The sequence below is a fragment of the Massilia litorea genome (genome assembly GCF_015101885.1).
Taxonomy (GTDB): domain Bacteria; phylum Pseudomonadota; class Gammaproteobacteria; order Burkholderiales; family Burkholderiaceae_D; genus Telluria; species Telluria litorea.
Window position 1 is genome coordinate 1,253,788 of record NZ_CP062941.1, and the last position, 56,387, is coordinate 1,310,174.

A 56,387-nucleotide genomic window follows, 5' to 3' on the forward strand; every position below is an offset into this window, starting at 1 on the left:
TCAAGCCGCGGCATCAATCTCTCGTCGGTACAAGAGGATTGTCCGGGTCTCAAACGTGAGGAAGGCTGAGAAAACTCAAGTGTGCGTGGAAGATGGATGCCGCCGGGACGTGCTTACAGTACGCGGCGGAAGGTCGAGCGCACCCGGTCGCGGTCGCCGCAATCGAAATGCCACCATTCGGTGTTGATGCCGACAAAGCCGGCGCCGAACAGGGCGCCGCGCAAGAGGCGGCGGTTGTTCACCTGCTGTTCGCTCAGCTGGCCAGTGCGCATAAAACCTTCTTCCAGGGCCGGGTGCGACAGGTCCGTCATGTCGTCGAAACCGGTGCCCATGTCGAGTTCACGGCCCTGCGGGTCGAGGATGGTGACGTCGAGCGCCATGCCGTAGGAGTGGATCGAGCCGCGCGCCGGATTGGCGAGATACATCTGCAGGCCGGTGCCGTCCAGGGCATCCCAGAGTTGCTGCTGCACCCGTTGCGGGCGCAGGGCGTCGAGCACGAGCAGGGTGTGGCCGGGCGCCTGAACCGCCAGCCAGGCCACGGCCGCCTCCAGGGCCGCCGCTGCCTCGACGTGCAGCCAGGCGCAGTCGAAGGGAGAATACAGGTCGCGCCCGACGAAATTGTTAGGGCCGGCGTAGCGCAGGTCGACCGCAATCCCCGCGATCGATGACAGGTGGCGGAACTCTTCGCTGCCGGCGATGTCTTCGCTGGCAACCGTCAAGAGTGGGCCGGTCTGATTCGTCCCGACGGGGCTTTGCCCGGTCGGGAACGAATTCTTTTCGTTCATGCACTTCCCTTTTCAAGACAGGCGCGGGCCGTCGCGCCGATACAATTGGCCAGTTCGCGCGCGCCGTGCGACAGCGGGGCGTGGTTCGCGGTCAGCAGGTACAGCTGGACCGGGATGCTCGGCTCCCACTGGCGGCGCTGCACCTTGTCCGCCGCCGCCGAGGCCGCAGTAAACGGGTCGACCACGGCCGTGCCGGCGCCCGCTTCGACCAGCGAACGGGCGATCTGGTAGGTTTGGACCACGGTACGGAACACCGGTTGCACGCCCTGCGCCTCGCAGGCGGCGACGACAATTTCTCCGAGCGGATCGTTGTCGGCCAAGCCGATGAGTTCACCGGATAGCCCTGCGGCGCCGATCGGCTGCGCGCACTCGGCTGCGCTCCAGGTGCCGGCGGGCGCCATCACGGTCAAGTTACCGTGGGCAATCGGTTCGGCGACGATGCCGGGATGGCGCGGATCCTGCAGGGACAGGGCCAGATCGGCCTCGCCCAGGCGCAGGGCGTTGACGATTTCGCTGGTGTGGTAGGTCGCCAGTTCGCAGCGCGTCTGGGCAAAATTGCGGCGCCAGGCCGTCATCGCCTGCGGCAGGACACTGATCGCCAGGGTCGGGGTCGACACCAGGCGCACCGTTTCCACCGCGCGCCCTTTCAGACTGGCGGCGAGGCGGCGGATGCCCTGCAAGTCCCTATTGAGTTTTTCCGTCTCGGCGAACAGGCGGTGCGCTTCCGGCTTCGGATACAGCTTGCCGCGCACGCGCTCGAAGAGCGGCATGCCCAGCTGCAGCTCGGCATGCTGCAACACTTTCGTCACTGCCGGCTGCGAGATGTGGAGAACCTGGGCGGCACCGCTGATGGTGCCGACCTGCATGATGGCGTGGAAAACTTCGATGTGGCGCAGGCGCATTTTTTAAGTCCTTCAACGAGACGACCGCGCACGGCGCGGGCAGGCCGAAGGATACAGCGAAACCCAATGCAGAGCGAACCTCACTGTGGGTTCGCTGCAACCGGCGGCGTGTTCGGCGGCGTCGGCACCGGCGGCGTCGGCAGCGGCGAGGTGCCGGGCGGAACTGGCGGAACGGGCTGCACGGGTTCCACGGGCTGGACCGGTTGCAGCGGCTGTTCCGGCTGTACCGGACGCATCTCCGGAATCGGCGCGGGCGGCACCGGCGGCAGCGGCGCGTTGGCCGGCGTGGTCAGCACCTCCAGCATGGCTGCGGTCTCGGCATCGGGCTCGCCGGCGATGTTCGCCGGGCGGTATTTCATCTGGAAAGCGGCAATCACTGTTTTCGTCGGCCCGTCGAACAGGCCGGTCTGGGCCAGGCCGAAGCCGTGCGCGGCCAGTTTTTTCTGGAACCAGGCGGCATCCGGCGTTTGAACGTCGAACACCTGGCGCACGGCGGCGACGCGGTTCGCGTCCGGCCACACGACCAGGCCGGCTTGCGCCAGCTGGTACCACGGGAACATCGGACCCGGGTCCTGCTTGCGCAGCGGGGCGATGTCGCTGTGGCCGACGACGTTTTCCGGCAGGATGCCGTGGCGCGCGACGATATCTTTGACTAAAGGAATCAGGGCGTCGATCTGGGTCTGCGGGAAGGGAGCGTAGACGCGGCCTTGTGGCGTGTCCTTCCAGCCGGCATTCACGATCTCGATGCCGATCGAGCTGTTGTTGAGCTGTGTATACCCCTTCCAACTGGAGTTGCCGGCATGGTAGGCGGCGCGGGTTTCGTCGACCAGGCCGTAAACATGCGGGCTGGCATCGTCGGTGAGCAGATAGTGGGCACTTACTTGCTGCTCGGTCAGGATCTTCAGCGAAGACGGCTTGTCCGATACGGTGTAGTGCAGCACCAGGAAGCGCACGCGGCTGGCTTGGCCCTTGGCCGAATAGGTCTTGTCGACGCCGCTCGGCGCGGTCACGCAACCGGCCAATAAGGCGATCAGGAGGGTAGCTGCAAGGGATTTCATGGCATTCCGTTCAGTGAATAAGTAATCAGGTCGTATTGCCGTCGGCAACGGCCAGGCGGGCGGCGGCGTGGTGGGCGCGCATCGCAGTGTGGGTGAGCTGCGTATTGTCCGGCAGGCTGGCGCGCATGCTTGCCACGATAGACGGGTGCAGGTCGGCGGCGCGGCCGGCCAGGGAGACCGGGCGCGGTCCGAAGCGGTGCAGCAAGGCGTTCGCCAGGCGGCCCAGTTCGCGGCCGGCTTCCGACAAAATGGCGGCGGCGGCCGGATCCTGCCCGGCGCTGGCGGCGACCGCCAGCGCCAGCTTGCCGACCTCGCCGCGTTCCTGGCCATAGATGAACTGGCGCGAACAGGCCCAGTCCGAGCCGCCGACGTGATCGAACACGGCGCGCGCCATGGGCGAATGTTCCCAGCTGCCCGGCGCCTCGTCCTCGCGGCGCCAGATGTGGCGCAATGCTTCGCGTGCGATCCAGAAGCCGCCGCCGCCGTCGTCGAGCACGACGCCGCGGCCGCCGGCCCGGTGGAATTGCCCGTCGTCATCAATAAAAGCGCCGATGGAGCCGGTGCCGGCATACACGAGGTAGCCTTCGCCAGGCATGAAGCTGGCGCGGTAGGCAATCTCGATGTCGTTGCACATGGCGATCGCACCCGGCGCAATGCCGAGCAGTTCGGCCAGCCAGCTTGCCAGGAGTTCGCCGTCGCCGCCGAACCCGGTCAAGCCGGCGCGCACGCGGGCCGGTTGCGCCTGCGCCAGTACCGCGCGCGCGAGCTCGGTAAACGTGGCGTGCACGCTGGCGCGGCCGTCGGGCTTACTCATCTGCAAGGCGGACAGGCCGGCAACGGTGCCTTCGGCCAGGATTGCGCCATCGGGCGCTGCCAGCGCCCAGCGGGTCTGGGTGCCGCCGGCATCGATGCCCAGGCCGATGCCTGGTGTCGCCGCGCCAGGCATCAGGGCTTGCCCCATACCTGGATCCGGTCGCCTTCGATCCCCAGGCGGTCCACCGCGCCGACGAACACCGCTTCCGGGGCGCCGAAGCGCGCATCGTCCGCCAAGGTCCAGTCCACTTTCGAGGCCGGCACGACATTGAAACGCCACTCGTCGCCATGGCGCGACCACACCGTATATAAAGCGTTGGCCTTGCCGGCCGTCAGTTTCAGGTCGATCCCCTTGCCATTTCTCACCGCTTTGACGCGCGGCAGCCCCGGTTTCACGTTGCCGAGCCAGGGCGTGGCCGGCACCAGGGCCGGCGTGGCATAGGAACCGCTGCGCAGCTGGTCGGTAATGCCTTTGCGGTTCTGCATCAGTGCAACCATGCTGAAGTGTACGTGACCGCCGGCCTGCGGACGCGCACGGGTGGACTCGATCTGGCCGACGATTTCCTGCGGCGGATAATCCTTGCTCGGCGCGCCGATGCGGCTGGTGAACAGGCCCGGCCAGATGTGGCGGCCCTGCGTGTTCTGGCCGATCCAGTAGTCGAGCAGCACGTCATACGCCTGCGGCGCCTGGGCGCGCGCCCAGTACAGTTGCGGCGACAGGTAGTCGAGCCAGCCCTTCTGCAGCCAGAGTTCGGCGTCCGCATACAGCTTGTCGTATTGCGAGAAACCGGCAATCCCCGGCGGGCGGCGGTCCGGGCGGCCGAGGCCAAAGGGGCTGATGCCGAAACGCACCCAGCTCTTTTCGCGGTGGATGCCTTCGTACATGTCTTCGATGAGCTGATTCACGTTCTGGCGGCGCCAGGATGCGCGGTCGAGCTTGCCGCCGCGGGCGAGATAGCGTTCCCAGGCCGGGGTATCCGGGAAATCGAGTTCGGCTTTTACGCCGGGCTTGCCGTCCAGCGCCGCTTCGTTGCCGGCCACGGTCGGGGTGGCGTCGATCGGGTAAGGATAAAAATAATCGTCGATGTGGACGCCGTCGATGTCGTAGCGGCGCACCACGTCGAGCACCACGTCCAGCGTCTGCTTCGATGCCGATTCCTCGCCCGGGTCCATCCACATGAACTTGCCGTAGCGTTTGACGGCGGCCGGGTTGGCGCGGGTGATGTGATTCGGCGCCGCCGGCGAACGGGCGCCGTCGTGGCGGGCCCGGTAGGGATTGAACCAGGCGTGCAGTTCGAGGCCGCGCGCATGCGCCTCGGTGACCCAGAATTTCAGCGGGTCATACCAGGGCTGCGGGGCTTGCCCCTGGGCACCGGTGAGATATTCCGACCACGGCTCGATCGGGGACGCGTAGATGGCGTCGGCCGAGGGGCGCACCTGCAGCACGATGGCATTCATGTTCATCGCCTTGGCGCGGTCGAGGATGGCGATCGCTTCCGCCTGCTGCTGCGGCGCCTTCAGATTTTGCCGGCTTGGCCAGTCGATGTTCGCCACCGTCGAGACCCAGGCGGCGCGGAATTCGCGCGGCGCGCCTGGTGGCAGTTTACCCTCGGCGTGAATGGTGCCGTTCGGCGCGGCGCCATTCTGCGCGCCCTTCTGCGGCGTCGTACAGCTGGCCAGGAAACCGCTGAGCGACAACATGCCCGCCACACCGGCCAGCGCCAACGCGCGTTTTTTCGTATCCACCACTACCGCTCCCACATCTCGTTGATCGTTATACTTTCACAAACCATTTACGGCGCCACATCGCCCAGGCCAGCGCGAACATGCAGGCGTTGAACAGCAGCGCGTACAGCACCGAGGTATTGACCGCACCAATCGGCAAATCGCGAATCGGCGCGTACAGGGTGCGGCCGAGCGACTGGCTGCTGCCGTCCGGCTGCGCCAGCTTGATGAAACCGAACATCTTCGCCACCAGGCCCGAGAACGCGAAAATGAACAGCGCGTTCATGCCGTAGATCCGCAGCGGTGCCGTCCAGCGCGCCGCCGCTGCGCGCACGGCGCGGTGGGGATTGACGTCCAGCAGCCAGAAGAAGGCGCTGAATATTAGCAAAGCCCAGCCCGTCATCAGGAGACAATAGGACGGCGTCCACAGGCTTTTGTTGATCGGCATGAGGATGGCGTCGCCGATCACGCCCAGCCACAACAACAATAAGCCGGCCAGCAGCAGCCACACCGTCTGCTCGGTGCGGCTGAACTTACTCAGCAGGAAACGCCCTGCCAGCACGCCGAATAACTGGCTGCAGAGGGCGGGAATGGTCGTGAACAAGCCTTCCGGATCCCAGGTTTTGGTTTGCACCCACATATGCCCGCTCAGGAACATACGGTCGACGTAGGCGCCAAAATCCTTGCCCGGTTCCAGTACGCCAGCGCCGATGCCGGGCACTGGATAAAACAGCATCAGCGCGCTGTAGAGCGTGAGGAGGGCCGCGATGAGCGCCAGTTGCAAACGCCAGCCGCAGTAGACGACGATCGGCGCCGCCAGCAGCGTGCACAGGGCGATGCGCTGCAGCACGCCCGGGATGCGCACCTTTTCGAAATTGAAATACGGGATCAGGTTCAGCAGGAAGCCGATCAGGAAGATAAGGCAGGCACGTTTTGCCAGTTTGATCAGCAGTTGCGGTGTATTGGCGCCGCTTGCCGCCAGGCGGCCCAGCGACAAGGCCATCGAGACACCGCCAATGAACAGGAAGAAGGGGAAGATGGTGTCCGTAAACGTCCAGCCGTTCCACTTGGCGTGTTCGAGCTGGGAATACAGCTGACTCCAGTCGCCGGGGTTGTTCACCAGCACCATGGCGGCGATCGTGAAACCGCGGAAGCCGTCGAGCGAAGCCAGGCGGCCGGGGGCATCGCGCAGGGCGGCGGGTGTCTCCATGGTCCCTTATTTCTTCCCGAATTCCGGATCGATTTTCACCAGGGCCGCCATGATGAACGCCGGAACGGTCGCCACGCAGACCCAGATGAAGAAATGCTGATAGCCCAGGTATTCCTGCAGCCGCCCGCTCCACATGCCCGGCACCATCATGCCGAGCGCCATCAGGCCGGTGCAGATCGCGTAGTGCGCCGTCTTGTGCTCGCCATCGGAGACCATGATCATGTACAGCATCATGGCGGTGAAGCCGAAGCCGTAGCCGAACTGCTCGATCGCGAGGAAAGCAGAGACCAGGTAAATATTCGTCGGCTGGGCCTGCGACAGGTAGACGAAGACCAGGTCCGGCAAGTGCACCGCGAACACCATCAGCCACAGGCAGCGTTTCAGTCCCAGGCGCGAGATCAGATAACCGCCGGCCAGGCCGCCGATCGTCAGCGAGATGATGCCGATGGTGCCGTAGGCCCAGCCGTACTGGGCGGTGGTGAGGCCAAGTCCCCCTTTTTCCAATGGATCCTTGAGGAAGGGCGCCACCAGTTTCAGCAGCTGCGATTCACCGAGGCGGAAAGTCAAAATGAAACCGAGGATCAGCCAGATGTCGCGCTTGCGGAAGAAGGCGCCGAAGGTGCCGAAGAATTCGCGCAGCGGATTGCTGCCGGCTGCCACCGCGTGGTCCGCCTCCGGCTTGGGCAAGACCAGCTGGTGCCAGGCGAAGGCGGCGGCGAACATGCCGGCCAGCACGAAGAAGACGATCGACCAGGCTTGATGGGCATCGCCGAGCGAGACGGCGAGATAGCCGGCCAGTACGACCAGCGGCCCCTGCCCCGCGAGGGTCGCCAGCCGATAAAACGTGCTGCGCACGCCGACGAATGCGGCCTGGTCCTTCTGGCGCAGGCCCAGCATATAAAAGCCGTCGGCCGAGATGTCGTGGGTGGCGGAACTGAAGGCCATCAGCCACATGACGGCCAGGCTGACCATGAAGAAGGAAGGTAAATGCAGCACTGTGCCGACCGCCACCAGGGAAGCGGCGACGACCAGTTGCAGTAACACGGTCCATCTGCGCTTGGTGCCGAACATGTCCACGACGGGCGACCACAGCGGTTTGATGACCCAGGGCAGGTAGAGCAGGCTCGTGTAGAACGCGATGTCGGTATTCGAAATACCGAGGTCCTTGTACATGATGACCGACAGGCTCATCGCGACGACATAGGGAATGGCCTGGGCAAAGTACAGCGATGGCACCCACAGCCACGGACTTTTTGCTTGAGAAGTGTGCATACGGCTTTCGTGATCGATCGGGCAATGGGGCCGGCCGGCCCTACCGCGTCACGGTCACTGGGCCAGTGCCTGGCGCACGCTTCCGCGTGCATTCTCCAGCAAGACCCGTGCTTGCTCGACATTGGTTTGTTTGGACAAGGCCACGATCGCGGTCTTGACGTGGAAATCGCACTGCTCCAGCACCGCGCGCGCCGCGTCTTCGTCGACGCCGGTGGCAAATGCCGTCAGGCGAATCGCGCGCCGTACCAGCTTGGCGTTGGTCGCCTTCAAGTCTACCATCAGGTTGCCATGAACCTTGTTCAAACGCACCATCAAGGCGCTCGAAAAAGTGTTCAAGGCAATTTTTTGCGAGGTGCCGGCTTTCAAACGGGTGCTGCCGGAAATCACCTCGGCGCCGGTGTCGAGGGTGACGCCGACGTCGGCCTCGTTGGCGATCGGGGCGTCGACGTTATTCGCAAAGCCGATCGTCAGCGCGCCGACGGCACGCGCCGCGCGCAGCGCGCCCAGCACATACGGCGTGCCGCCGGAAGCGGCGATCAGCAGGACAACGTCATTCTTCGATACGTCCACGGCACGCAGGTCGGCCGCGCCTTGGTCGACATTGTCTTCCGCGCCTTCGACGGCGACGAACATGGCATCGCTGCCGCCGGCCAGCAGGGCCACGGCACGGCCATGCGGCCAGGAAAACGTGGGATACAGTTCGACGCTGTCGAGCAGGCCCAGGCGGCCCGAGGTGCCGGCGCCGACATAAATCAGGCGTCCGCCCGCTTCCATCCGCGGCACGGCGGCGGCCACCGCGGCGGCGATGCGCGGCGCGGCAGCGCGCACGGCATTGACCGCATTGATCTGGTCATCCACCAGCACGTTGACCAGTTCCGCGGTCGGGTACTGGTCGAGCAGGGCGTGGTCCTGGGCCGGGGTTTCGGTTTTCAGCATGGCGACTCGGTTCTGGCAGATTTTCGATAAAACCAGTGTAATACCAATTGGGCAAGACTTCCCATGAAAGTCAGGGCCGTCGCCATGCCGAAAAGTTATGCGTAATATTTACGCAGGGGCACGGCGCAGTTCGGCCACGAAATCGTAATAATCGCTGCGGCAATACGAATGCGTCAGTTCCACGGCGACACCCGACTCCAGGTAGCCGACCCGGGTAATGAACAGCACCGCCTGCCCTTCCGGCACGTCCAGTTGATGCGCCAGTTCGGCGGGCGCGTTCATGGCGCGGATGTGCTGCAGCGCGCGCACCGGCATCTGCCCGCTGCGCTCGAGGTGGGCGTAGAGCGAGTACTCTACCGCCTGCGGATCGGGCAGGACCTGGGCCGGGATCACGCTCGTTTCATAGGCCATCACCACTTCGTCGGCCAAACGCAAGCGCTCCAGGCGCGCTACCCGGGCGCCGGGCGACAGTCCCAGCGCCAGCTGCTCGTCGGCATCGGCGGCCACGACTTCCCTGCGTAACCAGCGCGAATTCGGCGTGTAGCCGCGCTGCTGCAGCTGCTCGGAAAAGCTCGACAGGTTCGACAGCGGCTGCTCGATGCGCGGCGCAATATAGTTGCCGGACCCGCGGCGGCGCACCACCAGGCCCTGCTCGACCAATTGATCGATTGCCTTGCGCGCCGTGACGCGCGAGACGCCCTGCTGCTCGGACAGGGTGCGTTCCGAGGGCAGCGCCTGGTCGGCCTGGTAGCGGCCCTCGCGCACGTCCCGGGTCAGCTTGCGGGCAAGCTGCATGTAGAGCGGCGAGTTGTCGTTGAGATCGATTTTGAAATCGATGATGGCCTGGTTCATGTGTAGTAAAGGGTAAGGATCCCCCTTAGTGTAAGGGCAGCATCGGCATCCAGACTGAAAATTGTTCGAAGCGCATGCATTATGATGTGGCGGCCTGACAAAAGGAGACAGCATGAATGAACACCGGCGCACCGTACTTGGACTGGCCCTGCTCGGCGCATGCGAGCCCCTGCTGGCGGCCGTTCCCGTGAAGGGCGGACGGACTTCCGCGCACACGCTCGACGACGAGCTCAGGGCCATCGTGCGCGACCCCGCCTGCGAGCTGGCCAGCCTGTCGGTGCTGGCGATCCGCCACGGCAAACTGGCGTATGAGGGGCAGTTCGGCCGTCGCAGGATCGGCAATGGAGAGATGCCCGACCTGCCGGCGAACCGGGACACCCTGTACCGGATCGCCTCGATCTCGAAGATGATGACGACCCTCGGCTTGATGCGCCTGGTCGAACAAAATAACGTCGAGCTCGACGCCGACGTCTCCCATTACCTCGGTTTTACTCTGCGCAATCCGCATTTTCCGCAGCAAGCCATCACCCTGCGCCACCTGCTGACCCACCGCTCCTCGCTGCGCGACGACGCCGGCTATTCCTTCCCCGCGGGCAGCGCTTTGAGGGAGTTCGTGAAGCCCGGGGCATCCCTGCACGGTGAAGGCAAGATGTGGGCAAGCAATGCCGGCCCCGGCGAGTATTTTACGTATTGCAACCTCGGCTGGGGCCTGATCGGCACCCTGATGGAAGGCATTACGGGCGAGCGCTTCGACCGGCTGATGCAGAGACTGCTCCTACAGCCGCTCGGACTGCAAGCCGGCTACAACCCCGCCGAGCTGCCGCCGCCGGCACTGGCCAATCTCGCCACCCTGTACCGCAAGCGCACGCTTGACCCGGAAATCTGGGACGCGAACGGCCCGTGGATTGCCCAGGCCGACGATTACCACGCGCGTGCGCCGGCGCCGCCGCCCGGCATCGAGCGTTACGTCATCGGAGAAAACGCGACGCCCTTCAGCCCGACGGGCGGCCTGCGCATCTCGGCGCGCGACATGGGGACCGTGATGCTGATGCTGATGAACGGCGGCGTGCACGCGGGCCGGCGCATCCTGCGGAAAGCGACGCTGCAGGCCATGTTCACGCGCCAGTGGACGGCCGACGGCAAGGGCAGCAATGGCGACACCCTGAACGGCCTGTTCAATTGCTGGGGTCTCGGCAACGCCCAGTTCCCGGACCAGCCGGGACGCAGACTGGTCGAAGGCGGCTTCGACGCCGTCGGCCACCTGGGCGACGCCTATGGCTTGCGCTCGGTATTCGCCTTCGATCCGGCACGGAGAAACGGCATGATCGTCCTGGTCGGCGGCACCTCGTCGGACCCCGGCCTGCAACCAGGCGATTATTCGGCGCTGGCCCGCTTCGAGGAACGCATATTGACGAGTACCTTCCGCCACGCCATCGCCGGCTAGTGTCAGGTTCGCATGACCGCCGGTTATGGCCCGACGTTCCACTTTCATTGGCCCTGCGCGCGTCCAGCCCCTAAGCTCCTCCCTTATGTCAGCAAAATAACGGTGTATCGGGATGCAGCAAGGGGCGCAGGAAGTGATCGTCATCGGTGGCGGAGTCGTCGGGCTGACCTCGGCCTGGTGGCTGCTCGAGGCGGGCTTTCGCGTGACCGTCGTCGAACGCGCCCCCGAGGTCGCGACCGGGGCCAGCAAGGCCAATGGCGGCCAGTTGAGCTACCGGTACGTCTCTCCGCTGGCCGATGCCGGCGTGCCTTTGAAAGCCATCGAATGGCTGTTCCAGGAACACGGTCCGCTGCGCTTCAAGCCCGAATTCGACTTGCGGCAGTGGACCTGGCTCGCCAGTTTCCTCGGCCAGTGCACGGCTGCCGCAAACCGGCGCACCACGGCCAAACTGCTGGAACTCGGTGAACTCTCGCGCGCCGGCATGAAGCAGCTCGACGCCATCGTCTCCCCCGATGACTTCTCCTGGCGCGACGCCGGCAAGCTGGTGGTGTACCGTTCCTCCAAGGTGTTCGAACAGGCGGCCGGCAAGGCGACCGCCGGAGAAATCTGGAGCGGCGCCGAATGCGCGCAGCGCGAACCGGCCCTGGCCGCGGCGCGCTCGCTGCTGGCCGGCGGCATCTATAACGGCGGCGAAGCGGTCGCCGACTGCCACGCCTTCTGCGTGAAGCTGGCCGAACGCGTGCGCGCCCACCCGCGCTTCAACCGGTTTGTCCAGGCCGAGGTGACGCGGATTGCCGGCACTGGCGGACGGGTCGTCGGCCTCGACACGAATGTCGGCGCCATCGGCGGCGACGCCTTCGTGCTGGCGGCCGGCATCGAAAGCCGCAACCTGGCCGCCCACGCCGGCATCAAGCTGCCGCTGTATCCATTGAAAGGCTACAGCCTGACCGCGCCGATCCGCCCGGGAGACATCGCGCCCGAAATCAGCGTCACCGATTTCGAGCGCAAGGTGCTGTATGCGCGCATCGGCGACCGGCTGCGCGTGGCGGCGATGGTCGATATGGTCGGCGAAGATGTCACCCTGAATCCGAAGCGCATCGGCAGCCTGAGCCGGCAAGTGAAGGAAACCATGCCGCACGCGGCCGACTACGACCGCATCTCGGCCTGGGCCGGCCTGCGCCCGGCGACCCCGAACAGCGCCCCGATCATCGGTGCCACGGCCCTCTCGAACCTGTGGCTGAACGTCGGCCACGGACCGCTCGGTTTTACCTTTGCCGCCGGCACCGCGCGTATCCTGGCCGACCTGATGACGGGCAAGGCGCCGCCGTTTGCATTGGACATGCTGGCATTGCGGCATTAACAATCACAAACCATCCACCGAGGGTTTTTTCTTGCCCGGCGTTTTGCCCGGCGGCGTGTCTTGCCCCGAATGCTCTATCATGAGGCCAACATTATAAAAAGAGCATTGGCACCATGACTCAGTACACCCTGCAACAAAAATTCTTCCTGCTGCTCCTGGCGCTCGTCACCGTCGCCTTCGTCTACATCCTGCTGCCGTATTCGGGCGCCATCTTCTGGGGCGTGGTGCTGGCCATCCTGTTCGCCCCGCTGTACCGGCGCCTGCTGCGCCAGACGAAGCAGAAGCCGAACCTGGCCGCCCTGCTTACGCTGCTGTTGATCGTCGTGATGGTCATCCTGCCGGTGTCCCTGATTTCCGCTTCATTGGTAAAGCAGGCGGCCGGTATCTACGAGATGGTCAATTCAGGGCAGATCAATGTCGGCGCCTATTTCCAGCGCGTGCTGCATGCGCTGCCGCAGTGGGTCGTCAACCTGCTCGCGCGTTTCGACCTGACCGACCTGGCCTCGCTGCAGCAGAAGCTGGCGGAGGGCGCGGCGCAAGTGAGCCAGACGGTGGCGCGCCAGGCCCTCGCAATCGGCAGCAAAACCTTCGATTTCCTGGTCGGCATGTTCGTGATGCTGTATTTGCTGTTCTTCCTGCTGCGCGACGGCCAGGCGCTGGCGAGCCGTGTCCGCAGCGCCATTCCGCTCAGCCTCAAGTACAAGCAGCGCCTGTTTACCAATTTCACGACCGTGATCCGGGCCACCGTCAAGGGCAATGTGCTGGTCGCGGCGGCGCAGGGCGCCCTGGGCGGCCTGATCTTCTGGTTCCTCGGCGTGCAGGCGCCGCTGCTGTGGGCAGTGGTGATGGCCTTCCTGTCGCTGCTGCCGGCCATCGGCGCGGCCGTCGTCTGGGCGCCGGTGGCGGTCTATTTCCTCGTCACGGGCGCCATCTGGCAGGGCGTGGTCCTGATCGCCTTCGGCGTGCTGGTGATCGGCCTGGTCGACAACCTGCTGCGCCCGGTACTGGTCGGCAAGGACACGAAAATGCCGGACTACCTGGTGCTGCTCTCGACCATCGGCGGCATGGCCTTGTTTGGCCTGAACGGTTTCGTGATCGGTCCGGTCGTGGCCGCCCTGTTCCTCGCCTGCTGGGATCTGTTCGTGGCGACCGAAGAATTCCAGGCGACTTGAACACAGCGGTGTTCCAAGGCATGATGATAGTTGAGCAAATACGCTGAAACTATGACATCATGCCGCGCACGCGGCCAAGCTGGTCGGCCCCCTCCGCTCCTCGACACCATGCTGCCCGATCCCGCCACCGCCCCTTCCACGCCAGAACCCCATGCCAGCTCCGAAACGCGGTTCCGGGAACTGTTCGAGCAGGCGCCGACCAGCATCCAGATCGTGGCCCCGGACGGCCGTACCCTGCGCGTCAACAAGGCCTGGGAAGCGCTGTGGCAGATCCATGAAGGCACATCCCTGTACGCCTTCATCCTCGGCGAGTACAGGCTGCTGACCGATCCGCAACTGATCGCGACCGGCATCGTCAGCTATTTGCAACGCGCCCTGAACGGGGAATCGGTCGAGATTCCGGCGATTTACTACGATGTCGTGGCCCTGGGCGGCAGCGGGCGGGCGCGCTGGGTGACGGCGCGCGCGCATCCGATCAAGGATCACACGGGGCGCGTCCTCGAAGTCATGCTGATGCATGAGGACATTACCGAGCGCATCGCCGCCGAACAGGCGCTGCGCGAGCGCGAACAGCGTTTCCGCTCGCTGGTGATGGCAACTTCCCAGACCGTGTGGAGCACGACGCCGGACGGCCGCGTGCTCGAGGACTCGCCAAGCTGGCGCGCCGTCACCGGCCAGAGCTATGACGAGTGGAAAGAGTACGGCTGGCTCGACGCCGTGCATCCGGACGACCGCGAACGGGCCCGCCGCACCTGGCTCGACTGCGCCGCGACCGGCACCGTCTACGAAACCGAATACCGCCTGCGCCAGCTCGACGGTTCCTATCGCTGGATGGCCGTGAAAGGCGTGCCGATCGCGGATGCCGATGGCGCGGTGCGCGAATGGATCGGTGCCACCAAGGATATCGACGACATGGTGAGCGCGCAGGCCGAACTGGCCGAACGCCTCGGCCGCGAGCAGCGCCATTCGGCCCTGCTGGTCAAGGTGGCGCAGGCCTCGCGCACGCTCGGCAGCGCCCTGTCGAGCCAGGACATTGCCGCGGGCCTGGTCGAGGAAGTGCGTGCCATCCTGGAAGTGCACCAGGCGGTCGTGTCCCTCAACGTGGCCGGCGACCAGGAAATCAATGCGGTGTCGATGTCCGACAAATACGCCCGCTACCGCAGCTTCGACGTCAAACCGAACGGACACGGTATCTATGCCGAGGTCTGCCGTACCAACCGGGTCATGCGCCTGACCCAGCAGGAGCTGGAAGCCCATCCAGCCTATAAAGGGTTCGGTGAACATGCGGCGCGCCACCCGACCATGCGCGGCTGGCTGGCGGTACCGCTGGTCGACCGCAAAGGCCAGAATATCGGCCTGATCCAGGCCTCGGACAAGCTTCAGGGCGATTTCACGGAGCAGGACGAAGCCATCCTGGTGCAACTGGCTTCGGTCGCGGCGAACGGTTTCGAAAACGCCCGTCTGTACAGCTCGCTGAAGGAGCAGGACCGCAGGAAAGACGAATTCCTGGCCATGCTGGCGCACGAGCTGCGCAATCCGCTGGCGCCGATCGCCTCCGCGGCCGAGCTGTTGAAGATCGGGATTGCCAGCGAAGAGCGGGTGCGCCGCTCGAGTGAAGTCATCAGCAGGCAAGTCAAACACATGACTTCGCTGGTCGACGACCTGCTCGACATCTCGCGCGTCACCCGCGGCCTGATCCAGCTGGAACACGTCGTGGTCGATATTGCCGCCACCATCCGCAGCGCCGTCGAGCAGTCGCGGCCGCTGATCGAAGCGCGCGAGCACAGCTTACGCATCGAACAGGACCCAATCGGCGCCAAAGTCATGGGCGACCCGAACCGGCTGGTGCAGGTCGTCGCCAATTTGTTGAACAACGCGGCGAAATACACGCCGCGCGGCGGGCACATCCTGCTGGCGGTGGAGCGCGCAGGGTCGACCGTCCACATCCGCGTGCAGGACAACGGGATCGGCATCGACACGAACTTGCTGCCGCAGGTGTTCGACCTGTTCACCCAGGCCGAACGCACGCCGGACCGCTCGCAGGGCGGACTCGGGATCGGCCTGGCGCTGGTGAAAAACGTGGTGAACTTGCACGGCGGCACGGTGACGGCGGACAGCAGCGGTCCGGGTCAGGGCAGCGTGTTTACGGTGTCGCTGACTACAATTTAAGCAGCCCGGGTTGCCGGCGGCGTCGGCCCCCGCCAAAATCGCGGATAATCGCGGGATGCCCACACCGACCATCTCTTCAGGCGCCTGTCCCTGCGGCGGCGCCTCGTACGCCACTTGCTGCGGCCCCTACATCGCCGGCGCGGCCCTGCCCCCGACCGCCGAAGCCCTTATGCGCTCGCGCTATACGGCCTATACCCAACGCGATGAGGCCTATCTGCGCGCGACCTGGCATCCGAGCACCCGGCCGCGCGACGCCATCGTCGACCCCGACGAAAAACTACGCTGGCTCGGCCTGGAGATAAAATCTGCTTTACGTTTACGTCAACGTAAAGCAGAATTGGCCCATCATCCAGATAGCGATCGAGACAGCGATCGGAATACGGTCGAATTCGTCGCCCGCTTCAAGGTCGGTGGCCGCGCGCACCGCTTGCACGAGACCAGCCGTTTTATACGCGAGCCCGACCCGGAGATCGGCGGCCAGGTTCGCTGGTTCTATCTGGACGGCACATTTCCCGAGTAACAGGTTATAAAAACGAGGACGGCATGCCCCACATCGAGAGCAAACTCAACCCGCGCAGTGAAGACTTCAAGGCCAACGCCGCGGCCATGCAGACCATCGTCGACGATTTGCGCGCCAAGGTGGCCGCGATCGCCGAAGGCGGCGGCGAAGCGGCGCGTAGTAAACATGTGGCGCGTGGAAAATTGCTGCCGCGCGACCGCGTGCAGATGCTGCTTGACCCGGGTACGCCCTTCCTCGAGTTTTCGCAACTCGCCGCCTACGACATGTACGAAAACGCGGCTCCGGCGGCAGGCATCATCACCGGCATCGGCCGCGTCGCCGGCCAGGAATGCGTGATCGTGTGTAACGACGCCACGGTGAAAGGCGGCACCTATTACCCGATGACGGTGAAAAAACACCTGCGCGCCCAGGAAATCGCCGAGCAAAATAAACTGCCATGCATCTACCTGGTCGACTCGGGCGGCGCGAATTTGCCGAACCAGGACGACGTGTTCCCGGACCGCGACCATTTCGGCCGCATCTTTTATAACCAGGCGAATTTATCAAGCCAGGGCATCCCGCAGATCGCCGTCGTCATGGGTTCCTGCACCGCCGGCGGCGCCTACGTGCCGGCCATGAGCGACGAATCGATCATCGTCAAGGAGCAAGGCACGATCTTCCTGGGCGGCCCGCCATTAGTAAAAGCGGCAACCGGCGAAGTCGTCACGGCCGAGGACCTGGGCGGCGGCGACGTTCATACCCGTTTATCGGGCGTGGTCGACCACCTGGCCCAGAACGATCTGCATGCGCTGTCGCTGGCGCGCACCATCGTCTCGAACCTGAACCGCGTCAAACCGGTGCAGGGCGCGACCCGCGAATCGGTCGAGCCGAACTATGCGCCGCAGGAGCTGTACGGCGTGATTCCGGTCGATACGAGAAAACCTTTCGACGTGCGCGAAGTGATCGCGCGCGTGGTCGACGGGAGCGAATTCGACGAATTCAAAGCGCGCTACGGCACCACCCTCGTCTGCGGCTTCGCCCACATCTACGGCGTCAAGGTCGGCATCATCGCGAATAACGGCATCCTGTTCTCGGAGTCGGCATTAAAAGGCACGCACTTCATCGAACTGTGCTGCCAGCGCAAGATCCCATTGGTCTTCCTGCAGAACATCACCGGCTTCATGGTGGGCAGAAAATACGAGAACGAGGGCATCGCCCGCAACGGCGCCAAGATGGTGACCGCTGTCGCCACGGCCTCGGTGCCGAAATTCACCGTCATCATCGGCGGCTCGTTTGGCGCCGGTAACTACGGCATGTGCGGCCGCGCGTTTTCTCCGCGCTTCCTGTGGATGTGGCCGAACGCGCGTATCTCCGTGATGGGCGGCGACCAGGCGGCGTCCGTCCTCGCCACCGTGAAACGCGACGGCATCGAGGGCAAGGGCGGCCAGTGGAGTGCCGAGGAAGAAGCCGCCTTCAAGCAGCCGATTAAGGACCAATACGAGCACCAGGGCCACCCCTACTACGCCTCGGCGCGCCTGTGGGATGACGGCGTCATCGATCCGGCCGACACGCGGATGGTGCTGGGCCTGGGCCTCTCGGCCGCGCTGAACGCGCCGATCGAAGAGACGAAGTTCGGCGTCTTCCGGATGTAAGGAATCGAGATGAACTACGACACCCTCACCATCGCGATCGCCGACAAGGTCGCCACCGTCACCCTGAACCGCCCGGAACTGCGCAACGCGTTCAACGAACAGGCGATCGCCGAGCTGGCCCTGGTTTTCGATGAACTCGGCCGCAATGAGCTGGTGCGCGCGATCGTGCTGGCCGCGAACGGCCCGGCCTTCTGCGCCGGCGCGGATTTAAATTGGATGAAGAAGATGGCCGGCTACTCGCATGACGAGAACCTGGCCGATGCGTCCCGCCTGGCCGACATGCTGCGCACGATTTATTTGTGCCCGAAGCCGACGCTGGCCAAGGTGCAGGGCGACTGCTATGCCGGCGGCATGGGCCTGGTCGCGGCCTGCGACATCGTGGTTGCCGCGGAAGGAGTAAACTTCTGCCTGTCCGAGGTAAAACTGGGACTGATCCCGGCGACGATCTCGCCGTATGTGATCAAGGCGATGGGCGAACAGGCCGCGCGCCGCTACTTTATTAGCGCCGAGCGTTTCGACGCGGCGGCAGCCTTGCGCATGGGTTTTGCGCACGAAGTCGTGGTCCCGGAACAGCTCGACACGACGGTGGCCGGCATCGTCAAGTCCCTGGTGTCGAACAGCCCGCACGCCGTCGTCGAAGCGAAAAAGCTGGTGCGCGAAGTGGTGGACCTGCCGGTGACGGATGCGCTGCTGCTCGACACCGCCGGGCGCATCGCGGCCATCCGCGCATCGAACGAGGGCCGCGAAGGCGTGGCCTCCTTCCTCGAGAAGCGCAAGCCGTCGTGGTTGAACTGATCGGCTGAACTGAACAAGCAATAGGAATCATTTTGAAGCACCAGACATCGTCCGACTGGATCGCACGCAGCCTGCGCAGCGTGTGGCACCCCTGCACCCAAATGCAGCACCATGAAGAGGTGCCGCTGATCGCGGTGAGCCGGGCCAAGGGGCCGTGGCTGTACGACCACGAAAATAAACGCTATCTCGACGCCATCAGCTCGTGGTGGGTGAACCTGTTCGGCCATGCGAACCCGCGCATCAACGCGGCTTTGAAGGACCAGCTCGACACGCTGGAGCACGCGATGCTGGCCGGTTTTACGCATGAGCCGGTGATCGAATTGTCGGAACAGCTGGCCGCCCTCACCGGCCACGCCCTCGGCCACGCCTTCTATGCGTCCGACGGCGCCTCGGCGGTCGAGATTGCGATGAAGATGAGTTTTCATGCCTGGCGCAATGCGGGGTTCAGCGACAAGCAGGAATTCGTCTGCCTGCAGGGCAGCTACCACGGCGAGACCGTCGGCGCCCTGTCCGTCACCGACGTCCCGCTGTTCAAGGATGCCTACGGCCCGCTGCTGCGCGCGGCGCACGTGGTCGCTTCGCCCGACGCGCGCAATGCGCTCGAGGGCGAGTCGGCACAGGACGTGGCGCGCCGCGCGATCGCCGATGTCGAGCGCCTGTTCGAAGAGCGTGCGAATAAAATCGCCGCAATCATCGTGGAACCGCTGGTGCAGTGCGCGACCGGCATGGCGATGCATGACCCGCTCTACCTGGAACTCTTGCGCGAGCTGTGCGACCGCCACCAGGTGCACCTGATCGCCGACGAGATCGCGGTGGGCTGCGGCCGCACCGGCACCTTCTTCGCCTGCGAACAGGCCGCGATCTGGCCGGACTTTTTATGCCTGTCGAAAGGGATCAGCGGTGGTTATTTACCGCTCTCGCTGGTGCTGACCACCGATGCGATTTATCAGTCCTTCTACAGCGAAGACATCACGCGCGGTTTTCTTCATTCGCACTCCTACACCGGAAATGCGCTGGCCTGCCGCGCGGCGCTGGCGACCCTGCAGATCTTCCGCGACGACGACGTCCTGAACCGCAACCGCGAGCTGGCCACGAAACTGACCATCGCGCTCGCCCCCCTGGCCGAGCATGAGCGCACGAAGGCCTTCCGCCAGCGCGGCATGATCTTCGCGTTCGACGCCGTCGAGCCGGATGCGGCGCGTGCAGCGAGCTTCGCGCGGCGCTTTTTCACCACGGCCGTCGAGAACGAACTGCTGCTGCGGCCGATCGGGCGCACCGTGTACCTCATGCCGCCCTATGTGCTGGACGAGGAAGAAATCGACCTGTTGGGGTCGCGCGTGAAATCGGTGTTCGAATCGGTGATGGCGGCCTGACCATGGACCTGATCGATAACATCAACCGCAAGCTGGCCGCGCTCGATGCGCAAAGCCTGCTGCGCCGCCGGCGCGTGGTCGATACCCGCTGTTCTCCGCTACAGGTGGTCGACGGCCGCGCCATGCTGGCCTTTTGCAGCAACGATTACCTCGGCCTGGCCGCGCACCCGCGCGTGGTCGACGCGCTGCGCACCGGCGCCCAGCTGTACGGCGCCGGCAGCGGTGCCTCGCACCTGATCAGCGGCCATAGCCGCGCCCACGCCATCCTCGAAGAGCGCCTGGCCGAACTGGTCGCACCCCATATCGAGGATGCGCGTGCGCTTTACCTGAGTACGGGCTACATGGCCAACCTGGCCGTGCTGACCGCGCTCGGGCTGGATGCCGACGCCGTCATTTTCTCGGAGGCGCTGAACCACGCCTCGCTGATCGACGGTGCGCGCCTGGCCAAGGCAGGCGTCAGCGTCTATCCGCATGGCGACGTTGCCGCGCTCGAGGCGCTGCTGGCAAACAGCACTGCCGCCACCAAGATCGTGGCCACCGACGCCGTCTTCAGCATGGACGGCAACCTGGCGCCGCTGCCGGAACTGCTGGCTTTGTGCGAGCGCCACGGCGCCTGGCTGTTCGTCGACGACGCCCATGGCTTCGGCGTGCTCGGCGCCCAGGGACGGGGCGCGCTCGAACATTTCGGATTGCGCTCGCCAAATATCGTGTATGTCGGCACGCTGGGCAAAGCGGCCGGCGTCGCGGGCGCCTTCATCGCGGCCCACGCCAGCGTGATCGAACTGATGATCCAGCGCGCCCGCCCCTACATCTATACGACGGCGGCGCCGCCGGCGCTGGCGCATGCCCTGCTCACGAGCCTGGACATCATCACCAGCGACGAAGGCGCGGCCCTGCGCAGCCATCTGGAGCTGTTGATCGCGCAGCTCGATGCCGACCTGCGCCTGGCACGCTGGCAGCGTCCTGCATCGAACACGCCGATCCAGCCGATCATCATCGGCGCCAACGACGAAGCGCTGCGCGTGGCCGCTGCGCTGTATGCGAAGGGCCTGTGGGTGCCTGCGATCCGCCCGCCGACGGTACCGAAAGGGACCGCGCGCCTGCGCGTGACCTTGTCCGCGGCCCACACCCATGACGAAGTCGCGCAACTGGTGACGGCATTGAATGAACTGGAGGCCATGTGATCAACAACCTGAACGATCCGCAGGAACCGGAGATCGAGATCGCCGTGCCGCCTGCACCCGTGCTGCCCGAGGTCGAGGTCGAGGACGAGCCGGCGAGCGCGCCGGGCGAGGCGCTGGCGGCGGAAGGCATTCCCAGCCGTTTCTGCTGCTTCGTCACCGGCACCGACACCGAGATCGGCAAGACGCTGGTGTCTGCCGCCATCCTGCACAAGCTGGTGGAGGCCGGCCACCGTGCCTGCGGCATGAAGCCGGTCGCGGCCGGCGCCGAGCTGGTTGACGGCGAACTGCACAACGAAGACGCCGACATGCTCGCCGCCGCCGGCAACGTGCACCTGCCGCAGAACATCACGACGCCCTTCATGCTGCGCGAGCCCTGCGCCCCGCACATCGCGGCCAGCCTGGAAGGCGTGACCATCGAGCCGGTGCCGATCATCGCTGCCTATGCCGAAATCCTGGCGGCGTCGGATGCGGTCGTGGTCGAAGGCGTCGGCGGTTTTTGCGTGCCCTTTTCAAACACCTTCGACAGCGCGCAGCTGGCCGAACAACTGAATTTGCCGGTGATCCTGGTCGTCGGCATGCGCCTGGGCTGCATCAGCCACGCGCTGTTGACGGTCGAGGCCATCATTGCGCGCAACCTGGTGCTGGCCGGCTGGGTCGCGAATACGGCCGACCCGGACATGCGCTTTTTTGAAGAAAACATCGAGGCTTTGGCGGCGCGCATCCCGGCGCCCCTGCTCGGCATCGTGCCGCGCCTCGAACAAGCAAGTGCCGCGAACGCGGCCCGATTCATCGATCTCGCAGGACTGCCGGGCTGGCCGTCCACGCGGGCTCTGTAACACACAAGCTGAAGGAAATCCCATGAATGTTCCCCAAACCGTCGCCCTCCACCGCCCGACCGCCGCGATTTCCGAGCGGCCCGACGCCACCTGGCCGCTGGCCGACGTGCTGGCCCTGTTCGAACTGCCGTTCAACGACCTGATGTTCCGCGCGCAAGAAGCGCACCGGGCCCACTTCCCGGACGGCGACGTCGAACTGGCGACCCTGCTGTCGATCAAGACCGGCGGCTGCGAGGAAGACTGCGGCTACTGCCCGCAGGCGGCGCGCTACGACACCGGCGTCGAAGCGAAAAAGATCCTCGACATCGACACGGTGCTCGACGCCGCACGTCAGGCCAAAGCCAACGGCGCTACCCGCTTCTGCATGGGCGCCGCCTGGCGCAGCCCGAAAGAGCGCGACATGGAAAAGGTCGAGCAAATGGTGCGCGAAGTGAAAGCGCTGGGCATGGAAACCTGCGCCACCCTCGGCATGCTCGAAGAGGGACAGGCCGAGCAGCTGAAAAAGGCCGGCCTCGATTTTTACAACCACAACATCGACACCGCGCCCGATTTCTATAACAACGTGATTTCGACCCGCGAATACCAGGACCGCCTCGACACCCTGGGCCGCGTGCGCCAGGCCGGCCTGAAAGTCTGCTGCGGCGGGATCGTCGGCATGGGCGAGACGCGCGAGCAGCGCGCCGGCCTGCTGGCGCAGCTGGCGAACCTGAATCCGTATCCGGAATCGGTGCCGGTGAACCACCTGGTGCAGGTCGAAGGCACGCCGCTGCACGGGCTCGATCCGCTTGATCCGCTCGAATTCGTGCGCACCATCGCAGTGGCCCGCATCATCATGCCGGAAGCGCGCGTGCGCCTGTCGGCCGGCCGGCGCCAGCTGGGCGAGGCGGTGCAGGCGATGTGCTTCATGGCCGGCGCCAACTCGATTTTCTATGGCGACAAGCTGCTCACCACGGACAATCCGGAAGCGGACGACGACCGCGCGCTGCTGGCGAAACTGGGCCTGAAGACGCGCGCGGCGACGCTCGAATCGGCACCGAAGGAAAGCTGCGGCTGCTAAGGCCCGTCTACTTCATTCAACATTAAAAAGATAAAGCGAGACAAAACGCATGTTCACCAAAATCCTCATCGCCAACCGTGGCGAAATCGCCTGCCGTGTCGCCGCCACCGCGCGCCGCATGGGAATCCGTACCGTCGCCGTGTATTCGGAAGCGGACGCCGGGTCGAAACACGTTGCGGTGTGCGATGAGGCGGTGTTGATCGGGCCGGCCGCGGCCAAGGAAAGCTATTTGCGCGGCCAGAAAATCATCGAGGTGGCGAAAGCGACCGGCGCCCAGGCGATCCACCCGGGCTACGGTTTCCTTTCCGAGAACGCGGAGTTCGCCGAAGCCGTTGAAGCGGCAGGCCTGGTCTTCATCGGTCCGCCGGGCTCCTCGATGCGCGCGATGGGCTCGAAATCGGCCGCGAAGCAGCTGATGGAAGGAGCCAACGTGCCGCTGGTGCCGGGCTACCACGGAGAGAACCAGGACCCGGCCTTCCTGAACGCCCAGGCTGACCGCATCGGCTATCCGGTACTGCTCAAAGCCAGCGCCGGCGGCGGCGGCAAGGGCATGCGCGTGGTCGAACGCAGCGAGGATTTCGTCGCCGCGCTCGGCTCCTGCAAGCGCGAAGCGATCAGCTCCTTCGGCGACGACAAGGTCCTCGTCGAAAAATATCTGACGCGTCCACGCCATATCGAGATCCAGGTGTTTGCCGACAAACTCGGCAACTGCGTCTACCTGCACGAGCGCGACTGCTCGGTGCAGCGCCGCCACCAGAAGGTGCTGGAAGAAGCGCCGGCCCCTGGCATGCCGCCGGATCGCCGCGCGGCGATGGGAGAGGCGGCCGTGGCCGCGGCGCGCGCCGTCGGCTATGTCGGCGCCGGCACCGTCGAATTCATTGCCAACCAGGACGGTTCGTTCTACTTCATGGAGATGAACACGCGCCTGCAGGTGGAGCATCCGGTGACCGAAATGATCACCGGGACGGATCTGGTGGAATGGCAGCTGCGCGTCGCCTTTGGCGAAGCGCTGCCGAAAAAACAGCACGAGCTGGCGATCCACGGCCATGCGATCGAGGCGCGCATCTATGCTGAGAATCCCGAAAAGGGGTTCCTGCCGTCGATCGGCACGCTGCGCCACATGGACACGCCCCAGGCCGTGAATTTTGAATTGGGCGGCGTCGCCGGCGTGGAGCCGGCCGCCGTGCGCATCGATTCCGGCGTGCGCGAAGGCGATGCGATTTCTCCGTTCTACGATCCGATGATCGCCAAGCTGATCGTCTGGGGTGTCGATCGCACCCAGGCGCTGGCGCGGCTGTCGCAGGCGCTCGCTGAATTCCAGATCGTGGGTCTCGCCACCAATATCGCCTTTTTGAAACGCCTGGTCGAAGGGCAAGCGTTTTCGACGGCCGACCTGGATACCGGCCTGATCGAACGCAATGGCGACACCTTGTTCCCGCGTTTGAGCCCGGCGCCTGCCGGTGCGCTGGCGCTGGCGGCGGTGTCCCTGATCGAATCCGAACAGCGCGCGTCGAGCGGCGTGTCGTCGAATGCCGCCGATCCCTGGGGCCAGGCGCAAGGCTGGCGCCTGAATGGAGACTATCGCCGCCAGCTGTCGTTCGGCGACGAGTACGCAGCAAGCCTGGAAGGCGGCGCCTACAAGGTTGGCGTGGTGTATCACCCGCAGGGCTGGGAGCTCGAGGTCGATGGCGTGAAGCAGCCCCTGCACGTCAGCGGCCGTGACGGCGCGACCCTGTCGGTGCGCCTGGGCGAACAGTCGATGCACGGCACCGTGCGCCGCGACGGCGACTTGTTCCACGTGTTCACCAATGGCGCGCACCACACGTTCACGTACAACGATCCGATGGCGCACGCCGGCGAAGCCGAGGCCGCGGGCGGACGCCTGACCGCGCCGATGCCGGGCAAGGTCGTCGCCGTGATGGTGGAAGGCGGCCAGTCGGTGAAAAAAGGCGAAGCGCTCGTCATCATGGAAGCGATGAAGATGGAGCATACGATCGCCGCGCCGAGCGACGGCCTGGTCGAAGACGTGCTGTACGCGGTCGGCGACCAGGTGGCGGACGGCGCGCCGCTGCTGGCTTTCAAGGCGGCGTAATGCGCATCCTGCTGTACCGGAGCGATGGCCAGACCGGTCCCTGGGCCGAGGATCTCGCCAGGGCCCTGCCCGGCGTCGACACGCTCGCCTGGCAGGAGGGCGACCTGCCGGCTGCCTGCGACTACGCCGTGCTGTGGAATCCTTCAGCCGGTTTGCTGGCGCAACTGGACAAGGTAAAGGCCGTGTTCCTGATGGGTGCCGGGGCCGATGCACTGCTCAAGTTCGGCGACGCCTTGCCCAGTGTGCCGATCGTGCGGCTGGGTGACGCCGGCATGGCGGTGCAGATGGCGGAATACGTATCCTATGCGACGCTGCGTTACTTCCGCCGCTTCGACGAATACGAGGAGCAGGCGCGACACGGCCTGTGGGCGCCGTTGCCGCCTCACGTCAAAGAGGATTTCACGGTCGGCGTCATGGGGCTCGGCAAGCTCGGCCTGCGCGTGGTGGACACCCTGCGCGGGTTCGGCTTTCCGGTGCGCGGCTGGAGCCGCACGCAGAAGGATATTCAAGGCGTGGCGTGCTTCGCCGGCATGGAGACGCTCGACGATTTTTTACGCGGCACCCGCGTGCTGGTCTCGCTGCTGCCGCTGACGCCCGAGACGAACAACCTGCTCGACCGGCGGCGCCTGGCGACGCTGCCGCAAGGCGCGTATATCATCAACGTCGCACGCGGGGCGCAGCTGGCCGAGCCGGATTTGCTGACCCTGATCCGCGCCGGCCACATCGCCGGCGCCACCCTGGACGTGTTCCGCAACGAACCGCTGCCGGCGCCGCACCCGTTCTGGGACGAGCCGCGCATCACGATCACGCCGCACATCTCGGCAGTCACCATCCGCGCCGAGGCCGTGCGCCAGATCGCCTTTAAAATCGCCGCCTTCGAGGCGAACGAACCGGTGGACGACATCGTCGACCGCAACCTGGGATACTGAAATGAACAGCCAAGCCAGCCTGCCGAAAAAGGTCAAGATCGTCGAAGTCGGTCCGCGCGACGGCCTGCAGAACGAAAAGGAAACGATCAGCGCGGAAGTCAAAATCGAGCTGGTCGACCGTTTATCACGCGCGGGCTTCAGTAATGTCGAAGCGGCGTCGTTCGTGTCGCCGAAATGGGTGCCGCAGATGGCGACCAGTACCGAAGTGATGGCAAGGATCACGCGCCTGCCGGGCACCATCTATTCGGCGCTGACGCCGAACATGCAGGGTTTCGAAGCGGCGCTGGCCGCGAAGGCCGATGAAGTCGTGATCTTCGGTTCGGCGTCGGAAGCGTTCTCGCAAAAGAACATCAACTGCTCGATCGCGGAATCGATCGCGCGCTTCGAGCCGGTGGCGAAGGCGGCCAAGGCGAATGGGCTGCGCCTGCGCGGCAGCATCAGCACGGCCTTCGGCTGCCCCTACCAGGGAGAAGTGCCGTTGACGGCCGTGGCCGACGTGGTGCGCCGCATGCGCGACCTCGGCTGCGACGAGATCGACATCGCCGACACGATCGGCGTCTCGACCGCGCGCAAGACGCAGGAGGTGATGCTGGCGGCAAGCCGCGAATTCCCGCTGCAGCAGTTATCGGGCCACTTCCACGACACCTACGGCCAGGCGCTGGCGAACATCTACGCCAGCCTGGAAGTGGGCGTGCAGATTTTCCACTCGTCGGTATCGGGCCTGGGCGGCTGTCCCTACGCCAAGGGCGCGACCGGGAACGTGGCGACCGAAGACGTGCTGTACCTGCTGCACGGCCTCGGCATCGAGACCGGGATCGACCTCGACCAGGTAGTGGATGCCGGCCAGTTCATCTCGCAGCAGCTGGGTCGCAAAGGGTCCAGCCGCGCGGGCAACGCGATCGCGGCCAAGCGCCTCGGCTGAACCAGGCAACAGGCGCCCGGTCGAAGCATGTTCGAGGGGCGCTCTGCTGCATGCGGCCAGACGTAAACGAAAAAAGCCGACAACTTTCGCTGTCGGCTTTTCTCTCAATGCTGGTCGGAGTACAAGGATTCGAACCTTGGACCCTCTGGTCCCAAACCAGATGCGCTACCGGGCTGCGCTACACTCCGAAGACACACATCATAGCGGCTGAGCCGCCTTTGGTCAAGGTCGGGTTTTTCTTTTTTGGCTGTTTCGTACAACAGGAGGGGAACTGGTGGAACTGGCGGCAGCAGGCAGGGGCAGCTTGATGGACGACGCCGGCCGGATCAACCGGCGCATCGCGGCCGCAATCGCGCTCTCGCTGGCCGTGCACGCGCTCGTGCTGACGCTCGGGCGCAGCGCGCCGCCGCCGACCGTGGCCACGCCGCGCCCGATCGCCGTGCGCCTGCGGCCACCGCCCCCACCGCCGCCCGCGCCGCGCGTCGAGGAAGCGGCGCCGACCTCACCCGCCGCGCGGCCGGTGCAGCGGGCGAAGCCGCATCGACCCCGCCCCGTGATCGCGGTCGATCCGACGCCGGAACCGGCCCAATCCGATCCGTTGACGGTGCAGCAGGCGCCCGAACCTGCGAGCGAACCCGAGGCGCCGCACTTCGATCGCGAGGCGGCGCACAGGATGGCGCGTTCGCTGGCGAATATCCGCGATCCGGCCAAAGAGGGCACGGCCATCGGACAATTTCCGGAAAAACCACTGGAGACCGAATCCCGGGCCGCGCGGGCGATCGGGGCGGCGAAACGGAGGGACTGCAAGGACGGCTTGCCGGGAGGCTTGTTAGGGCCCTTGCTGATCCTGGCGGACAAAAAGGATAGCGGGTGCAAATGGTAGGAGTAGGCGAGGCCAATGGCCTCGCCTACGGTTTCATCGGGCACGCCATGCCCATGCGGAACGCTAGCCCTTGATCTGCAGCGCCCGCTCATACAAGGCATTCTTCTTGCGCCCGGTAATTTGCGCCGTCAGATTCGCCGCCTGCTTGACGCTGCATTCGGCCAACAAAATGTTGAGGATGCGCTCGGCTTCCGCATCCTGCGCATCGGTCTCGACCGTCGCCCCTTCGACCAGCACGACGAATTCGCCCCGCTCACGGTGCTGGTCGGACTTGACCCAGGCCAGCGCGTCGCCCAGCGGGCAGCGGTGGATTTCTTCAAACAATTTGGTCAGTTCGCGCGCGAACACGACCTGGCGCGTCGGCTCGAATGCCGCGGCCAGGGCCTCGACGCAATCGACGATCCGGTGCGGCGCTTCATAGATGACGAGGGTGGCCGGCTCGCGCGCCAGTTCCATCAATGCCGCTTCGCGCTGCTTCGATTTGGCCGGCAAAAAGCCGACAAAGTTAAAACGGTCGTTGACCAGGCCGGATGCGGACAGCGCGGTGACCGCCGCCGAGGCGCCCGGCAGCGGGATCACGCGCAGGCCGGCCTCCCTCACGGCGTCGACGATGCGCGCGCCAGGATCGGAGACAGCCGGCGTGCCGGCGTCCGACACCAAAGCGACACGTTCGCCTGCACGCAGACGCGCGACCAGCTTGTCGGCCGCTTCGCGCTCGTTATGCTGGTGCGCGGCAAGCATCTGTTTGTTCAAGCCGTAACGGGTGAGCAGGGCGCCGGTTTTGCGCGTATCCTCACAGGCGACCACGTCGGCCAGCGCCAGCAGGTGCAGCGCGCGCAGCGTGATGTCGGTGGCGTTCCCGATCGGGGTGGCCACCACATACAATGTTGCTGTAGGATAAGACTGTTGAGCTGCCTCGGCCATCACGGGGAGCTGGGCGATATCGATGGACTGGTTGTCGTTCATGTTGAGGATACGATGCTCGTAAAAAGTCTTATGAAAAAAGGCCTGCTGGCCGCCGGCGCAGTTGGCATCCTTGCGGGCTGCACCACGCCCATGCCGCCCGACCTGGGCTGCGGCGTACCGGGCGGATTGTGCGCGCCCGTCCAGCCAAACACAAGTGCGGTACCGAGCGAGCCGCCGCCAGCGCCGCCGGAAACGCCGCCCTCGGAAATGCGCACTTCTCCGGTGGAGCTGTATCCGGGAACGAATAACCCGCAGTCCGGCGCCCGGCCCGCCGCTGGTACGGCGCGCATTGCCCTGCTGTTGCCGCTGGGGTCGCCGGGTCTGGGCCAGGCGGCTGAGGCCGTGCGCGCCGGCTTCCTGGCCGGCCAGGAACGCGACGGCGCAGGAATCGAGGTCACCGTGGTCGCGAGCGGCGAGTCGCCCGAGTCGACCCTGCAGGCCTATGCCCGCGCGGCCGAACAGAACGATATCATCGTCGGCCCCTTGGCGCGCTCGAGCGTGGCGGCGATCATCGGCAGCAATGCCGTGACCCGGCCCACCCTGGTGCTGAACCACCCGCAAACCGAGGGCCCGCTGCCGCCGCAGGTGCTGGTCCTCGGCCTGTCGCTGGAAGAAGAAGCGCGACAGGCAGCGGACTGGGCCGCCCAGGAACACCCGGCCGGACGCGCCCTGGTGCTCAGTGGCAAAGCCGCCTGGCAGCAGCGCGCCGCCGGCGCGTTTGCGGCACGCTGGACGCGCCTGGGCCACAACAACGCGCGTGTCGAACTGCCGATCAACGACGGTTATGTCGACGCCAATGCCCTGTCCGAGCTGCGTTCGCGCCTCGCGGTCGACCGTCCGGAACTGGTGTTCGCCGCGCTCGACGCCGGCACCCTGCGCCAGGTGCGCAGTTCGCTCGGCACCTCGCTGCCGACCTATGCGCTTTCGGCGGCCAATCCGGGGCGTTCCCCGGGCCTGGCGGTGCCGGAACTCGATGGCGTGCGCCTGGTCGATTTGCCCTGGACCATCCAGCCGGACAACGCGCAAGTGATGCTCTACCCACGCCCGGTCGACAGCGACTCGCTCGACATGCAGCGTTTATATGCGCTCGGCATCGATGCCTTCCAGGTGGCGCGCACCCTGGTCCAACAGCCGGGCACCGGCTTCGAGCTGGACGGCGTGACCGGACGCCTGTCGGTGCGCCGGAACAATGGCGCCTGGTCGCTGCGGCGCATTGAGGCGTCCGCCGTCTACCGCGACGGCATCGGTTACGAAGCGGTAGCCGGGAAGTGAGATGGCTCTTATCAAGCTGTCCGAGAAGCAGGCGCAAGGCCGCGAGGGAGAGCAAACCGCCCTGCGCTACCTGCGCCGCCACGGGCTGGTCCTGGTCGAGGCCAATTTCACCTGCAAAGGCGGCGAGATCGACCTGATCATGCGCGACGGCGAGTCGCTCGTCTTTGTCGAAGTGCGCCAGCGCGCCGACCGCCGCCACGGCGGGGCCGCGGCCAGCATCACCCCCAGCAAAATCCGGCGCCTGATCCGTGCGGCGCAAGTCTACCTGCAACGCCTTCCCACCGTACCGCCCTGCCGCTTCGACGTCGTCGCGATCGACGGAGAAGAACTCGACTGGCTACGCGACGCGATTCAAGTGTGACAAGATATCCCGGCTTTGTAAGCAATGTTTAAAACGCTTTGCCGCCTGCCATTGCTACTACACTATAATCGTCGGCTATGAACACTCAACGCATCCTCGCTCACTTCCAGGAGAGCGCCGACCTCAAACTGCAGTCGGCCCCGGCCCTGGCGCAACCTATTTCGCAGGCGATCGAACTGATGTTCGGCGCCCTGTCCAACGGCAACAAGATTCTCGCCTGCGGCAACGGCGGCTCGGCTGCCGACTGCCAGCATTTCGCGGCCGAACTGGTCGGCCGCTTCGAGCGCGAGCGCTTCCCGCTGCCCGCCATCGCGCTGACCACCGACACGTCGATCCTGACGGCCGTCGCCAACGACTACAGCTTCCGCGAGATTTTCTCGAAGCAGGTGCAGGCCTTCGGCCAGGCCGGCGATATCTTGCTGGCGATGTCGACCTCGGGTAATTCGGCCAACGTGCTCGCCGCCGTCGAGGCCGCGCTCGAGCGCGAAATGCGCGTGGTCGCCTTTACCGGCAAGGATGGCGGCGCGCTCGCCAAATTGCTGACCGACGCCGACGTGCACATCAACGTGCCGCACAGCCGTACCGCGCGCATCCAGGAAGTCCACCTGGTCGCGATTCACTGCATCTGCGACGGCATCGACGTCGCGCTATTCGGAGGAGACGAGAATGAATAAACCCGGCCTGAAGGGCTCCCTGGCAAAAGCCGTCCTGTGCGCAGCCCTGATCGGCTCGCTGCAGGGCTGCGTGCCGCTGGTCATCGGCGGCGCCGCGATGGGTGCGGCCGCCAGCATGGACCGCCGCACGCTGGGCGCGCAGACCGAGGACAAGTCGATCACGGTCAAGGCCGAAGTCCTGGTGCCGAAACTGGTCGGCGACGCCGGCCACGTCAACATCGCCAGCTACAACCGCAAGGTGCTGCTGACCGGTGAAGTGCGCGACGAGGCAATGAAAGCGAATGTCGAGCGCGAAGTGCGCGGCATCGAGAACGTGGTTGCCGTCATCAACGAACTGGCCGTGGCCGGCCCGTCGAGCTATACCTCGCGTTCGTCGGATGCCATCATCACCGGCAACGTGAAGGGCAGCCTGGTCGAAATGAAAACGATCTCGGCCACCTCGTTCAAGGTCGTCACCGAACGCGGTACGGTCTACCTGATGGGCCGCGTGACCCAGCGCGAAGGAGATCTGGCCGCGAACATCGCGAAGAGCGTCTCCGGCGTCCAGAAAGTGGTCAAGATTTTCGAGTATCTGACCGAAGAGGAACTGCGCACGCAGTATCCGAAAACCTCCTCGGTCGCCCTGTAATCACGGCGGGGCCCGCCCCGCTTTTTTTCCGCCTGCGCCATGAATGCTCCTACTCGCTCCTGGATCAAACCTGCCGCCATCGGCGCACTCGTGCTCGCGCTGGCGGGGGTCGGCTACACGACCCTGGCGCATGGCGAAAAAGCGCCCGACGTCACTTTCATCAGCATTGCCGGCGACAAGATCAGTACCGCGAATTTGCGCGGCAAAGTCGTCATGGTCAATTTCTGGGCAACCTCCTGCACCACCTGCGTGCACGAGATGCCGGCCATGGTCGACACCTATAACAAGTTCAAGGGCCAGGGCCTGGAATTCGTCGCGGTGGCCATGCAGTACGACCCGCCGAACTACGTCGTCAATTTTACGGAAACCCGCAAACTCCCCTTCACCGTCGCCCTCGATGCGGGCGGAGACATCGCCAGGTCCTTCGGCGACGTCACCATGACGCCAACTACCTTTGTGATCGGCAAGGATGGCAGCATCCTCAAGCGCTATGTCGGCGAGCCAGATTTCAAGCAAGTGCATGCCCTGCTGCAAAAGGCGCTCGCTGCGGGCTAAGGCTTCGATGGGCCGTGCTCGCCTTGCTGCGATGCCGAACTGTCATTACACTCGTATGCATGCGCGCCAGCGGGCCGCGATCGCGGCGAACACGCTACAGCACGCCTGACTTAGCTCAAGCCGATGGCGCCGGAACGGGCCAAGCTTGATGCATTCGCGGGCCGCAAAGCCGCTGGCCGTGCGCGCAAAGGAGATGCAATGGGGTATTTCATTCGCAGGATAGGCATGTGCATGGCGCTGCTCGCGCTGGCCGCCTGCGCCGGGCCGAAACCGAGGGCGGTCGCCGTGCTGCATTACCAGCATGTCGCGAACGCGCACGAAATCCGGTTTACCAACCCGATTCCCCTGTCGGCCGCGCTGTACCGCGTGGGCTACCTGTCTCCGGTCGATTCGCAGGGCTTCTGGGCCATCTTTGTCGTGTGCAGTGTCGACGTCAACGGGCGTGCGCAGCGCGGTTTTCATTACAGCGTCAATAATTTCCGCGTCAGCCACGAAGGACGCGAATTCGGCGGCCTGCCGCCCTATTCGCTGCGCTACCAGGGCCAGGTCGACCTGAACAATGCGGGCGATACGATGCCGATCCTCGACGCCATCGCCGCCGAAATCCAGGAAGGCCCGCCCGAACAGGTTTTCCAGAGCGGCTACTATCCTGAGCTGAACTACCGCTTCGCCATCTTCGTGCCGAAGGCGCTCGCCAACTATACGGGCGAGCAATTGACGCTCACCTATAAGGGCCAACCGGCGATTTTGGCCGGCAACGGCAAGCCGCCGTCCGATCTGCATGCCGTGGGCGGCACCGCGGCCGGCGTGGCGGCAGCTTGCGTGCCGCCGCCATAAGTTTCTTACTTCGGATACAGGATCATCTGAGTGCAACGGAACAAGGCAATCGTCTTGCCATTTGACTTGTCCGTCACTTTCACGTCCCACACCTGGGTCGTGCGGCCCCCGTGCACCATGTTCGCCACGGCGACGATGGTGCCCTCGCGGGCAGTGCTGAAATGGTTCGATTTCAGTTCGATCGTCGTAAAACTCTGGGCGCCTTCGGGCAGGTTGGCGATGCAGGCATAGCCGGCCGCGGTGTCGGCCAGGGTCACCACGCTGCCGGCATGTAAATAGCCGTTCGGCGCCAGGTGGTGCGGTTGAATAGGCAATTGCGCGGTCATGCTCTGGTGGCCGACCTCGATGATCTCGATGCCGAGGTAGCCGGGCAGCGTGCCGATGCCGCGCTGGTTGAAAGCTTCTAGGGTTGGTGCGGTGGTCATGTTGGGTTATCCCGAGTGGCGAATTGGCTATCCTACACCGGGTGGACAAGCATTGCCGGAGGGTGCCCCGGGCTAGGCCCTGCGCTTCGATTTATGCGCATTCCCGCCCTGCCGCTTGCGCGTGGCGGCATTCTGCTGCTGCAGCAGCGAATCGACCCGCTCCGATGCTTCCCGTGCCAGTTGCTGCGCTTCCTCGATGCTGGGGAAGAACTCCGGCGCGCGGTAGCCGAGCCAGGCATAGGCCGAATACATGCGGCAGGTGTCTTCCACTTCCTGCAGGTTCTTCCAGAACAGCCCTTCCGGATGCGGCGTGAGCCGGCTGACCTTCTTTTTCGCAAGAGATAAGGCCCAGTGCTCCCAGGCGCTTTGCAGCATCGGCACCCGGCTTGAAATCGGCACCAGGGACAGCATGAATTTTTCGGCCACCGTCAGGTCCAGGGTGTCGAGCCACTCGGCGCGTTCGTTCTGGTCCTCCGTGATGCGCGGATAAAAAAAACCGTCCGGGACGTCGATGTTGTGCACGAAGCGGCGCAGCAGTTTTACGAGCGAGGTTTCTCCCGTCACCGACGAGATCCTGTGCAATTGTTCGAGCGAGGGGGCGACGGCAAAGCCGCTGGCCGGCACCGGCGGAATTTTTTCCTTCATCAGCGCGCGCATGACTTCGTGGGTGTCGTCGTCGTAGCCGGCGACAAAGCCCTCTTCGTGCACGCCATAGCGTCCCGCGCGGCCGGCGATCTGCTTGGCCAGCGCCGCCGAGATCTCTTCCTCCTCGACGCCGTTGTACTTGACGGCGGTCGTCATCACGATGCGCGCGATCGGCATGTTCAAACCCATGGCCAGCGCGTCGGTACCGACCACGATGTCGGCCTGTCCCTCCCTGAAGCGTTCGGCCTGGGCGCGCCGCACTTCCGGAGACAGGTTGCCGTAGACGGTGGCGACCGATAGCCCCTTTTCCGTGATCATGTCGCGCCACATCAGGACCTCGCGCCGGGAAAACGCGATGACGGCATCGCCGCGGCGCAGGTTCGACAATTTACGGACCGGGCTTGGCTCCATCGCCAGCGGCGCCATGCGTTTCAGTACATGCACCTCCAACGGTACTTCCAGCCGTTCGGCCAGGGCCTCGATCGCACGCCGCGCTTCCGGCGCCCCGACCAGGTAGACGACCGAGGCCGGCGCGCCGCAGACGGCGGCGGTCCAGGCGGCGCCGCGGTCGCGGTCGGCCAGCATCTGGATCTCGTCGATCACGGCCACTTCGATCGGCGTTTTACTGTCCAGCATCTCGACGGTGCTGGCGACGTGGGTGCTGCCTTCGGCGATGCGGCGCTCCTCTCCCGTGATCAGGCTCACCTTGATCGGCTCGCCATGGGGGCGCGCCGCCTGCAGGCGTTCGTAGTTTTCCAGCGCCAGCAGCCGCAATGGCGCGAGATAGGCGCCACTGCCCGCTTTCGCCAGCGCTTCCATCGCGCGGTGGGTTTTTCCGGAATTCGTCGGCCCGAGCAGCGCAATGAATTTACGCTGCATGCGGCTGGCGACCTCGAAGGACTCCGGGTATTCGGCCAGATTGATGCTTTCCTTGGTGCGCGCGGCGTGTCGTTCTTCCTGCTCGCGCTCGATCGCGTGTTCTACCCGCTGGCGAATCCGCTCGAACACGTAGTCGGCCGGCTCCGAGGTTTCCAGTTCCTCGAGCACCCCGAGGAAGACGCGCGGGTCGAAACCGGCATCATCGGCCTGCTCGGCGATGTCGCGCACGAACTCCTCGGTGTCGAGCTGGAGTTCCGCCAGCGCCTTGTCGCCCGTGCGCTCCTCGATCAGCGCGCGCCGGCTCGTCAAATCCATCTTGCGCCATTTACTCGGCTTGGCCAGCACGCCGCGCGCCGGCACCAGCGCGTAGCGCACGCGCAGGCCCTCGTATTTCACTTCTCCCGTAAAGCGCAGGAACACCCGCCCTTCCATTTTGACCAGTTCGATGCCGCGCTCGCCCAGGTTCAGTTCGCGTTCAAGGAAGGCGTCGTCGTCGCCGGTGTCGTTGTCGGAAGAGTCGTAGCGTGAATTGCTCATGTGTTTCAGGAGTGATGTCTGGTTGTTATCACTATAGCGCGGATGGCGCAGGCGCCCTGTTCCAGATCGCGCCGGCGTTCTAGGCTGAAACTTCGCATTTCGTCCGGAAGTGTGTACCGGTATCGACAAAAACTTGACCAGACAGGCAGTGAAAGCAGAATGTTATTTTCCTTGAAGAAATTTTCAACTATAGTCTGACGCTTCCCCACCACTTACTGTCGACCAGCGCCGCACACGCCCGGAAGGACCCGCCATCATGAAAAATAACCGGATCGGCCTGATTCTCATTGTCTCGTCGCTAGCGGTGATCGCACTGGTGGTAACCCTGCTGCTGCAACGCCAGCAGACCGAGCATGCGGAACAGGTACGCGCCCAGGGCCTGGGCATGGTGCGTTCGCTGGCGGCATTGCCGGTCGCGGTGCTGGCGCCGGGCAAGGGCGCGCCCAGCGTGCTCGACTCCATTCTCGCCTACCGCGACAATCCGGATTTTGCGTATGCGGCCGTCAGCTTCGAGAACGGGCGCAATGTGACCGAAGTGGCCAGCGCCGGCACCCTGGTGCCGCCCGCCGTGCCGCTGGCCCTGACCGGGTTTGCCGAGCGCCTCATCGCCGCCGGCCAGAACGGACGCGCGATCCGCGAATTCCACGGCCCGCTGGCCAGCGCCGACGAGAAAATGCAGGTGCGGATCGGCTATTTCGAGCCACGCACGCCCTTCGCCATGAAGGACCTGCCCTTCTATGCGCTGATTGCGCTGGCCATGTTCCTGCTGGTGCCGCTGATCTACCTCGTGATCAAGCGCGAAATGGCGCCGCTGGCCGCGCTCGGCGAGCAGCTGCGCACGGTCGCCGCCGCCCAGGCGGGGTCGGGCCAGGCGCTGCCGGCCGTGGTGCCGACAAACGGGAACGATGGCGATGCCGACGTGCGCGGCCTGGCGCATAAACTGAACCGCTACCTCGACCAGGCCAGCGCGCGCATCCGCGAGCTGGAACAGGAAAGCGTGGCCAGCATGGCCAGCGGCCGCCTGCTCGAATACGGCAGCAACAAGATGCAGGCGGTGCTGCAATGCCTGCCGGACGGATTATTGGTGCTCGATCCGGCAGGCGAAGTGACTTTCGCCACGGGCAAGATCGAGCCCCTGCTCGGCGTACCTGTCGCCGAGGTGCTGTCGCAGCCGGTCGAGGCCTGGTGCCGCGACCCGGAACTGCGTGCGATGCTGGCGCGCTTTCGCAGCGCCGGACTCGATACGCGCAGCCAGATGACGATCGAATTCAACCCGGCCGGCGTGCCCGACAAGCGTTTATGGGCCACGGCCCAGGCATTACTCGGCCACTCGATGGCCTACGGCACCCTGGTGGTGCTGCGCGACGCCACCCGCGAGCACCTGGCGCGCCAGGCCGGCAACGATTTCGTCGCCCACGTGGCGCACGAACTGAAATCGCCGCTGAACGTGATCGGCATGTACGGCGAAATGCTGGCCGACGCCAGCGTCGACGATCCGGCGCTGCGCGTGGAAGCGATCAACGTGATCCAGGACGAAGTCGAGCGCATGAATTCGCTCGTCAACAACCTGCTCAACGTCAGCAAGCTCGAGATGGGCAGCATGCGTCCCGAGCGCCACCGCGTCAAACTCGACGACTTGTTGCGCGACGCCTGGCAGCAGGCGCGTGCGCGCGCCGACAGTAAAGGTATCCGCCTCGAACTGCAGGTGGCACGCGACCTGGCGGCCGTCTCGGTCGACAAGGACCTGTTCCGCATTGCCATCAACAACCTGCTGAACAACGCGATCAAATACAACCAGCCTGGGGGCAGCGTGGTGCTGGCGGCCGACGAAGGCGACTCGGACGTCGTGATCGCGGTCCGCGACAGCGGCATCGGCATGACCCCGGACGACCGCGAGCGCGTGACCGAGAAATTCTTCCGCGTGCGCGAAACGGGCCTTGAGCAGCGCGGCGGCCACGGCCTCGGGCTGTATCTCACCAATCAGATCGTCGAGCTGCACCATGGCCGCCTAACGATCGACAGCGAACTGGGACACGGCAGCGTGTTCTCGATCCACCTGAAAAAAATGCCGGCCCTGGTCGAAGGAGGCCAAGTCCTATGAACAAACGCATGATCCTGCTCGTCGATGACGAGCCGCACGTGATCCGCGTGCTGCGCCTGATGCTCGAGCGCGAAGGCTACGAGGTCGCCAGCGCCAACGACGGCGCCGAGGCGCTCGAAAAGATGGGCGTACGCCGCCCCGACGTGATGGTCAGCGACATCCAGATGGCCGGCATGGACGGGCGGGAGCTGTGTCGCACGGCGCGCGCCCGCTATCCCGACGCCCCCTTCCCGATCTTCGTGATGACCTCGATGACGGCATCGAACGAGCGCGAATGGGTGAAGGAACTGGCGAATGTCGATTTTCTCGAAAAGCCGCTCAGCCCCCGCCAATTGATCGCACGCCTGGCCGCCCATTTTACGAGTGCCGCCACCCAGCAGGAGAACACCCATGCAGCCTGACGCTTTGCACGCGCTCGATTTTTCCCGCCATGCGCGCTGGCTGCGCCGCGTCACCGGCGTCGAGCACGACTTCGCGGTGTGCGATGCCGGCGGCCTTGCCGTGTGGACCGCACGCGCCGACAGCGACATCGCCGCCTGGATCGGCGTGCGCTGCGCCGCCGGTTTCAACTGGCACAGCGATGGCGACGGCCTGCAACGCCTGGACGCGGACGGCGACACGCTGCTCTACATGGCGATCCACGGCAAGACCGGGCTGCTCGGCTACCTTGCCGTGCGTGTCGAGACCCTGGCTGAGGCCCCGATCGCCTGGGATGCGCTCGCCGAAACCTTCGAGGACATCGGCGCCGGCATCGCCGACGAAGTCGCGGCCAAGCGCGAACTCGACAACATGGCGCTAGAACTGTCCGAGCGCTACGAAGAGCTGCACCTGGTGTATGCGATCGACAAGCAGGTCCAGCAACTGGAACCGGGCGCCGACCTGTTCCAGAAACTGCTGCAAAGCTGGGCCGAGCACATGGACGCCGATGTCGCCGCCTTCGTCAAACCGGGCGAAAACCTGTGCGTGCATGCGACGAACCTGTCGGCGCCGATCCACAACCTCGACCTGGTGCTGGTCGAGATGCGCGGCGATTTATACCGTTTTACCCATTCGGCACGCGCACCGATCGTCATCAACGACGTGGCCGACCCGCGCCGCGCCTATATCTTTACCGACCTGCCCTTCAAATTGCTGTGCTGCCCGGTGATCCACGACCGCAGTGTCGTCGCGATCCTGGTGCTGGCGAACCATCTTGCGAAACCCGATTTTTCGAACAGCGACCGCAAGCTGGGAGAATTGCTGGCGAACCAGCTGTCGGGCTTATCCAGGATGTACGGCATGCTCGCCGAGACCCGGCAATTCAACGACCAGATGGCGAACGCCCTGATCGAGGCGGTCGAAGCGAAAGACCCGTACACGCGCGGCCACTCCGAGCGCGTGCACTACATCACGATGCAGATCGGAGAAGCGCTGAACCTCGGACCACGCGACACCGACGACCTGTTCTGGGGCTCGCTGCTGCACGACGTCGGCAAGATCGGCATTCCCGACGCGGTACTGTGCAAACCGGGCCGCCTGACCGCCGACGAGTTCACATTCATTAAAGTGCACCCGGAGCGCAGCTACGAGATCCTGCGCCACATCGACCGTTTAAAAGGGGCGGTACCGGGCGCACGCCACCACCAGGAAAAATACGACGGCACCGGCTACCCGCACGGCCTGAAGGGCAACGATATTCCGCTGCATGCGCGCATCATCGCGGTGGCCGACACCTACGATTCGATCACCAGCTCGCGCGCCTATCGCGCCGGGCGCAGCCACGAAGTGGCGATGGCGGAGATCGCGCGCGTCGCCGGCAGCCAGCTCGACCCGGCCATCATCAAGGTGTTCGAGGCGGTCTGCGCGCAAGAGCCGGAATGGATCGCCCGTTTCAATATCGCGCGCGAGCCAGCCCTCAGCGCGGTGGGAGCTGCAGCCTAAATGAGCGAAGCAGTTACCCGCAGCCGCATCGGCTCGATGACCTACCTGGCGCCGGCGATGGCGCTGGTGGCAACGGAGGCCATCGACGCCGTGGAAAGCGCGCTCGCCGAATGCATCACCCAGCACCAGGTCAGCATCGTGCTCGACCTGGGCAAGGTGCCGCTGCTGTCCGGGCGCGCGCTGGAACTGATGACGCGCGCGGCCGCCCGCCTGGGTTCGCTCGGCGGCTGGCTCAAACTGGCCTATCCGAGCCCGCTGCTGCTCGATATCCTGACGATCACCGGCGTCGCCGACCAGGTGGCCCTGTATGACGCACCGCAGGCGCCGGCGAAACCGGCGCGCCCGGCCGGTCAATTAAAACTCGGCGACATCCTGGTCGAACGCGGCATCGTGACCGCCGCCCAGGTGGCGGAGGCGGCACGCCTGCAGGAGCAGACCGGCAAGCGCATGGGTTTCATCATGGTCGAAAAGAAGTGGCTGTCCGAAGCCGCTCTGTTCCAGGCGCTGGCCGAACAGCTGGACCTGCCCTTCGTGAACCTGCGCGCGGGCCTGTACGATCCGACCGCCGTCTCCCTGCTGGAACGCGACGTGGCGAAACGCCTGAACGTGATCCCGCTGTTCGTGGTCGAGAACACGCTGACGATCGCCACCGGCGAGCCGCAGGCGGTGCACAGCATCGACGAGATCCGCGCCCGCACCGGCTGCCGCATCCGGGTGGCGATGGCGCCGCCGGCCGACATCAACCGCGTGCGCGACGATGCCTACGGCGGCACCATGCCGGACTTTATCCACAGCGAGGCGAACGACCTCGAACTGGTGGAAAACCAGATCCCGGACGACTACACGCAGATCGACCAGATGGCCGGCGCCAGCCCGGTGATCAACATGGTCAATGCCGTGATCCAGCGCGCGATCCACGACAACGCCAGCGACATCCACATCGAGATCTCGCGCAACAAGTCGCGCATCCGGCTCAGGATCGACGGCATCCTGTACGAGGTCATGTCGCCGCGCATCGAACTGCATCCGGCGATCGTCTCGCGTCTGAAAGTGATGGCGCACCTCGACATCGCCGAGCGCAGATTACCGCAGGACGGCCGCATCCAGGTGATGACGCAGGGCCGCACGGTCGACCTGCGCTTTTCTTCCCTGCCCGGCATCTACGGCGAGAAGGTGGTGCTGCGTGTGCTCGATAAAAACCAGTCGATCCTCGATGTCGACAAGCTGGGCATGAACGGCGGCGCCGTCGACACGTTTAAAAGGCTGCTCGGCCGCAGCCACGGCCTGATCCTGGTGACTGGCCCCACCGGCAGCGGGAAGACCACCAGCCTGTACGCGGCGATCAACTATTTAAAGAGCATCGAGAAAAACATCGTCACGATCGAGGACCCGGTCGAGTACCAGCTGGACATCATCAACCAGAACCAGGTGAACGATGCGATCGGCCTCACCTTCCCGAAAATATTAAAGCACGTGCTGCGCCAGGACCCGGACATCATCATGGTGGGTGAGGTGCGCGACCGCCAGACGGCGGAAATCGCGGTGCAGGCGGCATTGACCGGGCACCTGGTGCTCACGACCCTGCACACCAACGACACGCTGGGCGCCGTCGCCCGCCTGGTCGAGATGGGGGTCGAACCCTATTTGTTGTCGTCGGCCCTGATCGGGGTGATGGCGCAGCGCCTGGTGCGCCGCATCTGCCCGGCGTGCAAAACGGGTTATCTCGTGCCGCCGAACGCGGCCGCCGCCTATGGTTACAAGGGAGAGGGCAATCTGAAACTCCTGAAGGGGCGCGGCTGTCCGTCGTGCTACGACTCCGGCTACAAGGGCCGGCTCGGCATCTACGAGCTGCTCGAAGTGGGGCCGGAGCTGCAGCGCATGATCGTGGCGAATGCCAGCAAGGACACGATGGCCCAGCACGTGGCCAACAGCGGCCACCGCGATTTGTATGCCGACGGCATGGAGCGCGCCTTTGGCGGCGACACCACGCCCGAGGAAATCGCGCGCGTCGTGCACTCGCTGTAAAGGACAGGCATGGCACTCGAATGGGACGATCTGCCGGCGCCGGTGACGGCGACCGAACTGGCCGGGCCGGCCGCCGCCAAGGCGGCCGCGCGCAAACCGGCGTGGACCTTCACACAGGAGCGCATCGGCAGTGCCGACCGCATGCTGTTTACGGAACGCCTGGCGCTGCTGCTGGAAACGGGCGTGCCCCTGCACGACGCCCTCGGCGCGCTGCGCGACCAGACCGTCAAGCCGCGTTTAAAGGCCATCATCGGCGAAGTGGCGGACGCCATCGTCGGCGGCCAGCGCTTTTCCGAAGCACTGAACAAACACCCGGACCTGTTCCCGCCGACCTACATCAACCTGATCGGCGCCAGCGAGGAAGGCGGTTTTCTCGCCGAGGTGCTCGAGCAGCTGGTCGACATGGACGAAAAGCAGGAGCGGCTGCGCAGCACCATCGTCTCGGCCTTGTCCTATCCCGGCTTCCTGATCGTGTTTTCGATCCTGGTGGTGGTGTTCATCTTGGTGGCCGTGTTCCCGAAGTTCTCGGTGATGTTCACGGCGATCTACGACGAACTGCCGCTGACGACGAAGATTTTTATTGCCGCCAGCAATGCCCTGACCCGGCACGGCACGGTCTTCGGCATCGGCGCCCTGGTTCTCGTCGGTGGCCTGCTGGTGGCCTCGCGCCGTCCCGACGTGCACGAATGGCTCGACCGCATGAAGCTACGCGTGCCCTTCGTGAAAGACATCTTCATCAAGATCTACCTGACGCGCCTGATGCGCGTGATGGGCATTTCGCTCGAGCGCGGCGTGACCATCCTGGCCACGCTCGGCGCCTGCCGCAACGTCATTCCGAACGCCGAGTTCCAGCGTTTTATCGGCGACCTCGAGGTGCAAGTGACCGAGGGACGCGGCATCGCCGCCGGCTTTCGCGACAGCTCCCTGATTCCGGTCAGCGTCAAGCAGATGATCGACACCGGCGAGCAGACCGGTTCCCTCGGCCGCGTCATGGGACGGGTCGCCGATTTTTATGAACGAGATTTGACGCGCCAGCTGAACGCGCTGGCGAAGATGGCCGAACCGGTGATGCTGCTGGTGATGGGCGTACTGGTCGGCACCATCGTTACCTCGATCATTCTGCCTATCTTCAAAATGTCGCGCGCTGTGCACTGAAAAACGACAATCTGGAATGGTTAATGCGCAACGGCAACAAAAAGAGGTGATGTTTCATGCTACTCTTCGTTGCTACTCGTTAAGACTTTGCCCACAGCAAATCGCCCTTAGCCACCTACTCAAAAAATGATGAACTCTACTTTCCGCCGCGCCGCCGCCAAAGGCTTCACGCTTATCGAACTCCTGATCGTCGTGATCATCATCGCGATCCTGGCGGCGATCGCGATTCCGCAGTTTTCGAATACCTCGACCGACGCGCAGGAGTCGGCGGCCATTGCCAACCTGACGACGCTGCGCTCGGCCATCGAACTGTATCGCGTACAGCACAACAATACCTATCCGTCGACCTTCGTCGCCGGCGCCGCAGCGGCACTGCCCTGCACCGGTGGCACGGCTGGCGACGGTGCGGTCAACACGGAGGCCGCCCTCATCCAGCAATTGACGACCTTCTCTGACGCGGCAGGCCGCACCTGCAGCGTCGCCGCGCCTGGCTACAGCTTCGGCCCGTACCTGCGTGCGATCCCGGTCGAACCTGTCACGAATGTGGCGACCGTCACCGTGGTTACTGCCGCGGCCAACAACCCGCCGGGCGCAGCGACGACCGGCTGGCGTTTCCTGAACACCAATGGCACGCTGCAGATCAATACGACCCGCCTGTCGCGTGACGGCGCGACCGCATTGTCGGCCAAATAAAGCAGCACGCGCCATCGTGCTCCGTCGTCCTGCCGTTCGGCATGCGGGTGTCACGTTGGCGGAAATGGTGATCGTCATCGCCGTCGTCAGCGTGGTGGCCGCCATTGCCATCCCCCAGGCATCGTCGACGTCTCCCGCTGCCGCCGACGCGGTGGCGGCGGAGATCGCCAGCGCCCTGCGTTTCGCCCAGCGTGAAGCGATCCGGACCGGCAAGTACCAGCAGGTCAGCGTCAACCCTGCAACCCAGATCCTGCGGGTGTATGAGCCCAACTCCGGGAATGGCACCACCGCCACGCATCCGGTCGACAAACGCGACTACCAGATCAGCTTTGCCGGAAACGCCATGCCGCGCGCGACCATCGTCAGCGCCGTCTTCGACTACGAAGGCGGCCCCACCACCAACTACGCTTCGTTCGGCCCGGATGGGACGCCCTCGTACATCGACCCAAGCAAGCTGAGCCAGCTATGGAGCGCACTGTTCGGTACCAAGGACATCGACCCGCTGAAGGGCGAAGGCAGGGTCACGATCCGCTACGGGAATGTCGAGCGCGTGGTACGCCTGGCGCCGGTGACGGGCCGGGTGACGTTTTGAGCGCTGTCGCTCGCCAGCATGGTTTCTCGTTCGTGGAAATCATGGTGGCGGTCCTGCTGCTGGCGATCTGCGCGGTGCCGATGGGCGACGCCATCCGCAACGGCATCACGGCTTCGTCGATTGCCGCGGCCAAAGCACGAGAACTGCGCTGTATAAAGAACACAATGGAAACTGTTTTGGCCGAGCCGTACCAGAGCTTGTATGCAGCCGCCGCCGGCAAGGATCAGCTCGCGGCGCTGCCGCTGCCGGCCGATGCATCCTGCGATACCACGCCGCGCGTTTACATTGCCTGCTACGAGCGCGAAAACGGCGCGGCTGAGGTTTGGCTGGCTTGCAACGTCAACTCCAGCGATCCCCGCCTGGAGTCGCCGCTGCTCCACATTACCGTCGCCGCGAACGGCGGCTATTCGTTCACTACGCTGGTGGCACGATGAAGCGGCCGCAGCGCTTCCGTGAACACGGCCTGAGCCTGGTCGAACTGTTGCTGGGACTGGCGATCACGGCCCTCGTGCTGGCACCGCTGGTGCCGATGCTGGCCACGGCGTCCAGCGCCGCGCGCATCGGCAGCAACCAGCTGACGGTCGAACGGGAAGCCAATTTCGCACTCGAGCGCATTGCCGCGCGCATCGGCGCCTCCACGGCGGCGGCGCAGCTGACCGGGTCGTCGTGCGGCGGCGCCAAGTCCGCCGCCTACGATGTCATCGATGGCGCACTCATCGAAACCTCGGGTAAAGACAAGTATGTGCTGGCCGAATCCGTCACCTGCATCACGCTTACGGCGCTGACATCGTCGAGCGAACGGCCTTTGATCCAGGTCAGCCTGAACCTCGCCCGCGACAGCGCCAGCACGGCCACGACTGCGGTCGTGCGCCTGGGGGTGGCGCCATGAGCACCGCAACCCAACGCGGCCTGCTGCTGCTGCCGGTGGCGCTCACCCTGGCGCTGGTGGGCACGCTCGCGTACAGCCTGACGCGCGAGGGCAGCATGTCGGTCTCCGAGGTGGATGCGAAATACGATATCGAAGCGGCGCGCTACCTGGCCAGCGCTGGCGTCGCTCTCGTACGCTGGCAGAACGAAAAACTCGGCTGCACCTCGACCAGGAAATTTGCCGACCTTCCCCTGGCAGGCGGCACGATCACGGCGGACCAGGTCAGCCTCGATGGCCGTGACTGGAAAATCAGCGTCACGGCCAAAACTGCCCGCAGCACCCGCTCGGTGGTCGACTACCGAGCCACGCGCTACAGCCGCGCGAACGCGAGCGACACAGCGCCGATCGTTCCCTCCGGCGACAGTGACACCACGATCAAGGACAGGCCCGGCAACATGGTCAACGTCCCTACCCTTGAAACGACCCAGGACACGGCGTATGCGCTCATCAAATTCGAGAACCTGCCGAGCGAGCTCTCCGACGCCCTGATCGTCAGCGCGCAGCTCAAGCTGGCGCACGCAAGCTCGAACACGGCAGCGCCGCGTTCCCTCGGCGTGCACCGGGTGACCACCAAATGGGGTGCCACCGCCACCTGGACCGCCCCGTGGACCAGCCCCGGCGGCGACTATGTACAAAAACCGCTGTGGACAGTCCCGATCAATGGCTCCAGCAGCGCCCTCGTCGAATACACCTGGCGCATCGACCCCCTGGTCGAAGGCTGGGTCAGCGGGGCGATCCCGAAATACGGCGTGCTGTTCAAACCGATCGGCCCGCTTGACGCGAAGTTCTACAGCCTCGATTCAAGCACGAACAAACCCACGCTCGTCGTCCGCTATTACCCGCGCTGCTGAGCGCATGCGCATCCAACAACACAGGCCATGAAAACCACCGCCTCCACCTTTGTCAGCGACCTCACCAAGGTCTGGTCCTGCCTCGATTTCGCCGGCGAGCTGCGCGACTACGCCACGCCGGTGATCACGCGCGAGACCCGCAAGGGCGTCGCCCTGCTCAGCCTTGTCGCCCTGCTCTTCCTGGGCCTGGTGCCCCTGGCGCCTGGCGAGGCGGCGGCATGATGAAGTCCTGGCTCAATTCCCTGGTCAGCAAAGGTGCCCTGGCGGCGCCGATCGGCGTCGATTTCGCCGCCCAGCGCCTGAACATGCTGCAGACCGCCCCTTCCGCCAAGGGCATGGTGGTACGCGCGGCGCTGTCGCTGCCTTACCCCGTCGAGCGCGCGCAGCTGCTGGCCGACCCGCGCCGCCTGAAAGCGTTCATACGCGAAGCACTGGCGGCCGCTCCTTTCGCCGGACGGCGCGTGGTGTCGGTGCTGGCGCCGAGCGAAGTGCGGATCCTGCCGCTGACGGTGCACGTCCCGGACGGCCAGAGCGAACCGCAGGCGGTGGCGCGCGCGGTGCGCGAGCAGCTGGGCGCGGCGGCCGTCGAATCGGTGGTCGACTACTACCAGGTGCGCAGCGTCGAGGCCTCCGGCCTGGACAAGCAGGTGCTGGCTGCGGTGGCGGCCTCCAGCAAGGTGTTGACTTACCTGGAAACGCTGCGCGGCGCCGGCCTCGAGCCGGTGGCGCTCGATATCGGCCCGGCTGCGATCGCGCGATTACTGGCGGCGATGCAGGAAGATTTCGACCAGTCCGTCCTCCTGATCAATTTCGGGGCAAGTAAAAGCTATCTGACCGTGATCTGGGGCCGGCGGCTGATGCTGGATCGGGAAATCGACTTCGGCGAGATGCAGCTGGTCGACCGCCTGTCACGCGCGCTCGGGCTGAGTACCGAGGTCGCGCTGGCGCTGCTGCGCGAGCACGGCATCGGCACGCCGGCCGGCGCACCCCACGGGGCCGGAGAACAGCCCGACATCGGGCGCACGGTGCGCGAGATCCTGTACCAGGAATTCGCGGCACTGGCCGAAGAACTGGTGCGCACCCAGGTGTATGTGGCGTCGCGCACGCGCGGCAGCGCGATCAGCCGGGTCTACCTGAACGGCAGCGTGGCGCGCTACCGCCATATCCAGGAGCGGGTCGAGGAACTGGTGCGCCTGCCGGTCGAACTGCTCGATCCCTATAAAGCCTTCCACGGCGCGCCGCTGTCGACGCCGGTCGGGAGCGACACGCACGGCATCGCCCTGGCCGCCGGCCTGGCATTGCGGGGAGAAGCCCATGGCTGATATCGACATGATCCCGCGCAGCTACCGCGAGGGCCTGCGCGTACGGCGCACCTTGACCGTGTATGGCGCCGCCCTGGCCCTGCTGCTGGTGGCCGGAGGCAGCGCCAGCGCCCTGCTGCGCTGGCGCCTGTCCCTGGAAACGCCGCGCCTCGAACAGGGCCGCACGGCCTCGCTGCAGATCGGTGCGATGCGCACCCAGCTGACGAACGCGCAGGCACGCAAGGATCTGCTGGCCGAGAACGTCGGCGCCCTGGACAGCCTGCGCGGCGCCGGCGACGTGGCGGCGCTGGCGACTATCCTGAATGGCACCCTCAACGACAAGGTCTGGTTCGAGCGGCTGCGCTTTGGCCGCACCCGGGAATTGCTGCAGGCTGCGCCGCCCGCGCCGCTGCCGCCCGGCACGGTGCAGGCACGCGCGCCGCAAACGGGAGCGGTGCAGGCCTGGCGCCTCGGCAGCCAGATCGAGATCGCCGGCCAGGCCGAGAGTAACGGCGCGATGACGGCCTTCCTGGCGGCGCTGGCCGCCGATCCGCATCTGGCGAATGTGCGCTTCCTGAACAGCAGCACGGCCGCGCCCGAGGATGGCGGCGCCGTCAGCTTCAGCGCCGCCGCCACCCTGGTCAAGCGGGGAGCGACGCCATGAACCCCGCCCTGATCCGCAAGGCCGCCGCCCTGCCCGCGCGCCAGCTGCACCTGATGGGCATTGGCTTGCTCCTGATCGTGTCCGCCGCATTGTGGTTCTATGCGCTGCGCGCGCCGCTGGCGGCGCTGCGCGCGGTGCGCGCCGAGCAGGCGCAGCTCGACCTCGGTACGAACGACCCGCGCCTGCTGGCCGCGCAGCTGGCCGTGCTCGCAAGCGACACCGACACCCTGGCCAAACGCTTCGGCGCCACGGCAGCAAGCGCGCCCACGCAGGTACTGGTGCGCCTGGTGGGCGAGCTCGGGCAGCTGGCGCAGGCCCAGGGCGTTATCCTGCACGGCATCGTTCCGGCGCCCGAGGAGACGGTACTGTCCTTTACCCAGGCCGGCTTCGATGCCGAGGCGAGCGGCACGTATGCCGCCCTGCTGGCCTGGATGGGCGCAATCGAGCACGCGCAGCCGAACCTGGCGATTGCCAGTTTCGAGATGCGCCCGGCTACGGAGCCGGGCCAGGTCGCCATGAAAATCCGTATCGCGGCTTTCCGGCCGCAGGAGAGCAAGCCATGAAGCACGCCGCGACGATCTTGCTGGCGCTGGCGTCCCTCGCGGTGCAGGCGCAGCCCTTGCGCGATCCGTTCGCGCGCCCTGCCCCACCGCTGCGGGCTGCATCAGCGGAAGCGGAACCGGATGCGCCGCAGCACGCGCCGCAACTGCGCGCCGTCATGGTCGCGCCGGGACGCGCGCTGGCGAACATCAATGGCCAGATCCTCGCCGTCGGCGAGTGGTTCGGAGATTATCAACTGATCAAGGTGGAAGAACGCGGCGTCACGCTCAGCAAACGTGGCGTGAAAAGCGTTCTGGTACTGAACGAGGCAAGCCGCAAATGAAGCAGAACGTTTTAGTAAAACAGCTGATCCTGGCGGCCCTGCTCGCCACCGCTTTTGACGCGGGCGCGGCCAGGAAAAATGCGCCGCAAAGCGCCGTGCAGCCTGCGACCGCGGTGTCGTCCACGGTCGCGCCGGCCGGCGCCCCCACCTCGTTCGTGTTCCGCGACACCCCGATCGCCGAGCTGTTCGAGATGATCTCGCGCCACGAACGGCTCAACATCATGCTCGGCAAGGGCGTGACGGGCAATGTCGCCGTCAGCCTGTACGACATGACGCCGCGCCAGGCGATCTACGCGATCGCCGAAGCGGGCGGCTACCAGGTGATCGCGCGCGACAATGGCTATGTGATCGTCAATCCGGCGCAGCCGGCGGGCAGCGAGGTGGTCCCATCCGGCCAGCTGGAAGTGCGGGCTTTGAAGGTGCTGTATTCGGAGCCGCAGCTGGTGGCCGACATCCTCTCCAAACACGTCGGCCGCGGCGGCAAGGTGTCGGTACTGCCGACGCGGCGCATGATCGTGGTCGAGGACACCATGGAGGGCGTCAAGCGCATCGAAGCCGTGCTGCGCGAGATCGACACCCAGCCGCAGCAGATCATGATCGAGGCAAAAATCCTCGAGATCACGCTCGACCAGAACGAGAACTTCGGCATCGAATGGAACAAGGTGTTCAGCGGCGACGGCGTCAACCGCATCGGTACCGCCGGACTGGTTCCGCGCACGGGACAGGGCCTGGTCTTCAATTTCGTGAACAACAACGTCGACCTGTATTTGAACGCCCTGAGCAACAAGGGGCGCGTGCGCACGCTGGCCACCCCGAAACTGCTGACGCTGGAAAACCAGGAGGCGAGCACGAATATCGGCGACAAGCTGGGCTACCGCGTGACCACGACAATCAACAACGTCACCAGCGAATCGATCCAGTTCCTCGAAACCGGCGTGATCCTGCGCGTGACGCCATCGGTCGACAGCGACGGCCGTATCGCGCTGCGCGTGCGCCCGGAAGTGAGCTCGGGTTCGCTGCTGGGCGGGATCCCGTCGAAGAAGACGACCGAAGTCAACACCCAGCTGGTGGCGGAGAACGGCCAATCCATCCTGATCGGCGGCCTGATCAAGGCCAGCGCCGGCCTGCGCCGCACCGGCGTGCCGATCCTGGGCGAGGTACCGGGCCTTGGCAGACTGTTTTCGAACAGCGAGGAGACCGGCAGCTCGACCGAGACCATCGTCCTGATCACGCCGAGAATTGTGCCGACCCGCCCGGTCGGCGTGGACGCCCAGACCGTCGAGCGCGTCCGGCAGACGGAAGGGGAATTGCACCAGCAGGTCAAGGGACCGGCCATCCTGCCGTGACGGCGCATCCGCTTCGTCCATAAAAAAACGGCCTCCTCGGAGGCCGTTCCTGTTTGCGCCGGCAGGCAGGCTTTACGCCGCCACGCCCGCGTTGTGCGCCTGCTGGTCGGCATGGTACGAGGAACGCACCATCGCGCCGACGGCGGCGTGCACAAAACCCATCTCGTAGGCCGCTTCCTCGAATTTTTTAAATTGGTCCGGGTGCACGTAGCGGCGCACCGGCAGGTGCGAGTTCGACGGAGACAGGTACTGGCCGATGGTCAGCATCTCGACATTGTGCTCGCGCATGTCGCGCATCACCTGCAGGATCTCCTCGTCGGTCTCGCCCAGGCCGACCATGATGCCGGACTTCGTGACCGCGTTCGGATACAGCGCCTTAAAGTCGCGCAGCAGCTCGAGCGAGTGTTTGTAGTCGGCGCCCGGGCGTGCTTCCTTGTACAGGCGCGGCACGGTTTCCAGGTTGTGGTTCATCACGTCCGGCAGGCCGTCGGCGAAGATCGCCAGCGCTTTTGCGAGACGGCCGCGGAAGTCCGGCACCAGCACTTCGATCTTGGTGTTCGGGCTCAGGGCGCGCGTCTTGGTGATGCACTCCACAAAATGGCCGGCGCCGCCGTCCCGCAGATCGTCGCGGTCGACCGAGGTGATCACGACATACGACAGGCGCAGGTCGGCAATCGTCTTGGCGAGGTTGCCCGGCTCGTTGACGTCGAGCGGATCCGGACGGCCGTGACCGACGTCGCAGAACGGGCAGCGGCGGGTGCACTTGTCGCCCATGATCATGAAGGTGGCGGTGCCCTTGCCGAAGCATTCGCCGATGTTCGGGCAGCTCGCTTCTTCGCAGACGGTGACCAGGTTGTTCGCGCGCAGGATGTCCTTGATCTCGTAGAAGCGCGACGAAGCCGTTGCCGCTTTCACGCGGATCCAGTCCGGCTTTTTCAGGCGCTCGGCGTCGGCGATCGGCACGATCTTGATCGGGATGCGCGAGGTTTTATTGGCGCCCTTTTGTTTATCAAGGGCGTTGTAGGCGGGATTCAGACCGGTATCGGTGTCGGTAGTCATGTCGCTTGGCCCACAGGGGCTTCAGTTGGTTTGTTCGGTTCGGCAGTCGAGGCCAGGTGCTGCACCAGGGCGTGCGCCAGGGCCTGCTGTACGTCGGCCAGCGGCGCCTCGATGCCCATGGTGCGCATGTCGACGGTGGAGAGGCCGGAATAGCCGCAGGGGTTAATCCACGAAAACGGCGATAAATCCATCGCCACGTTCAGCGAGACCCCGTGGTAGGTGCAGCCGTTGCCGCGCACCTTTAATCCGAGGGCGGCGATCTTGGCGCCGCGGCGGGGACCTTCGGCAATATAAATGCCGGGCGCGCCGGCAACGCGTTCACCGCCGAGATTATACGCCGCCAGCACGTCGATGACCGCCTGTTCGATTTTTTCCACAAATTGCCGGGCGTATAACTTGCCGCCCGGCTTGTTGCGCCGGAGATCGATCAACAAGTAGATCACGACCTGGCCGGGACCATGATAGGTGACTTCGCCGCCGCGGTCGGTCTGGATGACGGGGATGGCGTGCGCGGGCACGCCGGGCCCGGCCAGGACATGGCCGCGGTCGGCGCCGAGGCCGAGCGTGAACACGGGCGGATGCTCGACGATCCACAACTCGTCCTGCGTCTCCGGGGTGCGCGCATCAGTAAACGCGCGCATTGCGGCAAACACGGGTTCGTAGTCGGCGCGGCCCAGCTCGCGAATCAGCGGGCCGACGGGGCGAGATGCATGCATGGGATCCGGTCGGAAAGGTGGACAGCCCCGACATTATATGCCAGTGCCTGCCGCCTTGCCCGGCGGGTCCGACCTTGCCGACCTGACACTTACATGACGATCTTAACCATCGGATGGGCCGACAGCGCGCGATACAGATCGTCGAGCTGGGCGCGGCTGGTGGCGAGCACGGTGCAGGTCAGGCCGGTGTAATTGCCCTTGCCGGACGGACGCACTTCCATGCGGCCGTGGTGGAAGGTCGGGTCGAAGCCGGTCACCACCTCGACGATCGTGGTGGGGAAGGCTTCATGCGTCGGGCCCATCACCTTGATCGGGAAGTCGCTCGGGTATTCGATGAGGGATTCTTTGGGGTCCATGGCGGCTCCTGTGCAAACCGATATTGTAGCCAATGCGAGACCAGCGCGTGAATTGCCCGTCCGTCAACGTTCCATTTGACGTATGCCGTCGCGCCGGTGCGGACCATCCTCGCCCCCGCGCTGCGCCCGTGGTGGCGCTGCCTGCGGCGGCGCGGACGGCTGGGGCGGCGCGGACGCCACCGCGGGAGGCGGCGTCGGCGCCGGGCGCGGCGGTGGAGAGACGATCGCCGTTGCCATCGGCCGCGCCATCTGGACCTGGGCGCGTGCCTGGGCCTGGGCCTGGGCCTGGGCCTGGGCCTGGGCTTGAGCTTGCGCCTGGGCTTGAGCTTGCGCCCGCGCGGCGGCTGCTTCCATCGCCGCGGCCGCTCCGCCGTGCTGAGCGAACGGTGCCGGCTGGGGCTGGGCGCCCTCGGCACGCTGCTGTAGACGCTGGCGGCGGCCATCCTCGAAGGCTTCGCGGCGCTCGCGGCCCTCGCGTTCGCGCCAGTCGCGCTGTCCGTCCGGCGCCGGGGCGGTCGTGATCACGCCCGGCTGGCGCACGAAGCCGACCTGGGGCGGCGGCGCGACGGGCGCCGGTGCCGGCACGGTCGTCACCATGGCCGGCGCGGCAGGGCGCTCGTCGCGTCCAGCCTGGCGGCCATCGCGGCGCCAGCCGCCGTCCGGCCGGCCGTCGCCGTCGCGGTCGCGCCTTTCCCAGCGGCCATCGTGGTCATCGGCGCGGCGCACGTCGTTCTGGTTGCGCTCGCGCCAGCTGCGCGGCACCGGCGGCACGGCGCCGGGCGCGCCCTGCCAGTTGGCCGGCGGCGTCACCCGCGCTTCATGTTTTACGATGACTTCGCCGCGCTGGCCGAAGCGGTCCTGCGGCACCACGGTGAGCCCGCGCTGGCGGTAATCCGGGATGCCGTCGTGGTTGCGGTCACGGCGTCCCTCGTGCGCATTCAGGCGCCGTAGACGGTTGTCCGACAGCCGGTAGCCGGGCACGAAGCGGTCGTAGGGAGACAGCGGATACCAGCCTTGCGCCACGGATCCGGCCCCGATGCTCCAGCCGGCGCCGCCGACCCAGCCGACCAGGGCCGGGGCCCAGACCGGATTTCGCTCGAGCCGGCCCGGGGCCCAGGCCCAGCGGTTGTGGAGCTGGACCCAGCGGCCATAGTGAAAAGGCGCATAGCCCCAGGGCGCGTTGTCGACCCAGGTCCAGCCCCAGGGAGCGATCCAGGTCCAGCGGCCGTCGCGGTAGGGCACCCAGTTCGAGGCCACCGCAGGCAGCCATACGCTGCCGTATTCGCTGTCTTCGCGCCAGCTGCCGTAGCGGTCGAGGTCCTCATAACCCGTCATCTCGGCCGGCACATAGCGGGTGGCGCGCACGGAATCAAACTCGCGGTCGCGCACGGCCGCCCACTCGTCGAAGCTGTCGCTGAGCGCTTGCGTCATGCGCAGATCGGGGCCCTGCATCTCGGCGCTGCGGCCGCTGCGCACGGTCAGGCGTTCGCCCCCGCCCTCGACCACGGCGACGCCGTCGAACACGCGGATGCTGCTGGTGTCGCGCACGCGCTCGGCGTCCACGCGTATCCGTCCCGGCTGCTGCAGCAGCACGCGCGCCTGCGGCGTCGTCAACTCGAAACCGGCGGCGACTTCCTCGTTGACGACGCGGATGCTGGCGCTGCCGTAGTGCAGGCGCAGGCGCAGCCTGTCGTCGTCGAGCTGGGACACCTCCAGGGCCGAGTCGCCGTCGAGGCGGATCGCGGTCGAGCCGACCCGCAGTTCGGTGCGCGCGCCGGGGGCCGTCGAGATGGTCTGGTTCGAGGTGACCGGCCAGTTGACCAATGCGGTATTGGCCACTTCGCCGGCACTGCTGATGCTGACTTGCCCCTGGGTGAGGGAAACGCGGCCGACCCGGGCCGGCGGGTCCTCGTCCGCCAGGGCGAATGTGGAACAGACCGCCAGCGCCAGCAGCGTTGCGGACTTCATCAAACGGAAGGTCATCATGGGCTCCAGGCGGTGGACGGAATGCGTCGACCTGATTACACCGCAAGCGCCCAGGCCACGACAACCGGAATTACAGACGGTTGCAAATGCTGCACAACCGAAACAAGCTCAACTAGCTGCGCGTTTTACGAAAAACAGCATCGAACCAACAACGATAAGGACTGCGCCAAAAAACCGGTTCTGGATACGCATCGCGCGCGGATCACGGAACAATCTCTGCATCGAGGCGGCCAGCGTCGCATAGCCGTGCATCACGAGGCTGTCGATGGTGACCATGGTGACGCCCAAAATCAGCAGTTGCGGCAGCAGCGGGGCATCTTTCGAAATAAACTGCGGCAACACGGCCACCATAAAGATGATGCCTTTTGGATTCGTCGCATTCGTCAAAAAACCGGTCAGCACGCGCTTGCCGAAAGAAGGGTGGGCGGCCAGGCCGGCGCTGCTGGCCAGCGGGCCGGCCTCGTCCTTCGAGCGCCATTGCGACACGCCCAGATAGATCAGGTACAGCGCACCGATCACCTTGACGACGAAGAAGGCGGTGGGCGAGGCCAGCAGCAGGGAGCCGACGCCGGCGCCGGCGATCGCCAGCACCAGGATCAGGCCGAACTGCAGGCCGAGCACGGTGGCGCTGGCTTTTCTGACGCCGTAGGCCAGGCCGTGCGACATCGACAGCACGGCGCCGGAGCCCGGCGAGATGGCAATCACGGTGCCGGCGATGACGAAGGCGATCCAGGTGGCGAAAGGCATGGGGAAAATTCGGGGAAACGAAAAAAACGAAAAACCGGAACAACGGAAGAGGGCGGATGGCGCGCGGCTGCATGCCGCGGCGCCAGGCCGGATGCCCAACGGGCGTGCGGAATTAAAAAATTACTTCTTGCGCGGGTTGACGGCTGCCTTCAAGGTAGCGCCGGCCGAGAAACGCGGGGTTTTCGATGCGCCGATCTTGATGACCTCGCCCGTTGCCGGGTTGCGGCCCTTGCGCGCCGCGCGCTTGGTGACCGAGAACGTGCCGAAGCCGGTGATGCCGACGGTGTCGCCTTTTTTCAGACGCTCGGTGATGATCTCGATGATCGTGTTGACCGCGCTGTTGGCAGCGGTACCGGACATCTCGGTACGCTTGGCAAATTCCGCGATCAGTTCGCCTTTTTTCATGGTGCCTCCGGGGTTAAAAGAGCGGAAAGAGTAGCACAAATGTTTGCTACATGTAACTTTCTCGCACCCATCAACCGGACGTGGCGCCACGGCCCGGTTTTTCCGGGCATTTCAAGGCGTGCCCGTCAGAGCAGGCTCGGTTCGGCACCGGCCGCCGCCAGGCGGGTACGCAGGGCGGCGTTGATCAGGGTCTGGTAACCGGTGCCGCAGCGTTCCGACAGGTTACGGAATTCGTTCAGGACCTCGTCGTCGAGGTAGATCGTGATGCGCGTCTTGCGCTTCGGCGGACGGGTGCGGCGCAGCGGGGTGGCGGTCTGGGGTATCGTCAGGGTCGGGTTCGGTGTCATCGTCATCTCCATCGGCGGGGCGAGGCTGGCGTACCGCAGCCTTCGATATTGACTATACGTACGTACAAGCGTCCCGTCCGCCGAAAGCGACGAGCTGCAGATTTGCGGGCCTGAACCGCAATTTATCGCGCTGAACCGTGTGCCCGCGCCATCCGTGCTCGGTTAAGATGCTGCCATATTGATAATTTCGGGAGTGGTTCATGGCTGCAGGCAGTTTGCTCGCATTATTCGACGACATCGCCGCCGTCCTCGACGACGTGGCGCTGATGAGCAAGGTCGCGGCCAAGAAGACCGCCGGCGTGCTCGGCGACGATCTCGCCCTGAATGCACAACAGGTCTCCGGCGTGCATGCGGAGCGCGAACTGCCGGTGGTGTGGGCGGTGGCGAAAGGTTCGCTGGTGAACAAGGCGATCCTGGTGCCGGCCGCGCTCCTGATCTCGGCCTTCGTACCCTGGCTGATCATTCCCTTGCTGATGATCGGCGGCGCCTTCCTGTGCTTCGAGGGCTTTGAGAAGCTGGCCCATAAATTCCTGCACAGCCCGGAAGAAGACGCGGACCACGAGGAACGCCTGGTCGCCGCCCTGGCCGACGAAAAGGTCGACATGCGCGAGTT

General features: G+C 65.3%; 56 protein-coding genes, 1 tRNA gene and 1 pseudogene (1 of these 58 running past the window's edge). 38 read left to right on the forward strand and 20 right to left on the reverse strand.

Features of this window, described 5'->3' with window-relative positions; genetic code table 11:
* Positions 1–113: 113 nt before the first annotated feature.
* The 9 genes and pseudogenes from LPB04_RS05505 to LPB04_RS05545 all read right to left on the reverse strand — a co-directional run bounded on the left by LPB04_RS05505 (position 114) and on the right by LPB04_RS05545 (position 9,553).
* Entirely contained in the window at positions 114–785 is a 672-nt protein-coding gene (locus tag LPB04_RS05505) for a M15 family metallopeptidase (RefSeq protein WP_193687733.1), read from the reverse strand.
* Positions 782–1,687, reverse strand: a complete 906-nt coding sequence (locus tag LPB04_RS05510) for a LysR family transcriptional regulator (protein ID WP_193687734.1) — start codon at positions 1,685–1,687, stop codon at positions 782–784. Before LPB04_RS05510 ends, LPB04_RS05505 begins: the two co-directional genes overlap by 4 nt.
* A 290-nt stretch (positions 1,688–1,977) precedes the next feature.
* Positions 1,978–2,745: pseudogene (locus tag LPB04_RS05515) on the reverse strand (N-acetylmuramoyl-L-alanine amidase); the annotation flags it as partial.
* A 25-nt stretch (positions 2,746–2,770) separates the two neighbouring features.
* Positions 2,771–3,706: an N-acetylglucosamine kinase gene (locus LPB04_RS05520; RefSeq protein ID WP_227496628.1), complete on the reverse strand. Its 936-nt coding sequence runs from the start codon at positions 3,704–3,706 to the stop codon at positions 2,771–2,773.
* A complete protein-coding gene (locus tag LPB04_RS05525; protein ID WP_407943879.1) occupies positions 3,691–5,304 on the reverse strand; it encodes a glycoside hydrolase family 10 protein in 1,614 nt (537 codons plus the stop codon). The genes LPB04_RS05520 and LPB04_RS05525 overlap by 16 nt, the downstream gene beginning before the upstream one ends.
* A 28-nt stretch (positions 5,305–5,332) precedes the next feature.
* Entirely contained in the window at positions 5,333–6,493 is a 1,161-nt protein-coding gene (locus LPB04_RS05530; protein ID WP_227496629.1) for an acyltransferase family protein, read from the reverse strand.
* 6 nt (positions 6,494–6,499) lie between these two features.
* Positions 6,500–7,765 (reverse strand): MFS transporter, encoded by a 1,266-nt coding sequence (locus LPB04_RS05535; protein ID WP_193687736.1) that lies wholly within the window; start codon positions 7,763–7,765, stop codon positions 6,500–6,502.
* A 54-nt stretch (positions 7,766–7,819) separates the two neighbouring features.
* Positions 7,820–8,722: an N-acetylmuramic acid 6-phosphate etherase gene (murQ, locus tag LPB04_RS05540; RefSeq protein WP_267878274.1), complete on the reverse strand. Its 903-nt coding sequence runs from the start codon at positions 8,720–8,722 to the stop codon at positions 7,820–7,822.
* A gap of 87 nt (positions 8,723–8,809) precedes the next feature.
* Positions 8,810–9,553 (reverse strand): GntR family transcriptional regulator, encoded by a 744-nt coding sequence (locus LPB04_RS05545; protein WP_193687738.1) that lies wholly within the window; start codon positions 9,551–9,553, stop codon positions 8,810–8,812.
* Between the two features lie 112 nt (positions 9,554–9,665).
* Here LPB04_RS05545 and LPB04_RS05550 point away from each other — a divergent pair, with 112 nt between their 5' ends.
* The 14 genes from LPB04_RS05550 to LPB04_RS05615 all read left to right on the forward strand — a co-directional run bounded on the left by LPB04_RS05550 (position 9,666) and on the right by LPB04_RS05615 (position 27,037).
* Positions 9,666–10,997: a serine hydrolase domain-containing protein gene (locus tag LPB04_RS05550; protein WP_193687739.1), complete on the forward strand. Its 1,332-nt coding sequence runs from the start codon at positions 9,666–9,668 to the stop codon at positions 10,995–10,997.
* A gap of 112 nt (positions 10,998–11,109) precedes the next feature.
* On the forward strand, positions 11,110–12,357 hold the full coding sequence (locus tag LPB04_RS05555) for a D-amino acid dehydrogenase (protein WP_193687740.1): 1,248 nt from the start codon (positions 11,110–11,112) through the stop codon (positions 12,355–12,357).
* A 113-nt stretch (positions 12,358–12,470) separates the two neighbouring features.
* Entirely contained in the window at positions 12,471–13,529 is a 1,059-nt protein-coding gene (locus LPB04_RS05560; protein WP_193687741.1) for an AI-2E family transporter, read from the forward strand.
* Between the two features lie 108 nt (positions 13,530–13,637).
* Positions 13,638–15,698 carry a PAS domain-containing sensor histidine kinase gene (locus LPB04_RS05565; protein ID WP_193687742.1) on the forward strand — a complete coding sequence of 687 codons (2,061 nt, stop codon included), beginning with the start codon at positions 13,638–13,640 and terminating at the stop codon, positions 15,696–15,698.
* Positions 15,699–15,753: 55 nt separating this feature from the next.
* On the forward strand, positions 15,754–16,218 hold the full coding sequence (locus tag LPB04_RS05570) for a YchJ family protein (RefSeq protein ID WP_193687743.1): 465 nt from the start codon (positions 15,754–15,756) through the stop codon (positions 16,216–16,218).
* A gap of 23 nt (positions 16,219–16,241) precedes the next feature.
* A complete protein-coding gene (locus LPB04_RS05575; protein WP_193687744.1) occupies positions 16,242–17,849 on the forward strand; it encodes a carboxyl transferase domain-containing protein in 1,608 nt (535 codons plus the stop codon).
* A gap of 9 nt (positions 17,850–17,858) precedes the next feature.
* The gene (locus LPB04_RS05580) at positions 17,859–18,644 is read left to right on the forward strand and encodes an enoyl-CoA hydratase/isomerase family protein (protein WP_193687745.1); all 786 of its coding nucleotides are present in this window, start codon (positions 17,859–17,861) and stop codon (positions 18,642–18,644) included.
* 32 nt (positions 18,645–18,676) lie between these two features.
* On the forward strand, positions 18,677–20,017 hold the full coding sequence (gene bioA, locus LPB04_RS05585) for an adenosylmethionine--8-amino-7-oxononanoate transaminase (RefSeq protein WP_193687746.1): 1,341 nt from the start codon (positions 18,677–18,679) through the stop codon (positions 20,015–20,017).
* Between the two features lie 2 nt (positions 20,018–20,019).
* The gene (gene bioF, locus LPB04_RS05590; RefSeq protein ID WP_193687747.1) at positions 20,020–21,201 is read left to right on the forward strand and encodes an 8-amino-7-oxononanoate synthase; all 1,182 of its coding nucleotides are present in this window, start codon (positions 20,020–20,022) and stop codon (positions 21,199–21,201) included.
* Positions 21,201–22,037, forward strand: coding sequence for a dethiobiotin synthase (bioD, locus tag LPB04_RS05595; RefSeq protein ID WP_193688865.1), 837 nt, complete (start codon positions 21,201–21,203; stop codon positions 22,035–22,037). The genes bioF and bioD overlap by 1 nt, the downstream gene beginning before the upstream one ends.
* Positions 22,038–22,059: 22 nt before the next feature.
* Complete coding sequence (gene bioB / locus LPB04_RS05600; RefSeq protein ID WP_193687748.1) at positions 22,060–23,094, forward strand: biotin synthase BioB; 1,035 nt, start codon at positions 22,060–22,062, stop codon at positions 23,092–23,094.
* A gap of 49 nt (positions 23,095–23,143) precedes the next feature.
* Positions 23,144–25,186, forward strand: coding sequence for an acetyl-CoA carboxylase biotin carboxylase subunit (locus LPB04_RS05605; protein WP_193687749.1), 2,043 nt, complete (start codon positions 23,144–23,146; stop codon positions 25,184–25,186).
* Entirely contained in the window at positions 25,186–26,115 is a 930-nt protein-coding gene (locus LPB04_RS05610) for a 2-hydroxyacid dehydrogenase (RefSeq protein ID WP_193687750.1), read from the forward strand. Before LPB04_RS05605 ends, LPB04_RS05610 begins: the two co-directional genes overlap by 1 nt.
* Position 26,116: 1 nt before the next feature.
* A complete protein-coding gene (locus LPB04_RS05615) occupies positions 26,117–27,037 on the forward strand; it encodes a hydroxymethylglutaryl-CoA lyase (protein WP_193687751.1) in 921 nt (306 codons plus the stop codon).
* A gap of 111 nt (positions 27,038–27,148) precedes the next feature.
* Here LPB04_RS05615 and LPB04_RS05620 read toward each other — a convergent pair.
* A tRNA-Pro gene (locus LPB04_RS05620) sits at positions 27,149–27,225 on the reverse strand.
* Between the two features lie 119 nt (positions 27,226–27,344).
* Between LPB04_RS05620 and LPB04_RS05625 the strand changes: the two genes are divergently transcribed.
* Entirely contained in the window at positions 27,345–27,920 is a 576-nt protein-coding gene (locus tag LPB04_RS05625; RefSeq protein ID WP_193687752.1) for a hypothetical protein, read from the forward strand.
* A 63-nt stretch (positions 27,921–27,983) separates the two neighbouring features.
* Here LPB04_RS05625 and rsmI read toward each other — a convergent pair whose 3' ends face one another.
* Positions 27,984–28,886: a 16S rRNA (cytidine(1402)-2'-O)-methyltransferase gene (gene rsmI, locus LPB04_RS05630; RefSeq protein WP_193687753.1), complete on the reverse strand. Its 903-nt coding sequence runs from the start codon at positions 28,884–28,886 to the stop codon at positions 27,984–27,986.
* A 30-nt stretch (positions 28,887–28,916) separates the two neighbouring features.
* On the opposite strand from rsmI, the gene LPB04_RS05635 reads away from it, so the two are divergent.
* From LPB04_RS05635 to LPB04_RS05660, 6 genes are all read left to right on the forward strand, one after another.
* Positions 28,917–30,158 carry a penicillin-binding protein activator gene (locus LPB04_RS05635; RefSeq protein ID WP_227496630.1) on the forward strand — a complete coding sequence of 414 codons (1,242 nt, stop codon included), beginning with the start codon at positions 28,917–28,919 and terminating at the stop codon, positions 30,156–30,158.
* Position 30,159: 1 nt separating this feature from the next.
* Positions 30,160–30,519 carry a YraN family protein gene (locus LPB04_RS05640; protein ID WP_193687755.1) on the forward strand — a complete coding sequence of 120 codons (360 nt, stop codon included), beginning with the start codon at positions 30,160–30,162 and terminating at the stop codon, positions 30,517–30,519.
* 77 nt (positions 30,520–30,596) lie between these two features.
* The gene (locus tag LPB04_RS05645) at positions 30,597–31,193 is read left to right on the forward strand and encodes a phosphoheptose isomerase (RefSeq protein WP_193687756.1); all 597 of its coding nucleotides are present in this window, start codon (positions 30,597–30,599) and stop codon (positions 31,191–31,193) included.
* Entirely contained in the window at positions 31,186–31,821 is a 636-nt protein-coding gene (locus tag LPB04_RS05650; RefSeq protein ID WP_193687757.1) for a BON domain-containing protein, read from the forward strand. The genes LPB04_RS05645 and LPB04_RS05650 overlap by 8 nt, the downstream gene beginning before the upstream one ends.
* Positions 31,822–31,860: 39 nt before the next feature.
* Positions 31,861–32,376 (forward strand): peroxiredoxin family protein, encoded by a 516-nt coding sequence (locus LPB04_RS05655; protein ID WP_193687758.1) that lies wholly within the window; start codon positions 31,861–31,863, stop codon positions 32,374–32,376.
* 198 nt (positions 32,377–32,574) lie between these two features.
* Entirely contained in the window at positions 32,575–33,213 is a 639-nt protein-coding gene (locus LPB04_RS05660) for a hypothetical protein (protein ID WP_193687759.1), read from the forward strand.
* 5 nt (positions 33,214–33,218) lie between these two features.
* Here LPB04_RS05660 and LPB04_RS05665 read toward each other — a convergent pair whose 3' ends face one another.
* A complete protein-coding gene (locus LPB04_RS05665; protein WP_193687760.1) occupies positions 33,219–33,638 on the reverse strand; it encodes a PaaI family thioesterase in 420 nt (139 codons plus the stop codon).
* A 72-nt stretch (positions 33,639–33,710) separates the two neighbouring features.
* Positions 33,711–35,699 carry a helicase-related protein gene (locus LPB04_RS05670; RefSeq protein WP_193687761.1) on the reverse strand — a complete coding sequence of 663 codons (1,989 nt, stop codon included), beginning with the start codon at positions 35,697–35,699 and terminating at the stop codon, positions 33,711–33,713.
* A 256-nt stretch (positions 35,700–35,955) separates the two neighbouring features.
* On the opposite strand from LPB04_RS05670, the gene LPB04_RS05675 reads away from it, so the two are divergent.
* The 16 genes from LPB04_RS05675 (at position 35,956) to LPB04_RS05750 (ending at position 50,158) form a co-directional block, all read left to right on the forward strand.
* Positions 35,956–37,800 carry a sensor histidine kinase gene (locus LPB04_RS05675; protein WP_193687762.1) on the forward strand — a complete coding sequence of 615 codons (1,845 nt, stop codon included), beginning with the start codon at positions 35,956–35,958 and terminating at the stop codon, positions 37,798–37,800.
* On the forward strand, positions 37,797–38,201 hold the full coding sequence (locus LPB04_RS05680; protein ID WP_193687763.1) for a response regulator: 405 nt from the start codon (positions 37,797–37,799) through the stop codon (positions 38,199–38,201). Before LPB04_RS05675 ends, LPB04_RS05680 begins: the two co-directional genes overlap by 4 nt.
* The gene (locus LPB04_RS05685; RefSeq protein WP_193687764.1) at positions 38,191–39,720 is read left to right on the forward strand and encodes an HD domain-containing phosphohydrolase; all 1,530 of its coding nucleotides are present in this window, start codon (positions 38,191–38,193) and stop codon (positions 39,718–39,720) included. Before LPB04_RS05680 ends, LPB04_RS05685 begins: the two co-directional genes overlap by 11 nt.
* Entirely contained in the window at positions 39,721–41,745 is a 2,025-nt protein-coding gene (locus LPB04_RS05690; protein ID WP_193687765.1) for an ATPase, T2SS/T4P/T4SS family, read from the forward strand. It begins immediately after the preceding gene.
* Between the two features lie 9 nt (positions 41,746–41,754).
* Positions 41,755–42,900, forward strand: coding sequence for a type II secretion system F family protein (locus LPB04_RS05695; protein WP_193687766.1), 1,146 nt, complete (start codon positions 41,755–41,757; stop codon positions 42,898–42,900).
* A 126-nt stretch (positions 42,901–43,026) separates the two neighbouring features.
* On the forward strand, positions 43,027–43,593 hold the full coding sequence (locus LPB04_RS05700; protein ID WP_227496631.1) for a prepilin-type N-terminal cleavage/methylation domain-containing protein: 567 nt from the start codon (positions 43,027–43,029) through the stop codon (positions 43,591–43,593).
* Positions 43,526–44,185 carry a GspH/FimT family pseudopilin gene (locus LPB04_RS05705; protein ID WP_227496632.1) on the forward strand — a complete coding sequence of 220 codons (660 nt, stop codon included), beginning with the start codon at positions 43,526–43,528 and terminating at the stop codon, positions 44,183–44,185. Before LPB04_RS05700 ends, LPB04_RS05705 begins: the two co-directional genes overlap by 68 nt.
* Complete coding sequence (locus tag LPB04_RS05710; protein ID WP_193687768.1) at positions 44,182–44,619, forward strand: type II secretion system protein; 438 nt, start codon at positions 44,182–44,184, stop codon at positions 44,617–44,619. The genes LPB04_RS05705 and LPB04_RS05710 overlap by 4 nt, the downstream gene beginning before the upstream one ends.
* Entirely contained in the window at positions 44,616–45,074 is a 459-nt protein-coding gene (locus LPB04_RS05715; protein WP_193687769.1) for a prepilin-type N-terminal cleavage/methylation domain-containing protein, read from the forward strand. Before LPB04_RS05710 ends, LPB04_RS05715 begins: the two co-directional genes overlap by 4 nt.
* Positions 45,071–45,964 (forward strand): DNRLRE domain-containing protein, encoded by an 894-nt coding sequence (locus LPB04_RS05720; protein ID WP_193687770.1) that lies wholly within the window; start codon positions 45,071–45,073, stop codon positions 45,962–45,964. The genes LPB04_RS05715 and LPB04_RS05720 overlap by 4 nt, the downstream gene beginning before the upstream one ends.
* Positions 45,965–45,991: 27 nt before the next feature.
* Positions 45,992–46,186 (forward strand): hypothetical protein, encoded by a 195-nt coding sequence (locus LPB04_RS05725; RefSeq protein ID WP_193687771.1) that lies wholly within the window; start codon positions 45,992–45,994, stop codon positions 46,184–46,186.
* Positions 46,183–47,286, forward strand: coding sequence for a pilus assembly protein PilM (pilM, locus tag LPB04_RS05730; RefSeq protein ID WP_193687772.1), 1,104 nt, complete (start codon positions 46,183–46,185; stop codon positions 47,284–47,286). Before LPB04_RS05725 ends, pilM begins: the two co-directional genes overlap by 4 nt.
* Entirely contained in the window at positions 47,279–47,929 is a 651-nt protein-coding gene (locus LPB04_RS05735) for a PilN domain-containing protein (protein WP_193687773.1), read from the forward strand. The genes pilM and LPB04_RS05735 overlap by 8 nt, the downstream gene beginning before the upstream one ends.
* Positions 47,926–48,492, forward strand: coding sequence for a hypothetical protein (locus LPB04_RS05740; protein WP_193687774.1), 567 nt, complete (start codon positions 47,926–47,928; stop codon positions 48,490–48,492). The genes LPB04_RS05735 and LPB04_RS05740 overlap by 4 nt, the downstream gene beginning before the upstream one ends.
* Positions 48,489–48,812, forward strand: coding sequence for a hypothetical protein (locus LPB04_RS05745; protein ID WP_193687775.1), 324 nt, complete (start codon positions 48,489–48,491; stop codon positions 48,810–48,812). The genes LPB04_RS05740 and LPB04_RS05745 overlap by 4 nt, the downstream gene beginning before the upstream one ends.
* On the forward strand, positions 48,809–50,158 hold the full coding sequence (locus tag LPB04_RS05750; RefSeq protein WP_193687776.1) for a type II secretion system protein GspD: 1,350 nt from the start codon (positions 48,809–48,811) through the stop codon (positions 50,156–50,158). The genes LPB04_RS05745 and LPB04_RS05750 overlap by 4 nt, the downstream gene beginning before the upstream one ends.
* Before the next feature lie 72 nt (positions 50,159–50,230).
* On the opposite strand, the gene lipA is transcribed toward LPB04_RS05750, so the two are convergent.
* From lipA to LPB04_RS05785, 7 genes are all read right to left on the reverse strand, one after another.
* Entirely contained in the window at positions 50,231–51,217 is a 987-nt protein-coding gene (lipA, locus tag LPB04_RS05755) for a lipoyl synthase (protein WP_193687777.1), read from the reverse strand.
* Positions 51,214–51,933, reverse strand: a complete 720-nt coding sequence (lipB, locus tag LPB04_RS05760; protein ID WP_193687778.1) for a lipoyl(octanoyl) transferase LipB — start codon at positions 51,931–51,933, stop codon at positions 51,214–51,216. Before lipB ends, lipA begins: the two co-directional genes overlap by 4 nt.
* Before the next feature lie 89 nt (positions 51,934–52,022).
* Positions 52,023–52,313 (reverse strand): DUF493 family protein, encoded by a 291-nt coding sequence (locus LPB04_RS05765; RefSeq protein ID WP_267878275.1) that lies wholly within the window; start codon positions 52,311–52,313, stop codon positions 52,023–52,025.
* A gap of 39 nt (positions 52,314–52,352) precedes the next feature.
* On the reverse strand, positions 52,353–54,275 hold the full coding sequence (locus LPB04_RS05770) for a DUF6600 domain-containing protein (RefSeq protein WP_193687780.1): 1,923 nt from the start codon (positions 54,273–54,275) through the stop codon (positions 52,353–52,355).
* Between the two features lie 108 nt (positions 54,276–54,383).
* Entirely contained in the window at positions 54,384–55,022 is a 639-nt protein-coding gene (locus LPB04_RS05775) for a LysE family transporter (protein WP_193687781.1), read from the reverse strand.
* 120 nt (positions 55,023–55,142) lie between these two features.
* A complete protein-coding gene (locus LPB04_RS05780; protein ID WP_056340843.1) occupies positions 55,143–55,427 on the reverse strand; it encodes an HU family DNA-binding protein in 285 nt (94 codons plus the stop codon).
* Between the two features lie 125 nt (positions 55,428–55,552).
* Positions 55,553–55,774 carry a BrnA antitoxin family protein gene (locus LPB04_RS05785; protein ID WP_193687782.1) on the reverse strand — a complete coding sequence of 74 codons (222 nt, stop codon included), beginning with the start codon at positions 55,772–55,774 and terminating at the stop codon, positions 55,553–55,555.
* Positions 55,775–55,974: 200 nt separating this feature from the next.
* Here LPB04_RS05785 and LPB04_RS05790 point away from each other — a divergent pair, with 200 nt between their 5' ends.
* Positions 55,975–56,387, forward strand: the start of a protein-coding gene (locus LPB04_RS05790) for a DUF808 domain-containing protein (RefSeq protein WP_193687783.1). It continues 535 nt past the right edge of the window; 413 of the gene's 948 nt are visible here — the first part of the coding sequence; it begins with the start codon at positions 55,975–55,977; its stop codon lies beyond the right edge, outside the window.

Bases quoted from the DNA above. Each gene is read 5' to 3' on its own strand.
- LPB04_RS05505 (WP_193687733.1), bottom strand. From the start codon at position 785: ATGAACGAAAAGAATTCGTTCCCGACCGGGCAAAGCCCCGTCGGGACG.
- LPB04_RS05510 (WP_193687734.1), bottom strand. From the start codon at position 1,687: ATGCGCCTGCGCCACATCGAAGTTTTCCACGCCATCATGCAGGTCGGC.
- LPB04_RS05520 (WP_227496628.1), bottom strand. From the start codon at position 3,706: ATGGGGCAAGCCCTGATGCCTGGCGCGGCGACACCAGGCATCGGCCTG.
- LPB04_RS05530 (WP_227496629.1), bottom strand. From the start codon at position 6,493: ATGGAGACACCCGCCGCCCTGCGCGATGCCCCCGGCCGCCTGGCTTCG.
- LPB04_RS05535 (WP_193687736.1), bottom strand. From the start codon at position 7,765: ATGCACACTTCTCAAGCAAAAAGTCCGTGGCTGTGGGTGCCATCGCTG.
- LPB04_RS05545 (WP_193687738.1), bottom strand. From the start codon at position 9,553: ATGAACCAGGCCATCATCGATTTCAAAATCGATCTCAACGACAACTCG.
- LPB04_RS05550 (WP_193687739.1), top strand. From the start codon at position 9,666: ATGAATGAACACCGGCGCACCGTACTTGGACTGGCCCTGCTCGGCGCA.
- LPB04_RS05555 (WP_193687740.1), top strand. From the start codon at position 11,110: ATGCAGCAAGGGGCGCAGGAAGTGATCGTCATCGGTGGCGGAGTCGTC.
- LPB04_RS05560 (WP_193687741.1), top strand. From the start codon at position 12,471: ATGACTCAGTACACCCTGCAACAAAAATTCTTCCTGCTGCTCCTGGCG.
- LPB04_RS05565 (WP_193687742.1), top strand. From the start codon at position 13,638: ATGCTGCCCGATCCCGCCACCGCCCCTTCCACGCCAGAACCCCATGCC.
- LPB04_RS05570 (WP_193687743.1), top strand. From the start codon at position 15,754: ATGCCCACACCGACCATCTCTTCAGGCGCCTGTCCCTGCGGCGGCGCC.
- LPB04_RS05575 (WP_193687744.1), top strand. From the start codon at position 16,242: ATGCCCCACATCGAGAGCAAACTCAACCCGCGCAGTGAAGACTTCAAG.
- LPB04_RS05580 (WP_193687745.1), top strand. From the start codon at position 17,859: ATGAACTACGACACCCTCACCATCGCGATCGCCGACAAGGTCGCCACC.
- bioF (WP_193687747.1), top strand. From the start codon at position 20,020: ATGGACCTGATCGATAACATCAACCGCAAGCTGGCCGCGCTCGATGCG.
- bioB (WP_193687748.1), top strand. From the start codon at position 22,060: ATGAATGTTCCCCAAACCGTCGCCCTCCACCGCCCGACCGCCGCGATT.
- LPB04_RS05605 (WP_193687749.1), top strand. From the start codon at position 23,144: ATGTTCACCAAAATCCTCATCGCCAACCGTGGCGAAATCGCCTGCCGT.
- LPB04_RS05610 (WP_193687750.1), top strand. From the start codon at position 25,186: ATGCGCATCCTGCTGTACCGGAGCGATGGCCAGACCGGTCCCTGGGCC.
- LPB04_RS05615 (WP_193687751.1), top strand. From the start codon at position 26,117: ATGAACAGCCAAGCCAGCCTGCCGAAAAAGGTCAAGATCGTCGAAGTC.
- LPB04_RS05625 (WP_193687752.1), top strand. From the start codon at position 27,345: ATGGACGACGCCGGCCGGATCAACCGGCGCATCGCGGCCGCAATCGCG.
- rsmI (WP_193687753.1), bottom strand. From the start codon at position 28,886: ATGAACGACAACCAGTCCATCGATATCGCCCAGCTCCCCGTGATGGCC.
- LPB04_RS05635 (WP_227496630.1), top strand. From the start codon at position 28,917: ATGAAAAAAGGCCTGCTGGCCGCCGGCGCAGTTGGCATCCTTGCGGGC.
- LPB04_RS05640 (WP_193687755.1), top strand. From the start codon at position 30,160: ATGGCTCTTATCAAGCTGTCCGAGAAGCAGGCGCAAGGCCGCGAGGGA.
- LPB04_RS05645 (WP_193687756.1), top strand. From the start codon at position 30,597: ATGAACACTCAACGCATCCTCGCTCACTTCCAGGAGAGCGCCGACCTC.
- LPB04_RS05650 (WP_193687757.1), top strand. From the start codon at position 31,186: ATGAATAAACCCGGCCTGAAGGGCTCCCTGGCAAAAGCCGTCCTGTGC.
- LPB04_RS05655 (WP_193687758.1), top strand. From the start codon at position 31,861: ATGAATGCTCCTACTCGCTCCTGGATCAAACCTGCCGCCATCGGCGCA.
- LPB04_RS05660 (WP_193687759.1), top strand. From the start codon at position 32,575: ATGGGGTATTTCATTCGCAGGATAGGCATGTGCATGGCGCTGCTCGCG.
- LPB04_RS05665 (WP_193687760.1), bottom strand. From the start codon at position 33,638: ATGACCACCGCACCAACCCTAGAAGCTTTCAACCAGCGCGGCATCGGC.
- LPB04_RS05670 (WP_193687761.1), bottom strand. From the start codon at position 35,699: ATGAGCAATTCACGCTACGACTCTTCCGACAACGACACCGGCGACGAC.
- LPB04_RS05675 (WP_193687762.1), top strand. From the start codon at position 35,956: ATGAAAAATAACCGGATCGGCCTGATTCTCATTGTCTCGTCGCTAGCG.
- LPB04_RS05680 (WP_193687763.1), top strand. From the start codon at position 37,797: ATGAACAAACGCATGATCCTGCTCGTCGATGACGAGCCGCACGTGATC.
- LPB04_RS05685 (WP_193687764.1), top strand. From the start codon at position 38,191: ATGCAGCCTGACGCTTTGCACGCGCTCGATTTTTCCCGCCATGCGCGC.
- LPB04_RS05690 (WP_193687765.1), top strand. From the start codon at position 39,721: ATGAGCGAAGCAGTTACCCGCAGCCGCATCGGCTCGATGACCTACCTG.
- LPB04_RS05695 (WP_193687766.1), top strand. From the start codon at position 41,755: ATGGCACTCGAATGGGACGATCTGCCGGCGCCGGTGACGGCGACCGAA.
- LPB04_RS05700 (WP_227496631.1), top strand. From the start codon at position 43,027: ATGATGAACTCTACTTTCCGCCGCGCCGCCGCCAAAGGCTTCACGCTT.
- LPB04_RS05705 (WP_227496632.1), top strand. From the start codon at position 43,526: ATGGCACGCTGCAGATCAATACGACCCGCCTGTCGCGTGACGGCGCGA.
- LPB04_RS05715 (WP_193687769.1), top strand. From the start codon at position 44,616: ATGAAGCGGCCGCAGCGCTTCCGTGAACACGGCCTGAGCCTGGTCGAA.
- LPB04_RS05720 (WP_193687770.1), top strand. From the start codon at position 45,071: ATGAGCACCGCAACCCAACGCGGCCTGCTGCTGCTGCCGGTGGCGCTC.
- LPB04_RS05725 (WP_193687771.1), top strand. From the start codon at position 45,992: ATGAAAACCACCGCCTCCACCTTTGTCAGCGACCTCACCAAGGTCTGG.
- pilM (WP_193687772.1), top strand. From the start codon at position 46,183: ATGATGAAGTCCTGGCTCAATTCCCTGGTCAGCAAAGGTGCCCTGGCG.
- LPB04_RS05735 (WP_193687773.1), top strand. From the start codon at position 47,279: ATGGCTGATATCGACATGATCCCGCGCAGCTACCGCGAGGGCCTGCGC.
- LPB04_RS05740 (WP_193687774.1), top strand. From the start codon at position 47,926: ATGAACCCCGCCCTGATCCGCAAGGCCGCCGCCCTGCCCGCGCGCCAG.
- LPB04_RS05745 (WP_193687775.1), top strand. From the start codon at position 48,489: ATGAAGCACGCCGCGACGATCTTGCTGGCGCTGGCGTCCCTCGCGGTG.
- LPB04_RS05750 (WP_193687776.1), top strand. From the start codon at position 48,809: ATGAAGCAGAACGTTTTAGTAAAACAGCTGATCCTGGCGGCCCTGCTC.
- lipA (WP_193687777.1), bottom strand. From the start codon at position 51,217: ATGACTACCGACACCGATACCGGTCTGAATCCCGCCTACAACGCCCTT.
- lipB (WP_193687778.1), bottom strand. From the start codon at position 51,933: ATGCATGCATCTCGCCCCGTCGGCCCGCTGATTCGCGAGCTGGGCCGC.
- LPB04_RS05770 (WP_193687780.1), bottom strand. From the start codon at position 54,275: ATGATGACCTTCCGTTTGATGAAGTCCGCAACGCTGCTGGCGCTGGCG.
- LPB04_RS05775 (WP_193687781.1), bottom strand. From the start codon at position 55,022: ATGCCTTTCGCCACCTGGATCGCCTTCGTCATCGCCGGCACCGTGATT.
- LPB04_RS05780 (WP_056340843.1), bottom strand. From the start codon at position 55,427: ATGAAAAAAGGCGAACTGATCGCGGAATTTGCCAAGCGTACCGAGATG.
- LPB04_RS05785 (WP_193687782.1), bottom strand. From the start codon at position 55,774: ATGACACCGAACCCGACCCTGACGATACCCCAGACCGCCACCCCGCTG.